The organism is Pseudogemmobacter lacusdianii (assembly GCF_030848395.1).
Taxonomy (GTDB): domain Bacteria; phylum Pseudomonadota; class Alphaproteobacteria; order Rhodobacterales; family Rhodobacteraceae; genus Pseudogemmobacter; species Pseudogemmobacter lacusdianii.
In genome coordinates this window covers 1-56,739 of sequence record NZ_JAVDBT010000014.1, presented here as the reverse complement: position 1 = coordinate 56,739, position 56,739 = coordinate 1, and the positions used below count along the sequence as shown (strand labels likewise).

General features: G+C 62.3%; 49 protein-coding genes and 1 tRNA gene (1 of these 50 only partly in view). 22 read left to right on the top strand and 28 right to left on the bottom strand.

The genetic code is table 11. From position 1 onward, the window contains the following. Positions 1-359, bottom strand: the 5' portion of a protein-coding gene (locus Q9295_RS14450; protein ID WP_306681280.1) for a transglycosylase SLT domain-containing protein. The gene continues 298 nt to the left of window position 1, outside the view; only the first 359 of its 657 coding nucleotides appear in the window; the start codon lies at positions 357-359; its stop codon lies off the left edge, out of view. Positions 360-421: 62 nt separating this feature from the next. Here Q9295_RS14450 and Q9295_RS14445 point away from each other — a divergent pair, with 62 nt between their 5' ends. The 3 genes from Q9295_RS14445 (at position 422) to Q9295_RS14435 (ending at position 3,817) form a co-directional block, all read left to right on the top strand. Beyond that, positions 422-1,636, top strand: a complete 1,215-nt coding sequence (locus Q9295_RS14445) for a hypothetical protein (protein ID WP_306681279.1) — start codon at positions 422-424, stop codon at positions 1,634-1,636. 130 nt (positions 1,637-1,766) lie between these two features. Further along, entirely contained in the window at positions 1,767-3,278 is a 1,512-nt protein-coding gene (gene gatB / locus Q9295_RS14440; protein ID WP_306681278.1) for an Asp-tRNA(Asn)/Glu-tRNA(Gln) amidotransferase subunit GatB, read from the top strand. A gap of 149 nt (positions 3,279-3,427) precedes the next feature. Then, positions 3,428-3,817 carry a DUF4177 domain-containing protein gene (locus Q9295_RS14435; protein ID WP_306681277.1) on the top strand — a complete coding sequence of 130 codons (390 nt, stop codon included), beginning with the start codon at positions 3,428-3,430 and terminating at the stop codon, positions 3,815-3,817. Positions 3,818-3,842: 25 nt separating this feature from the next. Here Q9295_RS14435 and Q9295_RS14430 read toward each other — a convergent pair whose 3' ends face one another. The 3 genes from Q9295_RS14430 to Q9295_RS14420 form a co-directional block, all read right to left on the bottom strand. Then, positions 3,843-4,943 carry a pyridoxal phosphate-dependent aminotransferase gene (locus tag Q9295_RS14430; protein ID WP_306681276.1) on the bottom strand — a complete coding sequence of 367 codons (1,101 nt, stop codon included), beginning with the start codon at positions 4,941-4,943 and terminating at the stop codon, positions 3,843-3,845. A 272-nt stretch (positions 4,944-5,215) separates the two neighbouring features. After that, complete coding sequence (locus Q9295_RS14425) at positions 5,216-8,149, bottom strand: valine--tRNA ligase (RefSeq protein WP_306681275.1); 2,934 nt, start codon at positions 8,147-8,149, stop codon at positions 5,216-5,218. An 86-nt stretch (positions 8,150-8,235) separates the two neighbouring features. Continuing rightward, a complete protein-coding gene (locus Q9295_RS14420; protein WP_306681274.1) occupies positions 8,236-8,667 on the bottom strand; it encodes an Lrp/AsnC family transcriptional regulator in 432 nt (143 codons plus the stop codon). A 214-nt stretch (positions 8,668-8,881) separates the two neighbouring features. On the opposite strand from Q9295_RS14420, the gene Q9295_RS14415 reads away from it, so the two are divergent. Together Q9295_RS14415 and Q9295_RS14410 are read left to right on the top strand one after the other, a co-directional pair. Next, positions 8,882-10,027: a type III PLP-dependent enzyme gene (locus Q9295_RS14415; protein ID WP_306681273.1), complete on the top strand. Its 1,146-nt coding sequence runs from the start codon at positions 8,882-8,884 to the stop codon at positions 10,025-10,027. 161 nt (positions 10,028-10,188) lie between these two features. Next, positions 10,189-11,235 carry a T6SS phospholipase effector Tle1-like catalytic domain-containing protein gene (locus tag Q9295_RS14410; RefSeq protein ID WP_306681272.1) on the top strand — a complete coding sequence of 349 codons (1,047 nt, stop codon included), beginning with the start codon at positions 10,189-10,191 and terminating at the stop codon, positions 11,233-11,235. Between the two features lie 72 nt (positions 11,236-11,307). On the opposite strand, the gene Q9295_RS14405 is transcribed toward Q9295_RS14410, so the two are convergent. Both Q9295_RS14405 and Q9295_RS14400 read right to left on the bottom strand, forming a co-directional pair. Further along, positions 11,308-12,024: a heparan-alpha-glucosaminide N-acetyltransferase gene (locus Q9295_RS14405; RefSeq protein ID WP_306681271.1), complete on the bottom strand. Its 717-nt coding sequence runs from the start codon at positions 12,022-12,024 to the stop codon at positions 11,308-11,310. A 182-nt stretch (positions 12,025-12,206) separates the two neighbouring features. Next, complete coding sequence (locus tag Q9295_RS14400; protein ID WP_306681270.1) at positions 12,207-12,830, bottom strand: TetR/AcrR family transcriptional regulator; 624 nt, start codon at positions 12,828-12,830, stop codon at positions 12,207-12,209. A 402-nt stretch (positions 12,831-13,232) separates the two neighbouring features. Between Q9295_RS14400 and Q9295_RS14395 the strand changes: the two genes are divergently transcribed. Next, a complete protein-coding gene (locus tag Q9295_RS14395) occupies positions 13,233-13,580 on the top strand; it encodes a hypothetical protein (RefSeq protein WP_306681269.1) in 348 nt (115 codons plus the stop codon). Between the two features lie 95 nt (positions 13,581-13,675). Here Q9295_RS14395 and Q9295_RS14390 read toward each other — a convergent pair whose 3' ends face one another. Both Q9295_RS14390 and gltX read right to left on the bottom strand, forming a co-directional pair. Next, positions 13,676-14,965 carry a citrate synthase gene (locus tag Q9295_RS14390; protein WP_306681268.1) on the bottom strand — a complete coding sequence of 430 codons (1,290 nt, stop codon included), beginning with the start codon at positions 14,963-14,965 and terminating at the stop codon, positions 13,676-13,678. Between the two features lie 98 nt (positions 14,966-15,063). Beyond that, positions 15,064-16,479: a glutamate--tRNA ligase gene (gltX, locus tag Q9295_RS14385; protein ID WP_306681267.1), complete on the bottom strand. Its 1,416-nt coding sequence runs from the start codon at positions 16,477-16,479 to the stop codon at positions 15,064-15,066. Positions 16,480-16,624: 145 nt separating this feature from the next. On the opposite strand from gltX, the gene Q9295_RS14380 reads away from it, so the two are divergent. Next, positions 16,625-18,712 (top strand): ComEC/Rec2 family competence protein, encoded by a 2,088-nt coding sequence (locus tag Q9295_RS14380; protein WP_306681266.1) that lies wholly within the window; start codon positions 16,625-16,627, stop codon positions 18,710-18,712. Here Q9295_RS14380 and lexA read toward each other — a convergent pair. From lexA to Q9295_RS14345, 7 genes are all read right to left on the bottom strand, one after another. After that, positions 18,706-19,416: a transcriptional repressor LexA gene (lexA, locus tag Q9295_RS14375; RefSeq protein WP_306681265.1), complete on the bottom strand. Its 711-nt coding sequence runs from the start codon at positions 19,414-19,416 to the stop codon at positions 18,706-18,708. The genes Q9295_RS14380 and lexA overlap by 7 nt on opposite strands. Positions 19,417-19,530: 114 nt before the next feature. Next, positions 19,531-20,694, bottom strand: a complete 1,164-nt coding sequence (locus Q9295_RS14370) for a molybdopterin molybdotransferase MoeA (protein WP_306681264.1) — start codon at positions 20,692-20,694, stop codon at positions 19,531-19,533. Continuing rightward, the gene (gene moaC / locus Q9295_RS14365; RefSeq protein WP_306681263.1) at positions 20,691-21,179 is read right to left on the bottom strand and encodes a cyclic pyranopterin monophosphate synthase MoaC; all 489 of its coding nucleotides are present in this window, start codon (positions 21,177-21,179) and stop codon (positions 20,691-20,693) included. The genes Q9295_RS14370 and moaC overlap by 4 nt, the downstream gene beginning before the upstream one ends. Then, on the bottom strand, positions 21,176-21,988 hold the full coding sequence (trpC, locus tag Q9295_RS14360) for an indole-3-glycerol phosphate synthase TrpC (RefSeq protein WP_306681262.1): 813 nt from the start codon (positions 21,986-21,988) through the stop codon (positions 21,176-21,178). The genes moaC and trpC overlap by 4 nt, the downstream gene beginning before the upstream one ends. A gap of 68 nt (positions 21,989-22,056) precedes the next feature. Beyond that, positions 22,057-22,713, bottom strand: coding sequence for a uracil-DNA glycosylase (locus tag Q9295_RS14355; RefSeq protein ID WP_306681261.1), 657 nt, complete (start codon positions 22,711-22,713; stop codon positions 22,057-22,059). Next, the gene (trpD, locus tag Q9295_RS14350; RefSeq protein ID WP_306681260.1) at positions 22,706-23,719 is read right to left on the bottom strand and encodes an anthranilate phosphoribosyltransferase; all 1,014 of its coding nucleotides are present in this window, start codon (positions 23,717-23,719) and stop codon (positions 22,706-22,708) included. The genes Q9295_RS14355 and trpD overlap by 8 nt, the downstream gene beginning before the upstream one ends. Then, a complete protein-coding gene (locus Q9295_RS14345; RefSeq protein WP_306681259.1) occupies positions 23,716-24,321 on the bottom strand; it encodes an aminodeoxychorismate/anthranilate synthase component II in 606 nt (201 codons plus the stop codon). Before Q9295_RS14345 ends, trpD begins: the two co-directional genes overlap by 4 nt. A 226-nt stretch (positions 24,322-24,547) precedes the next feature. Here Q9295_RS14345 and Q9295_RS14340 point away from each other — a divergent pair, with 226 nt between their 5' ends. Then, positions 24,548-26,164, top strand: coding sequence for a divergent polysaccharide deacetylase family protein (locus Q9295_RS14340; protein ID WP_306681258.1), 1,617 nt, complete (start codon positions 24,548-24,550; stop codon positions 26,162-26,164). Positions 26,165-26,382: 218 nt separating this feature from the next. Here Q9295_RS14340 and trpE read toward each other — a convergent pair whose 3' ends face one another. The 6 genes from trpE to fabI all read right to left on the bottom strand — a co-directional run bounded on the left by trpE (position 26,383) and on the right by fabI (position 33,135). Then, on the bottom strand, positions 26,383-27,894 hold the full coding sequence (trpE, locus tag Q9295_RS14335; protein ID WP_306681256.1) for an anthranilate synthase component I: 1,512 nt from the start codon (positions 27,892-27,894) through the stop codon (positions 26,383-26,385). After that, complete coding sequence (locus tag Q9295_RS14330) at positions 27,891-29,777, bottom strand: peptidylprolyl isomerase (protein ID WP_306681255.1); 1,887 nt, start codon at positions 29,775-29,777, stop codon at positions 27,891-27,893. Before Q9295_RS14330 ends, trpE begins: the two co-directional genes overlap by 4 nt. A gap of 105 nt (positions 29,778-29,882) precedes the next feature. After that, positions 29,883-31,076, bottom strand: coding sequence for an aminotransferase (locus Q9295_RS14325; protein ID WP_306681254.1), 1,194 nt, complete (start codon positions 31,074-31,076; stop codon positions 29,883-29,885). A gap of 80 nt (positions 31,077-31,156) precedes the next feature. Beyond that, positions 31,157-31,681, bottom strand: coding sequence for a xanthine phosphoribosyltransferase (gpt, locus tag Q9295_RS14320; protein WP_306681253.1), 525 nt, complete (start codon positions 31,679-31,681; stop codon positions 31,157-31,159). 10 nt (positions 31,682-31,691) lie between these two features. Beyond that, on the bottom strand, positions 31,692-32,306 hold the full coding sequence (locus Q9295_RS14315; RefSeq protein ID WP_306681252.1) for a LysE family translocator: 615 nt from the start codon (positions 32,304-32,306) through the stop codon (positions 31,692-31,694). Between the two features lie 4 nt (positions 32,307-32,310). Then, positions 32,311-33,135 (bottom strand): enoyl-ACP reductase FabI, encoded by an 825-nt coding sequence (fabI, locus tag Q9295_RS14310; protein ID WP_306681251.1) that lies wholly within the window; start codon positions 33,133-33,135, stop codon positions 32,311-32,313. Between the two features lie 116 nt (positions 33,136-33,251). Here fabI and pdxH point away from each other — a divergent pair, with 116 nt between their 5' ends. The 10 genes from pdxH to tdh all read left to right on the top strand — a co-directional run bounded on the left by pdxH (position 33,252) and on the right by tdh (position 42,957). Then, on the top strand, positions 33,252-33,881 hold the full coding sequence (gene pdxH / locus Q9295_RS14305) for a pyridoxamine 5'-phosphate oxidase (protein WP_306681336.1): 630 nt from the start codon (positions 33,252-33,254) through the stop codon (positions 33,879-33,881). A 110-nt stretch (positions 33,882-33,991) separates the two neighbouring features. Then, positions 33,992-34,534 carry a cold-shock protein gene (locus Q9295_RS14300; RefSeq protein ID WP_306681250.1) on the top strand — a complete coding sequence of 181 codons (543 nt, stop codon included), beginning with the start codon at positions 33,992-33,994 and terminating at the stop codon, positions 34,532-34,534. A gap of 53 nt (positions 34,535-34,587) precedes the next feature. Next, the gene (locus Q9295_RS14295; protein ID WP_373457469.1) at positions 34,588-35,070 is read left to right on the top strand and encodes a DUF192 domain-containing protein; all 483 of its coding nucleotides are present in this window, start codon (positions 34,588-34,590) and stop codon (positions 35,068-35,070) included. A gap of 52 nt (positions 35,071-35,122) precedes the next feature. Continuing rightward, positions 35,123-35,199 (top strand) — tRNA-Pro (locus tag Q9295_RS14290). A 660-nt stretch (positions 35,200-35,859) separates the two neighbouring features. Continuing rightward, a complete protein-coding gene (locus tag Q9295_RS14285; RefSeq protein WP_306681249.1) occupies positions 35,860-36,606 on the top strand; it encodes an outer membrane protein in 747 nt (248 codons plus the stop codon). A 77-nt stretch (positions 36,607-36,683) separates the two neighbouring features. After that, on the top strand, positions 36,684-38,246 hold the full coding sequence (locus Q9295_RS14280) for a tetratricopeptide repeat-containing sulfotransferase family protein (RefSeq protein WP_306681247.1): 1,563 nt from the start codon (positions 36,684-36,686) through the stop codon (positions 38,244-38,246). Between the two features lie 325 nt (positions 38,247-38,571). After that, positions 38,572-39,987: a protein adenylyltransferase SelO gene (locus Q9295_RS14275; protein ID WP_306681334.1), complete on the top strand. Its 1,416-nt coding sequence runs from the start codon at positions 38,572-38,574 to the stop codon at positions 39,985-39,987. Positions 39,988-40,022: 35 nt separating this feature from the next. Further along, entirely contained in the window at positions 40,023-40,574 is a 552-nt protein-coding gene (locus Q9295_RS14270) for a helix-turn-helix domain-containing protein (RefSeq protein ID WP_306681246.1), read from the top strand. Positions 40,575-40,741: 167 nt separating this feature from the next. Further along, a complete protein-coding gene (locus tag Q9295_RS14265) occupies positions 40,742-41,932 on the top strand; it encodes a glycine C-acetyltransferase (protein ID WP_306681245.1) in 1,191 nt (396 codons plus the stop codon). Then, positions 41,932-42,957 carry an L-threonine 3-dehydrogenase gene (tdh, locus tag Q9295_RS14260; protein WP_306681244.1) on the top strand — a complete coding sequence of 342 codons (1,026 nt, stop codon included), beginning with the start codon at positions 41,932-41,934 and terminating at the stop codon, positions 42,955-42,957. Before Q9295_RS14265 ends, tdh begins: the two co-directional genes overlap by 1 nt. Positions 42,958-43,055: 98 nt before the next feature. Here tdh and Q9295_RS14255 read toward each other — a convergent pair whose 3' ends face one another. Next, positions 43,056-43,703 (bottom strand): TetR/AcrR family transcriptional regulator, encoded by a 648-nt coding sequence (locus tag Q9295_RS14255; RefSeq protein ID WP_306681243.1) that lies wholly within the window; start codon positions 43,701-43,703, stop codon positions 43,056-43,058. A 316-nt stretch (positions 43,704-44,019) separates the two neighbouring features. Here Q9295_RS14255 and Q9295_RS14250 point away from each other — a divergent pair, with 316 nt between their 5' ends. Continuing rightward, positions 44,020-45,546 (top strand): malonate--CoA ligase, encoded by a 1,527-nt coding sequence (locus Q9295_RS14250; RefSeq protein WP_306681242.1) that lies wholly within the window; start codon positions 44,020-44,022, stop codon positions 45,544-45,546. Between the two features lie 6 nt (positions 45,547-45,552). Here the strand turns inward: Q9295_RS14250 and Q9295_RS14245 are convergent, their stop codons facing one another. Together Q9295_RS14245 and Q9295_RS14240 are read right to left on the bottom strand one after the other, a co-directional pair. Further along, complete coding sequence (locus Q9295_RS14245; RefSeq protein WP_306681241.1) at positions 45,553-46,326, bottom strand: RES family NAD+ phosphorylase; 774 nt, start codon at positions 46,324-46,326, stop codon at positions 45,553-45,555. Then, a complete protein-coding gene (locus tag Q9295_RS14240) occupies positions 46,286-46,672 on the bottom strand; it encodes an antitoxin Xre/MbcA/ParS toxin-binding domain-containing protein (RefSeq protein WP_306681240.1) in 387 nt (128 codons plus the stop codon). The genes Q9295_RS14245 and Q9295_RS14240 overlap by 41 nt, the downstream gene beginning before the upstream one ends. A gap of 178 nt (positions 46,673-46,850) precedes the next feature. Between Q9295_RS14240 and Q9295_RS14235 the strand changes: the two genes are divergently transcribed. The 3 genes from Q9295_RS14235 (at position 46,851) to Q9295_RS14225 (ending at position 52,220) form a co-directional block, all read left to right on the top strand. Beyond that, positions 46,851-48,353 (top strand): phospholipase D-like domain-containing protein, encoded by a 1,503-nt coding sequence (locus Q9295_RS14235; RefSeq protein WP_306681239.1) that lies wholly within the window; start codon positions 46,851-46,853, stop codon positions 48,351-48,353. A 109-nt stretch (positions 48,354-48,462) separates the two neighbouring features. After that, positions 48,463-49,587: a metallophosphoesterase family protein gene (locus Q9295_RS14230; protein WP_306681238.1), complete on the top strand. Its 1,125-nt coding sequence runs from the start codon at positions 48,463-48,465 to the stop codon at positions 49,585-49,587. After that, complete coding sequence (locus Q9295_RS14225) at positions 49,584-52,220, top strand: AAA family ATPase (protein WP_306681237.1); 2,637 nt, start codon at positions 49,584-49,586, stop codon at positions 52,218-52,220. The genes Q9295_RS14230 and Q9295_RS14225 overlap by 4 nt, the downstream gene beginning before the upstream one ends. A gap of 56 nt (positions 52,221-52,276) precedes the next feature. On the opposite strand, the gene Q9295_RS14220 is transcribed toward Q9295_RS14225, so the two are convergent. The 4 genes from Q9295_RS14220 to Q9295_RS14205 all read right to left on the bottom strand — a co-directional run bounded on the left by Q9295_RS14220 (position 52,277) and on the right by Q9295_RS14205 (position 56,504). Next, positions 52,277-53,341 carry an ABC transporter ATP-binding protein gene (locus tag Q9295_RS14220; RefSeq protein ID WP_306681236.1) on the bottom strand — a complete coding sequence of 355 codons (1,065 nt, stop codon included), beginning with the start codon at positions 53,339-53,341 and terminating at the stop codon, positions 52,277-52,279. After that, on the bottom strand, positions 53,341-54,084 hold the full coding sequence (locus Q9295_RS14215) for an ABC transporter permease (RefSeq protein WP_306681333.1): 744 nt from the start codon (positions 54,082-54,084) through the stop codon (positions 53,341-53,343). Before Q9295_RS14215 ends, Q9295_RS14220 begins: the two co-directional genes overlap by 1 nt. A gap of 374 nt (positions 54,085-54,458) precedes the next feature. Then, on the bottom strand, positions 54,459-55,331 hold the full coding sequence (locus Q9295_RS14210) for an ABC transporter permease (RefSeq protein ID WP_306681235.1): 873 nt from the start codon (positions 55,329-55,331) through the stop codon (positions 54,459-54,461). Positions 55,332-55,397: 66 nt separating this feature from the next. Then, a complete protein-coding gene (locus tag Q9295_RS14205; protein WP_306681234.1) occupies positions 55,398-56,504 on the bottom strand; it encodes an ABC transporter substrate-binding protein in 1,107 nt (368 codons plus the stop codon). Positions 56,505-56,739: the final 235 nt, after the last annotated feature.

The following is a 56,739-nucleotide window of genomic DNA, read 5'->3' as shown; positions in this document are numbered from 1 at the left end:
CTTTCCTTTTTCGCCACCGCCGACATCAGCCCAACCCAAAAGGCGCGGCGCTCATTCAGTGTGGCGTTCTTATAGCCGGGGCACCAAGTGTTGATATCGCCCGGCACGCGATTTGCCAGAATATCGTCCTTCTCTGCGACAGCGACGAAGGCTGCGGCGGTCCAGCTTTGCGCCTCGGGGCGGTGATCCCAGCGGGTCGGCACATCGGGTAGGACGGAGTTGCCCGCCTCATTCACGCATCCCGCAAGGCCAAGCGCGATCAGACCGAAAGCGGCCGCACGACGAGCGGTTTTGCCAAGAACGGCAGGCTGCGCGCCCAAAGGCTGTGCAGCATCACGCGAAATCCTTGACCATACCATCTTTCTGCCCCTTTCCGGCGTCACTGCTCCCCCCGAATGATCGACGTCCTTAGGGGAACGGAATGCTGACTACATCGCCTTTCGCGGCCTTGACCACCCGGCTTGCGACGCCTGCGCGGCTTCTTGCCGCCCGATTGGGCAAGGGGCGCATGGGGGAGCAGTCCGGGTCAGCCGCGCAAGATCGGGCAGAGGCAGGCCCGGTGGCGGTGCTTGAGGGGCGTTTGCATGCTGCCATTTTGCCGCAAAGCCCGATGCAAAAACTTTGGCAGGCGCAGGTGGATGAGGCGGCTCTCTTGGCCGAGGCCGGCCAATGGAGGCGGCTTTTCGACAGCTTGCGCCAAGCGGACCGCGACCGGGCGGCGGCGCCCGCAGGGCGGCGGCTCGCTTGTCTGATCAGCGAGGGGGCAAGGGCGGCCTTGGCGAAGCCCTTGGCATGCAAAGATTGGACCGCCGCTCTGGCCGAGCTCGACCGTTTGGTGGCGGTGCAGGCGGCGCATCCCGCCGATCCGATGGCCGCGGCTGTCTTGGCGCTGGCGCATCTGGATTACGGTTGGGCCCGTCGCGCCGCAAATCTTGGTCCGGCGATCCCGCGTGAGGCATGGGCCGCTTTCACCCAGCACACCCGCCTGGCCGAGGCAGTCTTGGACGGCTTTGACCCGATCGAGGAGGATTCCCCGCATCTGGCACGGGCGCGCTACCTTTTGGTGCGGGGCATTGAAGACGGTGATGCGCTTTGCCGCGACTGGTATGAAGATTGGTCCGACCTGGATCCCAGCAATGCCGAGCCGCATGTCGTGCATGCCGAACACTTGCTGCCGCAATGGTTTGGCACCTTTGCCGGGTTTGAGCCGGCCGCCCGCCGCGCCATGAAGCGCACCCAAGATCGCAGCGGTGCGGCTGCCTATGCCTTGTTCCACCGCGCTGCGGCGAAAGTGCTGGGCGAACTGGCTCCGGGTGCCGATATCAAGCTCTATATCAAGGGCTTGCAAGATTACTATGCGGCAACACCGGGCCAGCATCACGCCAACCAAACCGCCGCCGCACTGGCCGCGCTTTTGGCCGATCTGATCGAGATTGGTCCCGAGGCGCATGAGGCGCAGCTGGTCCGCCAAGCGCTGTCAACGCATTTGCGGCAAAATCTGCGCGAAATTCACCTCTCCACATGGGAGCAAGGCGCAATCGGGGTGAGCCAAGCCCTGCGCGAGGTTTTCGGTGCCGAACTGGGGCAAGGCGCGCATCTTTACGCCTCTGAGACCGGCCTGGTCGCCAAAGCGTAACTCCGGGCCCGATTGCAGGGGGGCGGAGGGGCCAGAACCGCCTCTGCCCCCTTGCCCCGCGCGCCGCCTCGCCCTAAACCCGGACCCGACTGGTCTGCGCGGGCGGACCTTACTGCACGAGGGGATGCCCATGCTTGACCTGACCTATACGGCGCCGAAGCCCAAGGTAATTCAGGGTGCCAAACACGATTGGGAACTGGTGATCGGCATGGAGATCCATGCGCAGGTCGCCTCGAACGCCAAACTGTTCTCTGGCGCTTCGACCACCTTCGGCGCCGAGCCGAACTCGAACGTGGCTTTCGTGGATTGCGCGATGCCGGGGATGCTGCCCGTCATCAACGAATATTGCGTTGAGCAAGCCGTGCGTACGGGGCTGGGATTGAAGGCTGAGATCAACCTTTTCTCGGCCTTTGACCGTAAGAACTATTTCTACCCCGACCTGCCGCAAGGCTATCAGATCAGCCAACTTTACCACCCGATCGTGGGCGAGGGCGAAGTGCTGGTCGAATTGTCGCCCGGCGTGGCCCGCCTCGTGCGGATTGAGCGCATCCACCTTGAGCAAGACGCCGGCAAGTCGATCCATGACATCGACCCGAACCTGTCGTTTGTGGATTTCAACCGCACCGGCGTGGCGCTGATGGAGATCGTCAGCCGTCCCGACATTCGCGGCCCCGAAGAAGCCGCCGCTTATGTCACCAAGCTGCGCCAGATCCTGCGCTATCTCGGCACCTGCGACGGCAATATGCAAAACGGCAATATGCGGGCGGACGTCAACGTCTCGATCTGCCGGCCCGGCCAATATGAGAAATTCATCGAAACGGGTGATTTCTCGCATCTGGGCACGCGCTGCGAGATCAAGAACATGAACTCGATGCGCTTCATCATGGCCGCCATCGATTATGAGGCCCGCCGCCAGATTGCCATTGTCGAAGATGGCGGCTCGGTGGTGCAAGAGACCCGGCTCTACGACCCCGATAAGAATGAGACCCGTTCGATGCGGTCGAAGGAAGAAGCGCATGATTACCGCTACTTCCCCGATCCGGACCTCTTGCCCTTGGAGATTGAACAGTCGTGGGTTGACGGCATTGCCGCCTCGATGCCGGAACTGCCGGATGCCAAGAAAGCCCGCTTCATGGGCGATTTCGGCCTGACCGATTACGACGCCTCGGTGCTGACGGCCGAGCTTGATTCGGCGCTTTATTTTGACGAGGTGGCCAAGGGCCGCGACGGCAAGATTGCCGCGAATTGGGTGATTAATGAGCTCTTTGGCCGGCTGAAGAAAGAGGGCCATGAGATCTCGGAAAGCCCGATGTCGGCGGCGCAGCTCGGTGGGATTGTTGAGTTGATCTCGACCGGGGTGATCTCGGGCAAGATCGCCAAGGATCTCTTCGAGATCGTCTGGACCGAAGGCGGCAATCCGGCGGAGATCGTCGAGGCGCGCGGCATGAAGCAAGTGACCGACACCGGCGCGATTGAGGTCGCGGTGGATGAGCTGATCGCCGCCAACCCGGAGCAGGTCGAGAAGGCCCGCGTCAATGCCAAGCTGGTCGGCTGGTTCGTCGGCCAAGTGATGAAGACCACCGGCGGCAAGGCAAGCCCGGCCGTGGTCAATGAGATCGTGGTGAAAAAGCTCGGCCTTTGAAGGGCTTAGAGGGGCGGCCGTGGGCCGCCCTTTTCCTTTGACGACCGATGTGGCGCGATTACGCTGGTCTTGGCAAACGCGTCTTTGGTCATTTGCGACTGCCGGCTCATTGCCGGTATTATATGCCCAGAAGCGGGCAGGAGGTTTGCATGCAGCGCTATGAATATCACATCGTTCCCGCTCCTCGGCGTGGCGAGAAGGCGCGCGGTGTGAAGACCACTGAAGACCGTTTTGCCCTAGCTTTGATGGGCTTGATGAACCGTCTTGGCGCCGAGGGCTGGGAATATGTGCGTGCCGATGCCTTGCCTTGTGATGAGCGCTCGGGCCTGACTGGCACCAAGACCACCTATCAAAATATGCTGGTTTTCCGGCGGGTTATTGAGAGTGCGGTTGCGGTCGCGCCTGTGGTTGCAAGCCCGGTGGCGGTGGCGCCTGTCGTTGACGCCCCAGCGCCTGCTTTGCGTCTGGGGGCGGCGGATGCGCCTGCCGGGGCGGCGCCCTCGCTGGGCGCGGCTAAGCCTGAGCAAGCGGCCGAGTAAGCCGCTTACTTTTCAGGCGTTTAGGTCAGCCTGCGGCTTTTAGCGCCTCGGGCAGAACTTCTGCCACAACATCCATAGCCGCCTCTGGGCCGATGCTGATGCGGATGCAGCGGTCCAATGGGGCCACGCCCGGCATGCGGATGAAAAGGCCGCGGGTCTGGGATTCCCGCAGCACTTTGCGGGCAAAGTCGCCGTCGCGGTGCAGGTCGATGGTGACGAAATTGGTGGCCGAGGTCAGGGCGGTAAGGCCGTTGTCGGCCGCAATCTGGCCCAGACGCGCGCGGCCCGCTGCGACTTGTGCCTTGATTTCGCTCAGATATTCCTGATCCGCAAGGGCGGCCAAAGCGCCGATCTGGCTGATCCTTCCCATACCGAAATGGTCGCGGACCTTGTCGAAGGCAAGGGCCAGTTCGGGGTTGGTGATCGCATAGCCGACGCGGGCGCCGGCCAAGCCGTAGCCTTTGGAGAAGGTGCGGAAGCGGATGACTTGGGGATGATCCGGCGCGATTTGCGGGATCGCATCGGCGGGCGCAAGATCGGCATAGGCCTCATCCAGCACCAGCAAGGCGCCTTCGGGGAGGTTCGCCACAAGCTCTTCGATTGCGGAGGCGGGATGGTGGCTGCCCATCGGATTATCGGGGTTTGCCAAATAGATAAGCCGCGCTTTGTGGCTGCGGGCGGCGCTTAGAAGGCCGTCGATATCCTCATGCACGCCTTTGTAGGGCACGCGGTGCAAAGTGCCGCCGTGGCCAGCGACGTGGAAGTTGAAGGTCGGGTAAGCGCCAAGGCTGGTGACAACATTGACGCCCGGTTCCAGCGTCAGGCGGCAGATCAGGTTAAGGAGCCCATCCACGCCGGGGCCAACGACGATATGCGCCGGGGTGCAGTTGTGGAAAGCTGCAAGAGCTTGTTTCAGATCGTAATTCTCTGGCTCGCCATATTGCCAGACCTCAGCCACCGCTTCTGTCATGGCGGCAATGGCCTTGGGCGAGGGGCCGAAAATGGACTCGTTTGCCCCCAACCGGGCGCGGAAGGGGAAGCCTTGTTGGCGCTCCAAAGTCTCGGGCCCGGTGAAGGGGACGGTGGAGGGCAGGGCGCGGGTGTGGTCGGTCAGAAATTGGCTCATGATTCAGACTATTGGCGCGGGTGGCGCGGCTTCGCAAGGTGGGTTCAGCCGAACGTCGGGGCAATTTTTGGCCGGGGGGGGGAGGCATGAGCCCGGCAATTCAGGGTCTGGAAAGCGTATGGCTTAGGTATGGTTTACGTATGGCTTTCGTCGGGTAAGGCGCGGGGCTTAAAAAGCGGCCCGCACCCAGCCATGAGGCCGCAAAATGAAGCGGGGCGCGACCTTTTCTGGCCGCGCCCCGCGAGAGTCTTAAGAACTGGTGACCGAGAGGATCAACCGAGGTCGGCCAGACGGGCCAGAGCGGCGCGCAGCTTGCCGGCTTCTTCTTCGCGGGCCTCAAGGTTCGACTGCGCCTCGGCCACCACTTCTTCGGGGGCGGATTTGGCGAAGTTCGGGTTGTCGAGCCGGCCCTTCAGCCCGCCGATTTCCTTGGCCAGCTTGTCGATCGACTTTTGCAGACGGGCTTTCTCTTCGGCAATGTCGATCAGCCCTTCGAGGGGCAGCGCGAAGGTCGCGCCATCGACGGCAATCGCGATCGAGCCTTTCGGCGCGCCAGCCTCAGAGAAGCCGTCGATCCGGGCAAGGCGACGGATCAGCGCCTCGTTGCGGCCCCATGCCGCGCGGGCGGCATCGGACATCTGCACCGCGACGAGATCAGCCTTAAGGCCGACCGGCACATGGCATTGCGCGCGGGCCGAGCGGATCTCTTCGATGGTCGCGGTGACAAAGCCCATCTCGGCTTGCGCGGCGGAATCGATGAGGCTTTCCGAAAGCTCCGGCCAGTCGGTGTGGACCAGACGCTTGGCGCGGGTGCCGGTGGTGCCCCACAGCTCTTCGGTGATGAAGGGCATGAAGGGGTGCAGCAGGATCATCGACTGATCCAGCACCCAAGCCATGGTTTGCCGGGTCTCCGCCGCATCCGGCCCGTCGAAGAGCGGTTTGGCAAACTCAACATACCAGTCGCAGACCTTGCCCCAGACGAATTTGTAAAGCGCGTCGGCGGCGGTGTCGAAACGGTAGTCGTTGAGCGCGGCATTGACCTCGGCCAAGGCTTTCACCGTCTCGCCGATGATCCATTTGTTGGCGGTGGCTTGCGGGGTGGGGGCGGCGGATTGCGTCGCGTGACCTTCCCAAACGCCGTTCATCTCGGCAAAGCGGCAGGCGTTCCAGAGCTTGGTGCCGAAGTTGCGATAGCCCGCGATGCGCTGGGTATCGAGCTTCAGCACACCGCCGAGCGAGGCCATGGCGGCATTGGCGAAACGCAAAGCGTCTGCGCCGAATTCGTCAATGATCTCAAGCGGATCGATGACGTTGCCCAAGCTTTTGGACATTTTCTTGCCCTTGGCGTCGCGGACAAGGCCATGCAGATAGACGGTGTGGAAGGGGATTTCTTCCACCACGGCAAGCTGCATCATCATCATCCGGGCGACCCAGAAGAAGAGGATGTCTTGCCCGGTGATCAGCACCGAGGTCGGGTAGTATTTGGCGAGCTCCGGGGTCTTTTCCGGCCAGCCGAGCGTGCCAATCGGCCAAAGGCCCGAGGAGAACCAAGTGTCGAGGACGTCCGGGTCGCGGGTGAGCGCGGTCGTGCCTGCAAGGGCTTGGGCCTCGGCCTCGGTGGGCGCGCAGTAATGGTTGCCTTCGGCGTCATACCAGACCGGGATCTGGTGGCCCCACCAGAGTTGGCGCGAGATGCACCAAGGCTCGATGTTTTCCAGCCAGTGGTAATAGGTTTTCTCGCCCGAAGCTGGGATGATTTTGGTGGTGCCGTTGCGGACGGCTTCGAGCGCCGGGCCGACGATTTGGTCGGTGTCGACGAACCATTGGTCGGTCAGCATCGGCTCGATCACCACTTTCGAGCGGTCGCCGAAGGGCTGCATGATCGGCTTATTCTCGACGTAAGGCACACGCTCGAGATGCTCGGCGTTGGTTTCCTTGTCGATGGTCTTTTTCAACACGGTGACGGCAAGGCCTTCGGCATTGATCGCCTCGACCACGCGTTTGCGGGCCTCGTAGCGGTCAAGGCCGCGCAGCTCGTCCGGGACGAGGTTCAGCGCGTCAACCTCGGCTTCCGAGAGCGTGAGGGGCTGCTCGGCGATGCCGGGGGGGGCGTAGCCTTTGGCGACGAGCCAAGCCCGCGAGGCTTGTTGGGCGATCGCGGCGGCTTCGGCGTAAGGCGCGCCATCGGCCCGCATTTGCGCGCGGGTGTCGAGCAGGCGGTAGCAGGGGATGTTGTTGCGTTTCGCCACGCCGTAGTCGTTGAAATCATGCGCGCCGGTGATCTTCACCGCGCCCGAGCCGAAGGTCGGGTCGGGGTATTCATCGGCGATGATCGGGATCAGGCGGCGGTGCTCTTGCGGGCCAACGGGGATCTCGCAGAGCTTGCCGATGATCGCGGCATAGCGCTCATCCGAGGGGTGGACGGCCACGGCGCCGTCGCCGAGCATGGTCTCGGGCCGGGTGGTGGCGATGGCGATATAGTCACGCTCTTCTTCGAAGGTGACGTTACCGTCGGCGTCTTTCTCGCGGTAGATATAGCTCTCGCCGCCGGCCAGCGGGTATTTGAAATGCCACATATGGCCGGGGTTTTCGATATTCTCGACCTCAAGGTCGGAAATCGCGGTCTCGAAATGCGGATCCCAGTTCACCAGCCTTTTGCCGCGGTAGATGAGGCCCTTGTTATACATATCCACGAAGACTTTGATCACGGCGTCGTGGAAGTTGCCTTCCTCGCCTGCCGGAGCGCCGGGGGCGCCGGACATGGTGAAGGCTTCGCGCGACCAATCGGCCGAGGCGCCAAGGCGTTGCAGCTGGCCGATGATGGTGCCGCGGGATTTTTGCTTTTGCTGCCAGACGCGGGAAAGGAAGGCCTCGCGCCCCATTTCACGGCGGGTGGGTTCACCCTTGGCGGCCATCTCGCGCTCGGTCACCATCTGGGTGGCGATGCCGGCATGGTCGGTGCCGGGCTGCCAAAGCGTGTCATCGCCCTGCATCCGGTGCCAGCGGGTCAGGATGTCTTGCAGCGTGTTGTTGAAGGCATGGCCCATATGCAGGCTGCCGGTCACATTCGGCGGCGGGATCATCACCGAGAAGGACGGGCGTCCGGGCTTGGCATTGGCCCCGGCGGCAAAGGCGTTCTCGTCAAGCCAGAGCTTGGAGATCCGAGCCTCGGCTTCGGCGGGGTTGAAGTTCTTTTCCATCGGCATCGGAGGTTTCCCTTTGGGCTTTGCAGGGGGTTTAGCCTTTGCCAATGGGATGGGCAATATTGCCAAGGCTTATTGGCAGGGATGGGTCACACCGCGCGGTCGATCTTGGTTGAGAGATGGATCAGGCTTTCGCTGGAGCGCACGCCGGTCATCGCGCCGATCTGGTCCAAGACTTGGTCCAAGACTTGGGTATTGGGGCAGGCGACTTGCAACAAAAGGTCGAAGCGGCCGGAGGTGGTGAAGACCCGCTCTACCTCGCTGACGGCCTTCAGTCGGGTGAGGATTGCCGCTTGGGTGCGCGGCTCAACGGTCAGGAGGACCGAGGCCCTGAGCCGCCCCTCGCGCGCGCCTTCGCCGAGTTTCAGCGTATAGCCGGCGATGACGCCATTGGTCTCAAGCCGCTCAAGCCGCGCCTGAATGGTCGAGCGCGCCACCTTCAGCCGGCGCGACAAAGTGGCCACAGAGATCCGTGCATCGGCCCCGAGCAGGGCGATCAGGTTGCGATCAAGCTCATCCATACAAAATGTCCGTTCTTTTCGTCATTATAACGAAGATTCACTGCAAATATATAGTTTTCATCGGTGAAGATGTCACCCATATCGCGCATTCTACGTGCAGGAAAAGGGCGGCTCATACGCACCTGGCCTGGTTTATCGAAAACCACGCTGGTGCCCGGCCCCGCAACTGCACGGGATTGGGACTATGCGTCTTATTGGCAAGGGAAATACGCCGATGGGACTGTCGAAAACGATTTGGACGAATCCGACCGAAATGCTGCGCAATGTGCAGCCGGAAAACCCGGTTTTGTTCTTTGCACCTTCGGTGGTGCAGGCCAATGCGCGCCGGTTCATTGACGGTTTTCCGGGTCTGGTCACCTATGCGGTGAAGTCCAACCCCGGTGAGGAGATGATCGAGAACCTCGCCGCTGCGGGCGTGCGCGGCTATGATTGCGCCTCGAGCTTCGAGATCGATCTGATCCGTCGTCTCGCCCCCGATGCCGCGATCCATTACCACAACCCGGTGCGCTCGCGCACCGAGATCGCCCATGCGGTCGCGAAGGGTGTCACCAGCTATTCGGTCGATTCGAAATCCGAGTTGCAAAAGCTGATTGACCTCGTGCCAGCCGAAGGCACCGAGATCTCGGTGCGCTTCAAACTGCCGGTGGCGGGTGCGGCCTATAACTTTGGCGCCAAGTTTGGTGCGACCACCGAGCTGGCGGTTGAGCTTCTGAAAATGGTGGCGGCGGCGGGCTTTGTGCCCTCGATCACCTTCCACCCCGGCACGCAATGCACCGATCCGCAGGCCTGGGCCTCGTATATCCGCGAAGCGGCGGTGATCGCGCGCGACGCTGGGATCACCATTGCGCGGCTGAACGTCGGCGGCGGCTTCCCGAGCCACCGTTTGGAAGCGGTCCAGCCCGAGCTGGAAGCAATTTTCGAAACGATCGACCAAGTTGCGACCGAGGCTTTTGGCGAGAACCGCCCGATGCTGGTCTGCGAGCCGGGCCGGGCGATGTGCGGCGATGCTTTCACTTTGGCCGCCCGCGTCAAATCGATCCGCGACGGCCAGCATGTGTTCTTGAACGACGGCGTTTACGGCACTTTGAACGAGCTGCCGCAGATCGGCGTCATTGACCGCACCCAAGTGATCAGCCCCGAAGGGGTTGAGCGCACGGGCAAATCGCAAGAGCGCATCGTCTTCGGCCCGACCTGCGATTCGATCGACCGGCTGCCCGGCGAGATGGCTTTCCCTGCCGATATGGAAGAGGGCGACTATCTGATCTGGCACGGCATGGGCTCTTATTCGGTGGTCACCAACAGCCGCTTCAACGGCTTTGGTGAGCTGACCATGGCCACGGTGCTTAGCCTGAAGGTCTAAGCCGGGCTTACGGGGAACTTTGCGCGGCCCGGCTGGACATTCTCCGCCGGGCCGTTAGCATTTCAGCATTAATGCTTTCGACACCGCAGGGCGGCATCCTTGTCCTTCGGCCCCAGCTGAGGGAGGGGAGCACGTCCTTCTTTGATCGCATAAAGCGCTGGATGCGCCCGGTCCCGCTTTCGGAGACCGAGCTGTCGCTGCCCATGGGGCGGGGGGCGGTGCGGGGGCGTGTGGATCATATCATCCTGCTCGACGGCACGTTTTCCTCGCTGCGCGAGGGGGAGATGTCCAATGTTGGGCTGACATGGCAGCTTTTGGCCGAAGGCGGCCCGCGGCCCGGACGCACGCTTTATTACGAAGAGGGCATCCAATGGCAGGGCTGGCGGCGCGGCATGGATGTGGTCAATGGCATCGGGCTTGAGGGCCAGATCCGCCGCGCCTATGGCCATCTGGCCAGCCATTACCGCGACGGCGATCGGATCTATCTTTTCGGCTATTCGCGCGGCGCCTTTGCGGTGCGCAGCCTTGCGGGCGTGATCGACCGCATCGGGCTTTTGCGCCAAGACGCCGCGACCGAGCGCAATGTGACCTTGGCTTGGCGGCACTACCGCAATGGCCCCGAAACCCCCGCAGCGCGTGCCTTCGCGCATAACCTCTGTCACCCTTTGGCCCCGATCGAGATGTTGGGCGTCTGGGACACCGTCAAAGCCCTTGGCCTGCGCCTGCCGCTTTTGTGGATGCTCACCAATACCGAGCATGAGTTTCACAACCATCAGCTGGGCGCCGTTGTCCGGCACGGGTTCCACGCCCTGGCCTTGGACGAAACCCGCGCGGTGTTTGAGCCTTTGCTCTGGCATTGCCCGCCCGATTGGACCGGCCATATCGAGCAGGTGTGGTTTCGCGGCGCGCATGGCGATATCGGTGGCCAGCTTGGCACCTTCACCCAAGCGCGGCCGCTCTCAAACATCCCCCTCGTCTGGATGCTTTCGCGGGCCGAGGCCTGTGGTCTCAGCCTGCCGCAGGGCTGGCGTGCGCGCTTTCCTTGCGATCCGCATGCGCCGATGGTCGGCACTTGGCGGCTTTTCGGCAAATGGTTCTTGATGCGCCGCCGCCGCCAACTCGGCCGTGACCCAAGCGAGCGGATCCATGAAAGCGTGCCACAACAGGACCGCGCCCGCTGGCCGACGATGGGCCAACCCGCCGAATAGGCCCTTATCTCATTTTCTGTCTTAAAATATCCTCCGGGGGTGCGGGGGTGGAAAACCCCCGCCCGGCAGCCGCTAGCGCAAAGCCCAGAAGTAAAGATTGAACGCCCCGATCAGCAAAGGCTGATGCAGCAGATAGATCGCCAATGTGTGCCGCCCCGGCCAAGCCAAAGCCCGTGTCAGCGGCGTTGAGGGCGCTTTGAACCATGGCCAAAGCCCAAAATGGCTGATCGCCTTGCCCGCGGCAACCCCGGCCAGCAAAGGCGCAAGCCACGGGAAAAGCGGCAAGAAATCGGCCGTGGCAGGCTTGTAGCTGCCAAGCCCGGTCCAGATCAGCCAATGGTCGAAAAGAGGTGATTGCACGACATAGGGCAGGGCGAAGACCATGATTGCCAAGAGCGCCGTCAGCAAAGCCGGCAGGCGCAGTGCCGCAAGGCCGATCAGCGAAGAGACGGCGATCGAATGCAGGATGCCGTAAAACACGGTCAGCTGCGGCATGGCGATATAGGTGGCAAGGCTCACCGCCGCCGCCCCGGCCGCGATCTTGGCAAAGCGTTTCCAAAAGGCGGGCCAGCGGATCGCGGCACCATGCGCAAGCCAAAGCGACAGCCCGGCCAGAAAGATGAAGCTGCCGGCGGTCAGTCTTGCATGCCACCAGAAAAAGCCGGTGACCGAGGTGTAGCGGGGGATAAGCCCAAAGAGATCAAGGTCATAGGTGAAGTGATAGGCGACCATCGACAAAAGCGCCGCGCTGCGAATGAGATCAAGCCCGATCAGCCTTTGCCCCTGCATAAACCGTCTCTCCTACGCAAAACTCAAAGCTTACCACCGTCGCCGATCCTGCGCAGGCAGCGGCGGGGTGCAAGGGGAAAAGCTGCTTTGGGAGGGGGGAGAGGAGGGATATTCCGTGGCCGTTGGGGGCAGTTGATCTGCCGGCGCTGGGTCCAATGGGCTCCTCTGATCTTCGCGCCGCTTTAGGGATGGGGTGGTTCGGTGAGCGCGCAACCGATCAGTCTTGCAAGGTGATGCCGCCGCGCAGCTTCGTCACCGCTGACCCGCTGCATCGAGGTCCAGACCGCAAAGTCGGTGAGCGCATAGACCAGCTCAAGCGTCGTTTGGGATGTGACCGCAGGGGTGACAGCCTTGCGGACCAGCGCCTGAATGCCGGTCTCGACGGCAAGCAGAAACTGATCTAGCTCGGGGAAATGCTCACGATCCGCATAGGCCTTGCCAAGCCGAAGGCTGCCGCGCGCGTAAAAATCGTAAACTTCATCGACCAGTCGCTTCAGCCGATCTTCTCGCCGATCTAGGCCAGAAAACAGCTCTTCGGCCTGATCGGGCGTCGGCGGGGCCATTTCTTCCCAAACGTGGGTGCCGCAGGCCGTGACCAGAGAGCCCATGTTTGGAAAATGCCGGTAGACCGTTGCAGCGCCAATCCCGGCGCGTTTGGCGACATCAACGAAAGAAGTTGCGGTCACGCCCTTTTCGTCATGCAGCTGCATGGTTGCGGCAATGATCCGGGCGCGGGTCTCATCCTGCGTTTTTGCGCGTTCTGTCATCCGATAGAGGCGACGATTTTTCTGACTCTGATCATTCATGGCGATCTGATTCCGCGAAAACTGGCCTCCACCAATATGTCTGATCTGCCCCCGGCTGTCCATCTTGGATCGCGCCCTTCGGTGTTGGCCCCTTTGACGGGGGAAGGGCGCGGCGATCCCGGCCCTGTCAGGATGGCGACTTGAGGTGCCATTGCGCTGGGCTTCTTGGCCATTAAAGCGGCCAGCACAATCTTCTTATTGACGGAATAAATATTCCGTGGAATGTTTGTTCCGTGGAATCACTCTCTGTGGTCCTGCGGATCTCTTGAGGGGATGAACGCGCCGCACTGCTTTTAAATCGTACCGACGATCCCGACGAACGCTGCACAAAGCGGTTGAGGGCCTGACATGAAAATCAACGTTTAGATGACCAGCAAAAAGGGAATGACGATGAAAATGAAAATGTTTGCATCCGTTTATGCGATTGCACTGATGGCCGGCTCTGCATCTTTTGCATCGGCTAAGAGCGCCTCGGATTTTGTTCCGACCTTTGCCCAGTACCAAGTGGGGGATTGCCTCGCCGCTCCGGTCGCGCAGATGCCGCTTGCGGGCTGTGGCACCGAGGCCATCGAGAACACCAAGAAGAAAGCCGTCAAACAGGCCAATAAGGCCAAGAAGCCCGCCAAACAGGCCAACAGGGCCAAGAAAGCGGTCAAGCTTGGCAGCTTGGATGCGCCGGCTGAGGCTTGGGACGGCATCATCCGCCCGGAGGTCGCCCGCGGAGCGGCCGCTAAAAAGGGCAAGCTCTAATCCTGACCGATCCGGGGGGAGGGGGATGCGATGCGTCGCCCTGCAAAACCAAAAGGGCGGCCCTAGGGCCGCCCTTTCAAGCTCTTAGCGCGCGCTTAGCGGCTGCGCAGATCGACGTAGTCGCGCTGGCCGGGGCCAACATAAAGCTGACGCGGGCGGCCGATCTTTTGGTTTTTCTCGGCGATCATCTCTTTCCACTGCGAGATCCAGCCGACGGTGCGCGAGATCGCGAAGATCGGGGTGAACATCGAGGTCGGGAAGCCCATCGCCTCGAGGATGATGCCCGAGTAGAAGTCGACGTTGGGGTAGAGCTTTTTCGAGACGAAATATTCGTCCTCCAGCGCGATGCGCTCCAGCTCTTTGGCGACTTTCAGGGTCTCGTTGTTGTGGATGCCCAGAAGTTCAAGCACCTCATCCGCCGATTCCTTCATCACTTTGGCGCGGGGGTCAAAGTTCTTATAGACCCGGTGGCCGAAGCCCATCAGGCGGAAGGGATCGTTCTTGTCCTTGGCGCGGGCGATGAACTCGGGGATGCGGTCGACGGTGCCAATCTCGCGCAGCATCTCAAGGCAGGCTTGGTTGGCACCGCCATGAGCGGGGCCCCAGAGGCAAGCGATGCCTGCGGCGATGCAAGCGAAGGGGTTGGCGCCCGAGGAACCCGCCAGACGCACGGTCGAGGTCGAGGCGTTTTGCTCGTGATCGGCGTGGAGCATCATGATGCGGTCCATCGCCTTTTCAAGGATCGGATTGACCACATAATCTTCGGCCGGGACGGCGAAGCACATGTTGAGGAAGTTGCCCGCATAAGAGAGCGCGTTCTTCGGGTAAACGAAGGGCTGACCGATCGAGTATTTATAGGCCATTGCGGCGATGGTCGGCAGTTTTGCAACCATGCGGATGGCGGCGACTTCGCGTTGCCATTCGTCATTGATGTCGGTGGAATCGTGGTAGAAGGCGGCCATTGCGCCGACCACACCCACCATCGTCGCCATCGGATGCGCATCGCGGCGGAAGCCTCGGAAGAAATAGTGCATCTGCTCATGCACCATCGTGTGGCGCGTCACCCGGTCGGTGAAATCCGCGAGCTGAGCCGAGGTCGGCAGCTCTCCGTAGAGAAGGAGATAGCAGACCTCGAGATGGGTCGATTTTTCCGCAAGCTGCTCAATCGGATAGCCGCGATAGAGGAGTTCCCCTTTGTCGCCATCGATATAGGTGATGGCGCTTTCGCAAGCCGCGGTCGAGGTGAAGCCCGGATCGAAAGTGAAGACATCCGCTTCGCCGTAAAGCTTACGGATGTCCAGCACATCGGGTCCGAGGGTTGGGCTGAGGACGGGGAGGTTAAACTCCTTGTCATCCAACCTCAAAGTGGCTTTGCGATCCGTCATCCTAAGTCCCCCTAAAGGCCGTCCGCAAGGCAGCTGCGGCGGGCCATTGGCCAGTGTCGGCCCCGAAGGGCCCAAGGTAAGGCCGGCGAGGGACCGCTTCAGGCAGCCGCGTCCGTCAGCCTTGCAATCGTTTCGTCCCGACCGATGACCAGCATCATGTCGAAGACCGAAGGCGTCGCGGTTCTGCCGGCCAAAGCGGCCCGCAAAGGTGCTGCCAGCTTGCCGAATCCGATGCCATTTTCAGCAGCGACTTCGTTAAGAATGGGCTCCAGCGACTCCTTCGTCCAGCTAACATTTTGCAGGCGCGGCGTCAATGAATTCAGTATACCACGGGATACCAAATCCAAAGCCTCGGCGGCTTTCGGCTCGGGCGTGATCGGGCGCGAAGCCAAGGCAAACTGGCCTTTTTCAAGCAGTTCTGGGAAAGTTTTGGCCCGTTCTTTCAGCACCGGCATGGCCTTTAGCATCAAGGTTTCTTGCGCTTCGCTAAGGGCAGGCTGGTCCGCTGCCACCAGATAGGCCTTCAGTTCATGCAGCAGTGCAGCATCGTCGCCCATGGCGATATGATGGCCGCAAGTGCTTTCCAATTTCTTGAAGTCGAGACGCGCCGGGGCGCGGCCAATGCCGTCAAGGCCGAAGACCTGCATGGCTTCTTCAGAGGTGAAAATCTCCATATCGCCATGCGCCCAGCCCAGCCGGGTGAGGTAGTTGCGCATACCGGCGGCGGGGTAGCCCATCGCCTGATATTCCTCGACCCCGGTGGCGCCGTGGCGTTTCGAGAGTTTCTTGCCGTCCGGCCCGTGGATCAGCGGGATATGCGCCCAAACCGGGACGGCCCAGCCCATAGCGTCATAAACCATCTGCTGGCGGGCAGCATTGTTGAGGTGGTCATCGCCGCGGATCACGTGTGTGACACCCATGTCATGGTCATCCACCACAACGGCCAACATATAGGTCGGGTTCCCATCCGAGCGCAGCACGATCATATCGTCGAGCGTGGCGTTTTGGATCGTCACATCGCCTTGGACTTGGTCGCGGATCACGGTTTGGCCGTCGCGCGGGGCCTTCATGCGGATCGCATAGGGCGCATCGGGATAGGCCGAGGGATCGGCATCGCGCCAAGGCGACAGGAAGACCGGATAGCTGGTGCCGCGCGCCTTTTCCGCCTCGCGGAAGGCTTCGATCTCGGCGGCGGTGGAGAAGCATTTGTAGGCGGTGCCGCGGGCGATCATCTCATGCGCCACCTCGGCATGGCGGTCTTTACGCTCATATTGGCTGACGACATTGCCGTCCCAATCAAGGCCCAGCCAAGTGAGGCCTTTGAGGATCGCTGCCGTCGCCTCGGGGGTGGAGCGTTCGCGGTCGGTGTCTTCGATGCGCAGAAGGAACTTGCCGCCCCGGCCGCGGGCAAAGAGCCAGTTGAACAAAGCCGTGCGGCCGCCGCCGATGTGCAGATAGCCGGTGGGCGAGGGCGCGAAGCGGGTGACGACCGGAGTGTCAGTTGCGGCGGACATGGCGGAGTTAACCTTTCGGTAACCAGGTTCGGAGAGGCTGAGCCGGACCCGGTAGCAACGGGGAGAAGGGGCCGTTTTACGGCAGCAATTGAGCGGCGGTTTAGACGGGAAAGGGGGCGCAAGCAAGGTGCGCGGGGTCTGGGCCATGCTCACGCGTCTGACGGATGCGCTGGAAGGCGCGCGGGGGTTGCTGATGCCCTTTGCCGCAACGGCGATGGGGATCGGCATTGCGACCTGGTTTCAGTGGCCGTCGGAGCCGCGGGGGGCGGTCTATGCGGCTTTCACGAGCGGCCTCGCCTTTGGGCTGGCGCTTTGGCGCTTTGGCCCGTGGCAGGGGCGGCCCTTGGCGGCGGTTCTGAGCCTTCTTTGCCTTGGGTTTTTGCTGGCGGGACTGCGGGCGCAGATGATGAGCGCGCCGGTGTTAAGCTTTCGCTACTATGGCCCGGTTGAGGGGCGGGTGGTCGAGATGGACCGCTCCAGCTCGGACGCGTTGCGGCTGACCTTTGATGAGGTGGTTTTGCGCGACATGGCGCCGGAGCGGACGCCCAAACGGGTGCGGATTTCGCTGCGTGGGGCACAGATGCACGACCCGCAACCCGGCGAGACTTTGATCCTGACCGCGCATCTGGCCGCGCCGCAAGGCCCGGTGGAGCCGGGGGGCTTTGACTTTCGCCGCATGGCTTGGTTTCAGGGCTTGGGCGCGGTGGGCTATACCGGCAGTCCGGCCTTGCTGCTAAAGTCGCCCGAACCCTTTGAGGCCCTGATCGCGCGGATGCGGATGGCGCTGTCGACGGCGATGCGCGCCCATATCCCCGGCGATGCGGGTGCCTTCGCGGCGGGGGCGATGACGGGGGATCGCTCAGGGATAAGCCAAGAGACGGTGCGGGCGCTGCGCGACAGCTCGCTTGCGCATCTGTTGGCGATCTCGGGGATGAATTTGGCGTTTCTGGTCGCCTTTGTGTTCTGGCTGGTGCGCGGCGGCATTGCGCTGGTGCCGATGGTGGCGCTGCGGGTCAATGGCAAGAAGATCTCGGCGGTGCTTTCGCTGGCGGTGGCGGGCTATTACCTGCTGCTCTCGGGGGCGAATGTGGCGACCGAGCGGGCTTTTGTGATGGTGGCGGTGGTGCTTATGGCGGTGATCTTGGACCGCCGCGCCATCACCTTGCGCACGGCCGCGCTGGCGGCGATGCTGCTGCTGGCCTTGCGGCCGGAAAGCCTGATGGAGCCGGGGTTTCAGATGTCCTTTGCCGCCACAGTGGCGCTGGTGGCGGGGTTTAAGGCCTTAGATCACAAGGTTCTTCTATATGGATGGCCGCGCTGGAGCCTGCCCATCTTCACCCTTGTGGCAAGCTCTGTCTTGGGTGGTTTTGCCACCGCGCCCTATGCGACGGCGACCTTCAACCGCTTTGCTGATTACGGGCTTTTGGCCAATCTTCTGACGGTGCCGGTGATGGGAGCGGTGGTGATGCCGTCGGGCGCGATGGCGGTGCTTTTGGCGCCTTTGGGGCTGGCATGGCTGGCGCTTTGGGTGATGGAGCAGGGCGTGCGCTGGATCCTTTGGGTGGCGCATTGGGTGGCGGGATTGGAGGGGGCGGTCACGATGATCCCGGCTCCGCATGGGGCTGCTTTGCCGCTGATCACTTTGGGGGGGATTTGGCTCATCGCTTGGCCGGGGAGGGCGCGGCTGGCGGGGGCTTTGGTGCTGGCTTTGGGGCTTTTGGTCTGGCCCTTGGCGCCGCGTCCCGACCTTCTGATCGCGGACGACGGGCGTTTGCTGGGGCTGATGGGGCCTGAAGGTCGGGCGCTGTCGCGCGCCACGGGGGGTGGTTTCGCCGCGGAGAATTGGTTGGAAAGCGACGGGGATGGGGCAAGTCAAGCGCAGGCCGCTGAGCGGCCGGGATTTTCGGGGCCACAAAGCGCGCGGCGGTTTTCGCTGGGGGGCTTGAGCGGCGTTGCCCTGCACGGAAAGGCGGCACTTGAGGCCTTAGAGGCGGCTTGCAGCAGCTATGATTTGGTGATCATCGCCGCGCGGGTTGAGGTGCCGCCGCAAGGCGATTGCCTTGTGATGGATGAGAACCGCTTGCGGCTGACCGGCGCTTTGGCGATTTGGCTTGAGGGCGCGCGCTACCGGGTCGAAGCAACGCGCGCGCGGCATCGGCTTTGGGGCGGCAAACCGATGCCGCCCGAGGCTTTGCCGGATCTGAACGCAATCGCGGTGCGAAACGCTCAGTAGCTGCGGATCAGCCCGACCAGACGGCCCTGCACTTTGACTTGGTCTTCCGGCAGGACGCGGGTCTCATAGGCGGGGTTGGCCGCTTCCAGCGCGATCATGCTGCCCTTGCGGCGATAGCGCTTCAGCGTCGCCTCTTGCTCTTCGATCAAGGCCACCACGATATCGCCATTCTCGGCGGTGACTTGTTCCAAGATCACCACGATGTCGCCATCGTTGATCCCGGCGTCGATCATGGAATCGCCTTTGACCTCAAGCGCATAGTGATTGCCGCGACCGGCCAGCATGGTGCCGGGGACGGCGACGTGATGCGAAATTTCAGAGATCGCCTCGATCGGCACACCGGCGGCGATGCGACCCATGACGGGAAGCTCCAAAGCGTGGATCGTTGCGGGGACGGGCGCGCGTGGCGCTGCGGCGGGCGCCTCTTTCTTGCTGCCTTCGATCACCTTGGGCGTGAAGCTGGGCGCTTTATAGCCGGGCCGCTCCATCGCATCGGGGAGCTTGATGATCTCAAGCGCGCGGGCGCGGTGGGCCAAGCGGCGGATGAAACCGCGCTCTTCCAAAGCGGTGATCAAGCGGTGGATGCCGGATTTCGATTTCAGGTCGAGCGCCTCTTTCATTTCATCGAAAGAAGGCGGAACCCCGTCAGTTTCGGTGCGAAGCTTGATGAAGGACAGAAGTTCCAATTGCTTACGCGTCAGCATCATCCATCCCCAGATCGCACTCGTTGATGTAATGTTCTGCCCGTGTTCTTGGTTTGTGTCAAGCCTTTTACAATTGGACGCAATTTTGCCCGCCGCAACTCTAAGCGGAAACGCTTAGAGCGGCAGGTAGGGCACCAGCGCGCCAGCGGGCTGCGGACCATCGCCAAGCGGGCGCAGGAGGAGTGCATTGGCCTCGGTCAGGATGGTGAGGAGCGAGCTGTCTTGTTTCTCAAAGGGCGTGATGCCCTCGGCGGTGAGGCGGGCGCGCATGTAATGGCTGCGGGGGCCATTGGCGGGCAGATCCACGGTGAGCCGGGCCATGGCCTGCACCGGCAGGGGCGCTGGATCGCCTTGCATGGCGCGGATCAGCGGCAAGAGGAAGAGATGCCCGGTGACGATGGCCGAGACCGGATTGCCGGGCAGGCCGAGCATCGCGGCATGACCAAGGCGGCCCGCCATCAGCGGCTTGCCGGGGCGCATGGCGATTTTCCAAAAGGCGGGGGCCATGCCGAGATCGCGGGCAATCTTGCCGACAAGATCATGATCGCCAACGGAGGCACCGCCGATGGTGGTGATGATATCGGCACCCTCAGCCAGCGCGAAGCTTTGCCGCAAGGAGGCTTCACTGTCGCGGGCGATCGGCAGCAAGCGCACCTCGGCGCCTTCGGCCTCGGCCATGGCTTTAAGGGCGAAACCGTTCGAGGCGATGATCTGATCGGGGCGCGGGGTCTCGCCGGGCATGGCAAGCTCATCCCCGGTCATCAGGATCGCAAGGACGGGGCGGCGGGCGACGGGCAGGCGCGGCAGGTTCATTGCCGCCAGAAGGGCGAGGTCGGCGGGGCGCAAGCGGCGCGGGGCGAGCGTGGCTCCGGCGGGGAAGTCGGCGCCGCGCAGGCGGATGTTGCTGCCGCGCTCGGCGTCGGTGAGGGTGATCTGGTCACCGTCACGGGCGATGTTTTCTTGGATGACAACGCCGGTGGCGCCGGCGGGGACCGGCGCGCCGGTGAAGATGCGCAGGGCTTGGCCGGGGGCGAGGGTGCCTGCAAAACCGTGACCCGCGCCGGCCTCACCGATCACGGTGAAGCGCGCGCCTAAATCTGCGGCACCGTTGACGGCATAGCCGTCCATCGCTGAGGCATCAAAGGGCGGCTGATCGGCTTTCGCCGCGACCGGGCGGGCGAGCCAGCGGCCAGCGCTTTGAGCAAGCGCGATCTCCTCGATCTGAACCGGCCCGGCCATCGCCAGAACGCGGGCCTGCGCCTCTTCAACTGAAATCACAGCTTCGCCTCGTAACGCCCTGATTTCCCACCGTCTTTCGTCAAAAGCCGGATGCCGTCGATCTGCATCGATTTCTCAACCGCTTTGACCATGTCATAGATCGTCAGGCAGGCGACGGAGACCGCCGTCAGCGCCTCCATCTCGACCCCGGTTTGGCCGCCGGTCTTCACCGTGGCCTCGACCCGCACGGCCGAGCGGGCGGGATCGGGGGTCAGCTCAAGTGCGACTTTGGTAATCGGCAAAGGGTGGCAGAGCGGGATCAGGTTTGAGGTCTGCTTGGCCGCCATGATGCCCGCCAGACGCGCGACCGAGAGCACATCTCCCTTGGCAGCGCGGCCTTCGGAGATCAACGCCAGCGTCTCGGGCAGCATCACCACATAGCCCTCGGCCACCGCAACGCGGGCGGTGACGGGCTTATCCGAGACATCCACCATATGCGCCGCGCCAGAGGCGTCGAAATGGCTGAGCGGGTTCTTGTCGCTCATGGCCGGCCCGAGGCGGTCAGCGGTTGGGCAAGGATGTCGCGGGTGGCGGCGGTCACATCGGCTTGGCGCATCAGGCTTTCACCGATGAGGAAGCAGCGCGCGCCATAACGGGCGAGATCGGCGAGATCGGCGGCGGTGAAGAGGCCGCTTTCGGCGACGATCAGGCGGTCTTCCGGCACGCGTCGCGCCAGATCGCGGGTGGTGTCGAGGGTGATGTCGAACGTGTGCAGGTTGCGGTTGTTGATGCCGATGAGCGGCGATTTCAGACGCGCGGCGCGTTCCAGCTCTTCGCGGTCATGGACCTCGATCAGCACATCCATGTCATGTGCGAAGGCAGCCTCCTCCAGCTCGGCCGCTTGGGCATCGGACAGCGAGGCCATGATGAGAAGGATACAATCGGCATGAAGCGCGCGGGATTCGGTGATCTGATAGGTGTCATAGATGAAATCCTTGCGCAGGCAGGGCAGCGAAACCGCCTCATGTGCTTGGGTCAGGAATTCATCCGCACCTTGGAAGCTGGGCGTGTCGGTCAGCACCGAAAGGCAGGTGGCGCCGCCTTCTTGATAGGCGCGCGCCAGCTCGGCAGGATTAAAATCTTCGCGGATCAGACCCTTAGAGGGGCTGGCCTTCTTGATCTCAGCGATCAGACCATAGCCAGTGATCGCGGCTTCTTGCAGCGCGCGGGCAAAACCTCGGGGGGCAGGTGCGGCTTTGGCAGCCTCTTCCACGGCAGAGAGCGGGCGCGCGGCTTTGCGGGCGGCAACCTCTTCCAGCTTATAGGCTTTGATGCGGTCAAGAATGGTGGTCATGGCGTCTCCTTCGGCCCCCGGCGCAAGGGGCCGTTTTGTCCTAGGGTGACGGCGCGGAAAAGGGAAGTCTAGAGGGACCAGTCGATTTCCGGCGCGCCTTGTGCGGCAAGCCATTGATTGATGGCCGAGAAGGGGCGCGAGCCGAAGAAACCGCGATAGGCTGAAAGCGGCGAAGGGTGCGGGGATGTGAGCCAAAGGTGCCGCTCGCTGGGCAGTTTGGCGCAGAGTTTCTGCGCAGGCGCGCCCCATAAAAGGAAGGCGCGCGGGCCATCGGCGGCGGTGGCGGCAAGGATTTCTTGGGTGAGGCTTTGCCAGCCAAGCGCTTTATGGCCCTGCGGTTGGCCCAAGGGCACGCTGAGGACGGGGTTTAAAAGCAGCACACCTTGCCGCGCCCAAGCGGTGAGGTCTCCACTTTGCCGGGTGATGCCGGTGTCTGTGGCAAGCTCGGTCAGGATGTTGCGCAGGGAATCGCGCGGGGCTTGGCCGGGCGGGAAGGAAAAGGCGAGCCCGGTGGCGCGGCCGGGCGTGGGATAGGGGTCTTGGCCAAGGATGACCACGCGGACGCTGGGGCGCGGGGTCAGTTCCAGCGCGCGAAAGAGCAACTCAGGCCCCGGTTGCCAATCGGGCAGGGCTTTGAGCTTGTCCCAAAGCGCCGGCCAGCGGCCATCGCGGAAGAAGGGCAGATCCGCCCAAGAGGCGGGCGGATCAGGCGGGGTTTCAGCCATGCGTCAGGCGGACGAGCGCGGCCAGTTTGGCCTTGGCAGCACCGCTGTCGATCGATGAGCGCGCCATCTCGACACCCTCTTTCAGATCCAAAGCGTGATCGGCCACCACCAAAGCAGCGGCGGAGTTCAAGAGAACCGCATCGCGGTAGGCCCCTGATGCGCCATCCAAAAGCGCGCGCAAAGCCACCGCATTCTCAGCCGGGGTGCCGCCCATCACTTGCTCAAACGGATGGACAGGCAGGCCTGCATCCTCGGGCGCGATTTCAAACTCGGTCACCTTGCCATCTTCTAGGGCTGCCACCTTACTGGGGTAGGCGATGGACAACTCATCCGTGCCATCGCCGCCATGCACCAGCCAAGCTTTGGTCGAGCCAAGCGCCAACAAAGTCTCGGCCATCGGGCGGACCAATTCGGCGGAAAACGCGCCGGTGAGTTGGCGTTTCACCCCTGCCGGATTGGTCAAAGGCCCAAGGATGTTGAAGATGGTGCGGGTGCCAAGCTCGGTCCGGACCGGGCCGACATGGCGGGTCGCGGGATGGTGCATCGGCGCCATCATGAAGCCGATCCCAGCCTCATCAAGGCAGCGCTCCACCACCTCGGCCGGGATCATCACGTTCAGGCCCAACTCGGTCAGCGCATCCGCCGCGCCCGATTTCGACGACAGGTTGCGGTTGCCATGTTTGGCGACCGGCACACCGGCCCCAGCGACCACCAAAGCGGTCGCGGTCGAGATATTCAGAGTGCCCTTGCCATCGCCACCGGTGCCGACGATGTCGATCGCCCCTTCGGGCGCGCGCACTGGCACACATTTCGACCGCATCACCGAGGCGGCGGCGGCATATTCATCCACCGTCTCGCCACGGGTGCGCAAAGCCATCAGGAAGCCACCCATCTGAGCGGGCGTGCCTTGGCCTTCAAAAAGCGCGGTAAAGGCTTGATCCGCCTCGGCCCGGGTGAGCGGACGGCTGGCTGCGGTGCCGATCAACCCTCGCAGAATATCACTCATGCCGCGACGCCCGCTTTGGTGGTGGTGGCGACGCCCGCCGTGGTCAGGAAATTGCGCAACAATTGGTGTCCATGTTCCGAGGCGATGGATTCGGGGTGGAACTGCACGCCTTCGATGATCTTCTCGCGGTGGCGCAGGCCCATGATGGTGCCATCCGCTAGCCAAGCGGTGATCTCAAGACAGTCGGGCAGGCTCTCACGCTCGACCACCAGCGAATGATAGCGGGTGGCTTGGAAGGGCGAGGGCAGATCGCGGAACATGCCGCCGTCTTCGTGGTGCATCGCCCCCATCTTGCCATGCACGATCTCATGGCAGCGGATAACTTTGCCGCCAAAGGCCTCACCAATGGTCTGATGGCCCAGACAAACGCCCAAAAGCGGCACATCCGCCTCGGCTGCCGCGCGGGTCAGCGGCAGGCAGATCCCGGCTTGCGCCGGATCGCAGGGCCCAGGGGAAAGCACAATCGCCTGCGGTTTCAGCGCCAAGGCCTCTTGCACGCTCAGGGCATCATTGCGCACAACCTTCACTTCAGCGCCAAGTTCGCCGAAGTAATGCACCAGATTCCAAGTAAAGCTGTCGTAGTTGTCGATCAGAAGCAGCATCTTGCCGTGTCTCGCCGGAAAGGGGATGAAGCGCCAGACGCCTCGCGCTATACATGGTCAGGTCAGGGCTGGAAGGTCAAGGTGCGCCGGGCAGGGCCGCAAAGGTTCCGGGCACTGAAGATTGACCGACAGGGCCTTGCGGATGCCGTCTGCACGGTGTTTTGAACGGCAAGCCGCGCGGCGCGGGGCTTTGCGATGAAAGTCTGCGATTGGGACGGAGGTTGGGGTGATCGGCAAATTCCTGATGGGCACGGCTATGGGCGGTCTGGTTGGATCGGGCGTGCTGGCTGTTATCTCGGTTGTGGCACCCGGACCGCAACTGGCAGCGCCGCCTGCGCCCGCCGAGGCTGTTGTGGATGGCGCCTCCGAAGCGGCTGCACCCTCGGTGGCTGAACGGCCCGCAGAGGAGCCTGTTGCAGAGGAGCCTGTTGCAGAGGAGCCTGTGGCAGAGGAACTCGCCGCCCCGGATCTGGCCGCTCCGGATCTGGCTGAACAGGATTTGCCCGCGCAAGGTCTGGCTGAGGGCGAGGCGCCATTGGCCGAAGCCCCGGCCACCCCCGAGAGCGTGGCCGAGCTGCCACCGGCTGAGCCTGCTGCGCCAGCTGAGACCGGCCCCGCTCTCGCTGAACCTGCCGAAGCCCCAAGCGTCGTCACAACACCCTCGGCCCCGCCGGCCCTCGCGCCGGCTTTGGAGAGCGACGCCGCTCCCGCCCCCAGCGAAAGCCCCGAAGGTCCGGCCCCTGCGGCAGGAGCCGAGCCGCCTGAACCGCTGGCCGCCACCGCTGAGCTGAACGCCGCGCCCGCGCCCAAGGCGCTGCCCGAGCCGCTTGGCGAGACACCGGCCGCGCAGGATGGCCCAGCCCAGCCGCTGGCCCCGCAGGCGGAAGCTGCGCCGGCGCCCGCAACCGAAGCGCCGCTGCCGCCGCTGACCCCCGAAGAGCAAGACATGCTGGCTCGGATCGCCGAAGAGGGCCCCGAGGCTGCAATGCCCTTGGAGGAGCCGTCGGCCCCGGTGGATACGGATATGCCGCTGGCCGAGCGTCCCTCGACCCTGGCGCCCACACCGGCTTTGCGGGGGTCGGCTGATGCCGTGACCACCGACCGGCTGCCGCGCGTGGGCGATGCACCAGCTCAGGCCGTTGAGGAAGAGGCTGCAGCTCTCGCAGACAGCCGCCCGGTGGCGCTTTATGCCGCCCCCTTCGAGAATCCCGAAGGCAAGCCGCTCTTTGCGATCCTTGTGATCGATGAGGGCAAGCCCGAAACCGACCGCGCGGCTTTGGCGGCATTGCCCTTCCCGGTCAGCTTCGCGCTGGATCCCAGCGATCCCAATGCCGCCGTTTATGCCGAGATCTACCGCGCCGCTGGGCGCGAGGTCGTCATGCTGGCCTCGGCCCTGCCCAAAGGGGGACAGGCCACGGATATCGAAGTGGCGCTGTCGGTCATGAGCCAAGCGCTGCCCGAGGCCGTGGCGGTGATGGACCTGCCGAGCCGTGCCTTCCAAGCCGATCGCCCACTCGCCACACTGGTGGTGCCGGTGATTGGCGCGGCAGGCCGGGGGCTGGTGACGTGGGATCAAGGCCTGAACGCGGCAGATCAAGTGGCCCGGCGCGAGGATATCCCCGCCGCCACCGCCTTCCGCGATCTCGACGGAGCGGATGAATCCGCCCCCGTCATCCGTCGCTATCTCGACCGTGCGGCCTTCAAAGCCGCGCAAGAGGGCCGCGTCACGGTGGTCGGCCGCAGCCGGCCCGAGACCGTGGCGGCCTTGCTTGAATGGGCGATCGAGGGGCGGGCGGCCACTGTTGCTTTGGCACCGCTGACGGCGGTGCTCTCGGCCGACTGAGCGCTCACGACGCAGCGGTCACGGCTGAGCTTCGCGGCGGAGCCTCCGGCGGGGATATTTAAAGACAGAAAATGCACAAAGCGGCGCGCGCTATGGTATTTTCTGTCGAAAAATATCCTCAGGGGGTTTGGGGGCAGAATGCCCCCATCCTGCTCGGCCCAGCCAAAGCGCCAAGGGCTGCCGAGGCATAAGAATGCGGCGGCAGCCGCGCTATTGGATCAGCTGTTGGCGCGGCGGGTGAAGAGGCCGGCGTCTTGCGCGGCGCGGCGCAAGGCGTTGGATTTGTTCACCGTCTCTTGGTATTCCGCCTCGGGGTCGCTGTCATAGACCACGCCGCCACCGGCTTGGATATAGAGCTGCTCGTCCTTCAGCACTGCCGTGCGCAGAGCGATGCAGAAATCCATCTCGCCATTGGCCGCGAAATAACCCACGCCGCCGCCATAGACGCCACGCTTTTCGGGCTCAAGCTCGTCGATGATCTCCATCGCCCGCACCTTCGGCGCGCCCGAGACGGTGCCGGCGGGCAGGCCTGCGAGGAGCGCCGAGAGTGCATCTTCGCCCTCGCGGATCTGGCCCACCACGTTGGAGACGATATGCATCACATGGCTGTAGCGCTCGATGATAAACTGCTCGGTCGGGCGCACGGTGCCCATCTTCGCAACCCGGCCCACATCATTGCGGCCAAGGTCGAGAAGCATCAAATGCTCAGCCAGCTCTTTCTTATCGGCCAGAAGATCCAGCTCTAAGGCCTTGTCTTCTTCGGGCGTCGCCCCGCGTTTGCGGGTGCCGGCGATCGGGCGCACGGTCACTTCGCCATCGCGCAACCGCACGAGGATCTCGGGGCTGGCGCCGACGACTTGGAAGCCGCCGAAGTTGAAAAAGAACATGAAGGGCGAGGGGTTGGTGCGCCGCAAGGAGCGGTAAAGCGCCAAGGGCGGCAGCGGGAAGTCGATGGTCCAGCGCTGGCTGGGCACCACTTGGAAGATGTCGCCCGCGCGGATGTAATCCTTGGCCTTCTCCACCGCAGCCTTATAGCCTTCATGGGTGAAGTTCGAGCGCGGCTCGCCGACCAGAGCCGAGCCGCTCAGATCGCGGCTGGCGGCGGCGGGCGCGCGGTCCAGATCGCGCAAAGCGTCCATCACCCGCTCGGCCGCTTGCGCATAAGCCGCGCGCGCCGAAAGTCCCGAAGCGGCCCAAGCGGGGGCGACCACGGTGACTTCACCCTTGACCCCATCCAGCACCGCCACGACCGAAGGCCGCATCAGCACCGCATCGGGCAGGCCGAGCGGGTCGGGGTTCACATTGGGCAAATGCTCGACCAGACGGATCATGTCATAGCCGAGATAGCCAAAAAGACCCGCCGCGATCGGCGGCATGTCTTCGGGCATGGTGATGCGGCTTTCGGCGATCAGCGCGCGCAGCGTGGTCAGCGGATCGCCTTCCAGCGGTTGGAAGGCCGCCGCATCAAACCGCGCCTCGCGGTTGATCTCAGAGGCGGTGCCGCGGCAGCGCCAGATAAGATCGGGCTTCATGCCGACGATGGAATAGCGGCCACGGATCTCGCCGCCGGTCACTGATTCCAGCATGAACGTGTCCGAGCGCGCTTCGCCCAGCTTCAACATCAAGCTGACCGGCGTGTCCAAGTCAGCTGCCAACCGGGCGTGGACGATTTGGTTCTCGCCCTTGGCCCAGCCTTGTTCGAAGACCTCAAAAGAGGGTTGCAGCATCATTGTAGGCTCGTATTCACCGCCGAGATGGCGTTTTGGTCGATGTTCATCGGGGTGGCGTTGATCAGCGCTGTGGCATAGGCGTCGAAGAGATCGCCCGCCAAAGCCTGCTGGATCTGTGCCGCGATGCTGGCCTTCAGTGCCTCGGCATCCGGGCCGGTCTCGGCGGCCGGGGTGACGGCATTCAACTGCACCACGGCTACAAAATCGCCCTCTTCGATCACGCGCAATTCACCCGGCTGCATCTCGAAAGCGGCGGTCACAAGCGCTTGCGGCGCATCTGGAACCGTGCCGCTGCGTGCGATTTCCGGGGTTTGGTCGACGATGCCTTGGGTGCCCAAGGAGGCGCCGCCTTCGACCGCGGATTTGATCTCGATCGCGCGGGCGGCGAGGGCGGTTTTCAGCTGGTTGGCGGCAAAAGCCTCGGCCACTTGGTCGCGGACCTCGGCAAAGGGGATCGGTGCTGCGGGAACATCTTCGATGAAGCGCAAAGCGGCCACGCCGCCATCATCAAGCAGGATGGCTTCGGGGAAATCGCCAGCCTGAGCGGCATCGGCGGCGGTGCGGAAGGCGGCATAACCGGCAATGCCTTCGCCGCCTTGGGCGCCCGGCACATGGTCGAGCGTGGCATAGGTCATGCCCGCTTCGGCCACGAGTTCTTCCAGATCGGCGCCACCGGCAAGAAGATCGTCGATGTGATCGACTTTGTCGGCGATCTCGCGGCGGGCCGCTTCGGCTTGGCTCTCGGCGGCAAGTTCGGCGCGGGCTTCTTCAAAGCTGACATTCTCGCCGGGCAGAAGCCCGTTCACCCGGTAAAGCGCCGGGCCAAGCGCGCTTTCGCCCGCCACAACCGCACCTTCGGCGCTGGCGAAGACAGCGGCGCCGGCGGCGCCCAGCTCGGCTTCCGAGATATCGCCCATGTCGATATCAACAAGCTCGAGCCCGCGTTCGGTGACCAAGGTCTCAAAGCTTTCGCCTGCGTCCAAGCGGGCTTTGGCGGCATCGGCCGCGGCTTGATCGGGGAAGACCAGACGCTCGACCAAGCGGCGCTCGGGCTGGACATATTCGGCGATGCGCGCGTCATAAGTCGCCCGCAAAGCGGCCTCATCCACCGGCTGATCTGCGGCGATATCTTCGGGCAGCAACGCTACATAGCCGATGCGCTTGGACTGCGGCTTGGTGAAATCGGCAATATTGGCATCATACCAAGCTTGCAGATCGGCCTCATCGGCTTCGGCCAAAGCGGCGATCAGATCGGCTTCGCTGAGGCGGATGGTCGAGAGGCTGCGGCGCTCACCGATGTAGTGGTAGAAGGCGTCCACCATCGCTTGCGGGGCGACAACGCCACCGGCAATGGCACCTTGCAACAGCTCACGCGAGGCGTCGCGGCGCTGGCTGGTCTCATAATCGGCCTCGGTCCAGCCGTTCTGGCGCAAGGTGAAGGCATAGGTCTCGCGGTCAAAGCCACCGGTGATGCCCGAGAAGGCGGGGCTGCGGCGGATATGTTCGGCCACGGCGCCATCGCCGATCGACAGTCCCAAGCGGGCAGCCTCGGCGTCAAGTGCGGTGCGGGTGACCAGCATCGACAAAGCGCGCTGGTCGATGCCAAGCGCGACGGCTTCGCTGGGGCTGATCTGGGCGCCGCCCAATTGCTGCGAGAAGCTGGCCATCTCTTGTTGCAATGCACGCGAATAGTCGCGGGTCGAGATGCTCAGCCCGCCGACAGAACCGATCGAGACGATCGAGCCCGAGAAGCTGGTGGCGCCAAAGCCGCCAAGCCCGACGATGAGCATGCCCATCATGATCCAAGTGGCAACCTGTTGCCCTTTTTTCGGCTTCTTGCGCGGCGTGTCGTCGTCAAGGTCGGGGCGGGCAGAATTGGACATCGGGAACCTGTGCTTTTAAGGTTGCCCGCCTGTCTAGAGCGAAGCCGGACAGGGGGCAAGGCATGAGCGCGAGAGCGGCGCGCACGTCAGCGTGCGCGCGGGCCGTTAGGGGCGGAAGCTGGCGAGCCGGCGGAAGAGCTCGGCGATGCCAGACACGTCGATATTGGCAAAAGCGATGCGGATCTGGCGCTTACCGGCCGGGCTGCCTTCGGGCTGGAACATGGTGCCGGGCAAAGCCAGCACGGCGCAATCTTCGACCAATTGCTTGCACACCGCATCCGAAGCGAGATCGAAAGGATGTTCAACATAGGCGAAATAGGCGCCGCAACCGAGGAGTTTCCAGCCTTGCAGCGCCGAGAAGCCCGAGATCATCGCATCGCGGCGCGACAGGATCTCTTGGCGCTCACCCCCGACCCAAGCGCCAAGGTTCTGCATCCCCCAAAGCGCGCCCATTTGGCCCAGTTGGCTGGGGCAGATCGCCACAGTATCAAGGAATTTCTCAACCTCGGCCAGCCGCTCTTGTGAGGCGACGATCGCGCCGACGCGGTGGCCGGTCAGCCGGTAGGCTTTGGAGAAGGAGTAAAGCTGGATCAGCACCTCGTCCCATGCGGGATCGGTGAAAAGATCATGCGGGCGACCGCCGGTGGCTTGCGAGTGACGGCTGTCAAAATCGCGGTAGGTCTCATCCACGATCAGGGCGAGGCCACGGGCGCGCGCCAGATCGCGGAAGGCGGCCAGCGTCTCGGCGGGATATTCGACACCGCCCGGATTGTTGGGCGAGACCAGTACGATGGCACGGGTCTTGTCTGAGATCAGCGCTTCGCAGGCCGCGACATCGGGAATGAGCGTCGCGCCGGTGTCCAAGGCGACCAGCGAAATCCCCGCCATATCCATCCACATCTTGTGGTTGAAATAGTAAGGCGTCGGCAAGATCACCTCATCGCCGGGACCGGCGAGAGTGGCCACGACCGAGGTAAAGGCCTGATTGCAGCCTTGAGTGATCGCGACTTGATCGGGTCGAACCGCGCCGCCGTAAGCGGCGGACCATTGGCTGGCGATCTCGGCGCGCAGGGCGGGCAGGCCGAGGACGGGGCCGTAAAGATGGGCTTGCGGATCGTTCAGCGCAGCATCCGCGATGGCTTGGCGCAGGCCGAGAGGCGGGCTTTCCACCGGCGCGGCTTGGCTGACGTTAATCAGCGGCTTGTCGGCCGAGAAAGTCTTGCCGGCGATCCAGCGCCGCGCCTCCATCACCGGTGGCGGCTCGGTGGCTGCGAATGCGGGGTTCAGCGGCAAAGTCATGGCAGACCTCAAGGCAAAATAGGAGGATGAAATAAAGCGAAAGGGCGGGACAATGCCCGCCCTTCGGGGCCGTGTAAAGCTTAGTCGGTGCCGCGGAAGGGCTGCACATATTGCAGCGCCATATCCCAAGGGAAGAAGATCCAAGTGTCTTGGCTGACACTGGTGATGTAGGTGTCGGTCTGCTTTTCACCCTCGGGCTTGGCATAGACGCAAGCGAAATGCGCTTTGGGGTAGAGGCCACGGATCAGTTCGAGGGTTTTGCCCGAGTCGACCAGATCGTCGACGATCAGCACGCCCGAACCATCGCCCATCATTTCGGCGTCTGGGTATTTGATCACTTGGGCTTCGCGGCGGTTGTCGGCCTTGCCGCCGCCCGAATGGTAGGATTTGACCGCGATGCTGTCGACCAGACGGATGTCAAGCTCGCGGCTGACGATCATCGCAGGGACAAGGCCGCCGCGGGTGATGCCGACGACCGCTTTCCAAGCGCCGCCTTCGCCCGGACCCTTGCCATCCAGCCGCCAGGCCAAAGCCCGCGCGTCACGGTGGATCTGATCCCAGCTGACATGGAAGCCTTTTTCATGCGGCAAGCGGTCGGGCGACATTGGTCTCTCCTTAGGTGGCGACGATCTTGATCCCAAGCGCGGCCAGCGCCGCCCCGAAGCTGCGATCGATAATGGTCTTCAAACTGATATAACGTGCCCGCGTCTTCTCTAACGAGAAAATGCGGGCGACAAGACTGTTCCAGAGGGTTTCGGCACAGAAAATCACCAAAAGCAGCGCGCCCAGCACCCAATAGGGCGTATCTGCCCGCAAGGTGCCAAGAAAGATCGAGCTGAACATGACGGCTGCTTTCGGATTGGCCAGATTGGTCCACAGCCCCAAACGATAGGCCGCAAGGGCAGAGCGTGGCACCGGACGGCTGTCTTGAGTGACAAAGGGCGCCGATGCGCCCTTCCACAAGTTCCACGCCATCCAGACCAGATAAAGCGCGCCGCCGATCTTCAAGGCCCAAAGCAAGGTGGGGGCGGCGGCGAAGATCAGGTTAAGCCCAAACATCGCCGCGAGTGCCCAGATCACCGCGCCGGTGCCAATGCCCATCGCCAGCATCACCCCGGTGCGAAACCCTTCGGTCAAACCGGTCCGCGCTGCCATCAGCACCGCAGGACCAGGAGAAATCGCGGCAAAAATCACTAGACCTGCGAAGGCTAGAAATGCCGCGATTGTCATGGGATCAGGCGTCCTTCCGGCCCGTCACAATGTCGATATCGGGCGCATCGATCGCCTTCATGCCGACGACGTGGTAGCCTGCATCCACATGCAGGTTCTCGCCCGTGGTGCCCGAACCAAGGTCCGACAGAAGATAGAGCGCGGCCTTGCCGACTTCTTCTTGCGTCACATTGCGGCGCAGCGGCGAGTTCAGCTCATTCCAGCGCAGGATATAGCGGAAGTCGCCGATCCCCGAGGAGGCCAAGGTCTTGATCGGACCGGCCGAGATCGCATTGACGCGGATCCCGTCACGGCCAAGGTCTTCGGCCAGATATTTGACCGAGTTTTCCAAAGCCGCTTTGGCCGGACCCATGACGTTATAATGCGGCATGACTTGCTCGGCACCATAATAGGTCAGGGTCAGGATCGAGCCACCATTCGGCATCATCTGCGAAGCGCGCTGCGCCACAGCCGTGAAGGAATAGACCGAGATGTCCATCGTCAGTCGGAAATTCGCCCGGCTGGTGTCGACATAGCGGCCGCGCAGCTCGTTTTTGTCCGAGAACCCAATGGCATGAACCACGAAATCGATCGTGTCCCATTGCGCTTTCAGGCCCGCAAAGAGCGCATCCAAGCTCTCATCGCTGCCGACATCGCAATCAAACAGCATCGGCGTGCCGAGTTGGGCGGCCAAAGGCTCTACCCGTTTCTTCAAGGCATCGCCTTGGTATGAGAAGGCCAGTTCAGCCCCCTGTGCGGCCAAGGCTTGCGCAATGCCCCATGCAATCGACTTGTCGTTTGCAAGGCCCATGATAAGGCCTTTTTTGCCTGCCATTAGTCCGGTTGACATTCCTGCTCTCCCGCCCATCTTTTCGCTGGTAGCGTTGACGAATAGGCGGAAAGCCGGACTGCCGCAAGGGCGGCTCCGCAGGCTCTTTCGCATCGGAGGATAGAATGGCCGGCGAGATGGACGGATCAGAGATTTTTGCGGGGGCTGATCCCTTCGCGGTGGCGCAGCGTTGGCTGGCCGAAGCAGAGGCCTCGGAGCTCAATGATCCCAATGCGATTGCGCTTGCTACAGTGGATGCGACGGGGCTGCCGAACGTCCGCATGGTGCTTTTGAAGGACATTGAAGCCGAAGGCGTGGTCGGCGGTGTGCCCGAGGGCGCTTTTGTGTTTTATAGCAATTATGGCTCGGCCAAGGCGCAAGAAATGGCCGCCAATGACAAGGCCGCATTCGTTTTGCATTGGAAATCTTTGCGCCGCCAGATTCGGGTGCGCGGTTTGGTCAGCCGCGAAGAGGGGCCGCAAGCGGATGCCTATTTCGCCTCGCGCAGTCTAAAGTCACGCTTGGGCGCTTGGTCCAGCCGCCAATCACAGCCGCTTAACAGCCGAGAGTCTCTTTTGGCAGAAGTGGCAAAAATGACGCTACGACATGGCACTGCGCCAAAGCGGCCCGAGTTTTGGGGCGGCTACCGGATCCGTCCTTTAGAGATTGAATTCTGGGCGGATGGGGCCTTCCGCTTGCATGACCGTTTTCGCTGGAGCCGCGAAGATGTTGGAAAGCCGTGGTCAGTCAGTCGTTTGCAGCCTTGACACAGAGCCTCAGAATATAATTGTTCGCTTGTGTAACTTTTTTCTCTTGAACGTGCGGTGTGAAATCCGCATTCATTTATCAGGGCTTATTCTGGGGAGAAGGCTCTTCTATGACGGAAGATGAAAAGACCCTGCAAGTGTTGCAGGGTCGGGTGAAGTGGTTTGATCCTGCTAAGGGCTTTGGCTTTATTGTATCCGATGGCTCTCATTCAGACATTCTACTGCACGCGAATGTATTGCGTAATTTCGGTCAAAGCTCCGTCGCCGATGGCTCCGGGATTTCGGTCCGAGTGCAACAGACACAACGCGGTGTTCAAGCCGTCGAAGTGCTGAAAATTGATCCACCTGAAGGCATGGTTGTGCCTTTGGGAGAAGAGGCTGGGCTCTTGACGCCCGAAGAACTTTTGGCTCTGCCGATGGAACCCTCGCGGGTGAAGTGGTTCGACAAGGCCAAAGGCTTTGGTTTCGCCAATGTTTTTGGCAAGGCCGATGATGTCTTCATCCATGTCGAGGTGCTGCGCGTCTCGGGCTTTGCTGATCTCGCCTCGGGCGAGGCGGTGGCCTTGCGGATTGCCGAAGGCAAACGCGGACGGATGGCCGTGCAGGTGATCTCATGGGAAGCGGCGCTGCGCGACCGCGAACCAACAGAGTGACGCGGCTTGGCGTTCAGAGCGCGGCGGTCGGGGCGAAGGCCCCGCGCCGAGTTCTGGTGCCAGTTGCACTTTTGCTGGGCCTGAGCTTGGGTTTTTCACTGGGCGGGTATGGTCCGGCGTCTGCAGCCTCGGCTTGTGCGCAGGGGCGCGTAGATCTGCGCTGGGAGGGCGGGTCTGAGCGCTTTGGCGTGGAAGTGGCCGATGATGCGGCTGAGCGTGCGCAAGGATTGATGGGGCGCGCGGCGATGGATCCGGGCCGGGGGATGCTTTTTGTCTATGAGCGTCCGGGGCCGGCGCGCTTTTGGATGAAAAACACGCTCATTCCGCTAGATATCATCTTTGCCGATGCTGCGGGACAGGTCACTCGCGTGCATTCCATGGCAAAGCCCTTGGATGAGACGCCGATCGACGGCGGCGAATCTGTGCAATATGTGCTTGAAATCAATGGCGGTCTGGCCGAGCGACTGGGGATTCGCCCCGGCGCGCAGCTGCGCCATCCGCAGATCGGCCCCAATGCGGCATGGTCTTGCGAATAAAGCTGAAACTGCGCTTTCCCTTTCTGTTTATCCGCGCTATGGGAGCGTTAGTCGGGGCGTAGCGCAGCCTGGTAGCGCGACGGTTTTGGGTACCGTAGGTCGTAGGTTCGAATCCTATCGCCCCGACCATCATTTCGCAGGTGTCTGACCTGCCATTCACTCCCTCCATTTTTCGACTTGGTACCTGTTCGGCCAGCTTGGCCTTACGAACTGGCGCCAGCTTGTCATCGTTTCCATCCCCAGGCAGGGTGAGGCGCGACGCATTTCTCACATGTGGCGGCCGCGTCGCGGCTGAGGCATGCGCATCGTAGCGTTGCAACTTAGGCCGCATTATGAGCTTGTCGCGTCATCCATTGAGGGCATCGCGATCATCTCAGCGGAGCAGATATCTTCGGGGCAGCATTTTAGGTGGGTCGGCTCACCCGCTTGCATCACAAAGGCGTGATCCCTTGGAAAATATAAACATAATCCCACTGAAGTCGTGATCGATAAATGGGTGAGGCTGGCAGTGTCGCGCCGCCAAAAGCGGCGGGAACAGATTCCTTTTGTGGTGATCGACACAAGTCCTAGCCCCAGTAAATCAGCTATTTTGGCAGAATTCGGAACATCAGAACAGCCAAGCCCGCGGCAGCCTGCCGCTCGGTCGATCACGCGCATTGGAGCGACGGTATCGCACTGCGCCGTGTTACATCTCTGCAACCCCTAATTGTGTAAAGGTGGGTGGTGTTGACCTGGGGTGGTTCACTGCAAGGCGCTGTATTTACTAGCGAATCTTGGAGTTATATCTAAATGTCTTACGTGTCTAAATTGGCAATCGCACTTGCGGCTTCGGTTGCTGCTACTACTAGTGCGAGTGCTGGCGGGCTGGCAGAGCACTATGAAGAAGCCGCTCCCGCAAAGGTCTCTGCCGCGCCTGCCTTCTCTTGGGAAGGTTTTTACGTCGGTGGATCGCTTGGTGGTAAGCGCAATCGACTGACTGCAAGTGCCCAAACCTCAGCTGGCGGTATCACTAGCGGTGGTAGTGGGATGGGCAGTGGCAGTGGCAGTGGCAGTGGCTATAGCACTGGCACTGGCTCAGACCCAGTGGCGAGCACGTCCTCGCATTCAGCCTCGGGTATTTCGGCGTCGGTCTTTATCGGCCACAACTGGGACCGCAATGGCTTGGTTTACGGCGTTGAGGGTTCGATCGGGCATGCGAACACCGACATTTTGAGCGGCGAAAATGCGTTTGAGCAGGGCCTGAATGCTGCTCTGCGGCTTCGGGTCGGTACCGCTCTGGATCGCACGTTGCTGTACGTGGCCGGTGGTGTTGCCGCGAGTAAAGTTAAACTCATCAGCGAGGGGGCTAGTGAAAGTGCAACCATGACCGGTTGGACCTTTGGCGCCGGTGCTGAACATGCGTTTACCAACAACTGGCTCGGCAGGATCGAGGTGAATTACAGCGATTACGGGGATCATAGTTTCTCGATCGGTGATGCGCCCACGATCGAACTGGAACAGACTGAGCTCGTTATCGGTCTGGCCTATAAGTTCTAAGGCATAAGTTCTCTTTGGGGCTGCTTCTGTGGTCCCAAAGAGGCAAATAATAACGCGTCACCAGATAAGATGGCTCTATGATCAATGGCATTATGAAGAAGGCTGCCGAGCTTCGGCAGGCGGGGGAGCTTGAAGCCGCGGCAGAGCAGCTATCAGAGGCCGCAATCTCCGATCCTACAAATGTTATTATTTGGCGCGGTCTTGGGGAGGTTCTGCTTGAGCTTGAGCGACCGTCAGAGGCGATCTTATGCTTTGAACGGGTTTTGGCTGGCAAACCGAATGATGCATCCGCGCTCAATGACCTTGGCTTTGCGCATCTCGCAAACCAAAGCTTCGAGTTCGGCTTGCCCTTTTTGCAGCAGGCTGTAGAGCTAGAGGCTGGCAACGTCATATTTCTTGGCAATTTGGCCAATTGCTATCGCGCGCTGGAGCAGTTCGAGGATGAGCGCATCATTCTGGCCAAGGCAAACAAAGCTTCCAGAGGTTCTCAGGAGGTCTTGCTTCGTCAGGCCGATAACTTGGCCATTCTGGGCCAGATTGAGGCGGCTCGAGAGCTTTATGAACGGCTGGCGCGCGATCCGTCCCATAAGGTCGCAGGACTGAGAGGGCTGTGTTACCTTGAGAAGCAATCTGACGGCAGCGCACTTCTGGCGAGGATCGAGGCCACCCTTGCAGAAGAAAGCCGACCCGAGGCCCGCAGGAGCTTGCAGCATTGCGCGTCCAAGTGCCTGATCGAGAGTGGTCAAGCGACGGCGGGCTTTGACCGGGTGATCGCGGCAAAGGCCGAATGGCCTGCCGATTTTGACCGCAATCGTTTTGAGCTTACCATTGCGGCGGCGATGCTTAGCGACAGTCAGCTTCCTCTGGGGCTTTCTTCAAGCGAAGAGCGGCCAATCTTTATCGTTGGCATGCCGCGCTGCGGATCGACCCTTTTGGAGAAGTTTCTGGCCGGTCACAGCAGAATTCACGGCGCGGGCGAACGCTTACACATGCCGCGGATCTCGCGGATGCTTGGATTATACAACGACAAACCAGATGATTTTTTGCAAACCGTTCTTGGCCTGCCGCCCGAAGCTTGGCCAGAGATTGCAGAAGGCTATATGGGGTTGGTGCGGCTGCGTAACGGCCGAAATGACGTGCTGTATGTCGATAAGCTGCTGCACAACTTCTTGAATATCGGCCTGATACTCCGGTTTTTCCCAAAAGCGCGGATAATCCATGCCATGCGGCACCCGCTGGACGCTTGCGTTGCCATTTACACCGCGCCGCTTAAGTCTCAACACCACCCCTATGCCGAGCGACTGGATGACCTTGGCTGGTATTACAAGCTGTATCTCGAACTCATGAGCCATTGGACATCACGCTACCCAGAGGCCATCCTTTCTGTGCGTTATGAGGATGTCGTCAGCGCTCCGGATATGCAGATGCGGCGCGTATGCCAGTTTCTGGGCTTACCTTTCGAGGAAGCCATGCTTGATCACCGGGCGAATGGGCATGTCGCGCAAACGATCTCCAAGTGGCAAGTGCATCAGCCGCTTTATAAAAGCTCGGTGTCGCGCTGGAAGCCGCATAAGGAGAAGTTGGGGCCGATCTTGGCGCATCTGGAAGGTCAAGCGGAGGCGTACAGTCAATCCTCCTGATGACGCCAACTGCACGCGCCTTCGCGATCGACATCGCGAGCAAGAGGCTAATGACGCAGCGCCTGCTTTAAAGGGGGGTGTTGCGCTTCTCGGGGCCGCGTTTTGAGCGATTGTGGTTGGCAGACGGGCGGTAAGTCTCTGGCAGACTTGAAGTTTCTTTGGTTGGAGGCGCGGCATCGGCGTAGGTTCGACTTCTATTGCCGCGACCATTCTGCCCAGAATAGAGATTGAGGCGGAGCTCCACCGCTGCGCTGAGGCTTGCTCTGCTGAAGGGCAAGGGCCTCAAGTGCTTGCCTCAGCGGCGGTGGCTTGCCATATCTGCTTGATGGATTTTCATTTCTCGCACAGCTGGGCCCGCGATTTGCCGGGCATGTATCTGCGTCAAGCGCCCGATGTGGCGCCGGCGCCAAGGCTTTTGGCGCTTAATCAAGAGCTTGCGGAAGAGCTGGGCTTGGATGCGCAGGCGTTACAGCTGGGCGCCGCCGAGTGGTTTTCGGGCGCAAAGCTGCCGCCGGGCGCAGATCCTTTGGCACTGGCCTATGCAGGGCATCAATTCGGCGGCTTCTCCCCGGTCTTGGGCGATGGCCGTGCGCATCTTTTGGGCGAGATCGTCACCCCGCAAGGCGCACGCTTTGATGTGCAGCTGAAAGGCTCGGGCCGCACCGGCTTTTCGCGCGGCGGCGATGGTAAGGCGGCGATTGGTCCGATGCTGCGCGAATATCTGATCTCGGAAGCCATGCAGGCGCTGGGCGTGCCGACGACGCGGGCTTTGGCGGTGGTGGCGACCGGCGAGGACATCCTGCGCCAAGAGGGGCCAGTGCCAGGCGCCGTGCTGGCGCGGATCGCGGCAAGCCATATCAGGGTGGGCAGCTTCCAATTTCTGGCCGCAAGGGGCGAGGTGGATAAGCTGCGCGACTTAATGGATTACACTTTGGAGCGGCATTTCCCCGGTGTCTCGGGGGCCTTGGGGCTTTTCGATGCCGTCGCGGCGCGGCAGGCCAAACTGATCGCGCAATGGATGGGGCTTGGCTTCATCCACGGGGTGATGAACACCGATAACATGGCGCTGTCGGGTGAGACGATCGACTATGGCCCTTGCGCCTTTATGGAAGGCTATGCGCCGGGCACGGTGTTTTCCTCGATCGACCGGCAGGGGCGCTATGCCTATGCCAATCAGCCGCTCATCCTTGGCTGGAATTTGGCGCGGTTGTTGGAGGCCTTGTTGCCATTGATCGATCCCGACAGCGACAAAGCGGTTGAGATTGCCAATGCGCGTTTGGACGGAATCTCGGCGCTGTACGAGGCGGCTTGGGCGGCAGAGATGCGGCGCAAACTGGCGTTGGAGGGCGAGGAGCCGGGCGATGCTGCGCTGGTTGCGGATCTTCTGTCGGCAATGACTGGCGCGGATTGGACGCTGACCTTCCACCGGCTGGCCGGCGCGGTGGAAGGCGAGGGGCTCTTGCGCCCGCTTTTCGAGAATTTCACGGCGATGCAGGCTTGGCTGCCGCGCTGGCGGGCGCGCCTTGGCCGCGATGCGGTTCAGCGTTTGCGCGCTGCAAACCCAGCGGTCATCCCGCGCAACCATCAGGTTGAGGCAGCCTTGCACGCGGCCACCGGTGGTGATCTGCGCCCCTTCCACGCGCTTCTTGCTGCCGTTACCCAGCCCTTTGTCGAGGATGAGCGCTATATGTTGCCAGCGCCATCAAGCTTTGGCCGCTATGTGACCTTCTGTGGCACCTGAACCCGTCTGACCACCGAGCAATAAAGAGACCATCTATGACCCCGCGCTCTGATATCCATGACCGGCTGGCGGCTTCGCTGAGGGCAGCGCGCAAGGCGCGGGGGTTGTCGCTGGATGCGGTGGCGAAGCTCTCGGGCGTGTCACGCTCGATGGTGAGCCAGATCGAGCGCGGCGAATCCTCGCCCACAGTGGCGATTCTGTGGAACCTTACCCAAGCCTTGCAGGTAGATTTCGCAGGGCTTTTGGAGGGGCGGCCGCGCCCCGGCATTGAGGTGACGCGGGCGGGCACGGCACCGATCATCGCGCGGGACGGGGTGACCATTCGCATCCTCTCGCCAGCCGAGGCGGTGGGGGTGAATGAGGTTTACGATTTGCTCTTTGAGCCGGAAGCGGCTTTGATTTCGGATCCGCATAGTCCCGGTTGCCGCGAGCATTTGACGGTGCTGGAAGGCCGGTTGCAGATTGTTTCCGGCACGGATGTCGAGGATTTGGGCCCGGGCGATGTGGCGCGCTATGCGGCTGATCGTGAGCATCGTATCGTAGCCGAGGGGGCTGCGCGGGCGATTTTGATCGTGCAGGGCAGCTGACGACCGACTGAGGCTGGGGTGAGCGGCGGCCGGGGGCCAGCCCCCGGACCCCCGGGATATTTGTAAGACAGAAAATGGAACACATCCGTTTTTGTGGATTCGAATCCGCGATCTTGACTTCTTGGCGGCTTTGATGGACTTTCCGGCAAAACGGAGGAGGTGTCGTTATGGCAGATGTTGCGGCGTTTATGGATCATCTCGGCCAAGTGCTGCAGGGGATTGAAGCGGAAGGCTTGCTGAAGCGCGAGCGCGAGATCGAGGGGCCGCAGGGCACTTGGGTTGAGATGGCCGGGCGGCGGATGCTGAACCTTTGCGCCAACAATTACCTTGGCTTGGCAGATGATGCGCGGCTTTCCAATGCGGCGATGTCAGCGATGCAAAGCCACGGTTATGGCATGGCCTCGGTCCGGTTTATCTGTGGCACCACCGATCTGCACCGCGCTTTGGAGCGAAGCTTGGCGGATTTCCTGCAAGCCGATGATTCTATCCTTTTTGCGGCGTGTTTCGACGCCAATGGTGCGGTGTTTGAACCGCTTCTGGGTGCGGAAGATGCGATCATCTCGGACAGTTTGAACCATGCCTCGATCATTGATGGGGTGCGGCTCTCGAAGGCCAAGCGCTACCGCTTTGCCAATGCCGATCTGGCCGATCTTGAAACGCAATTGAAGGCCGCGCGCGCGGATGGGGCGCGGTTCATCATGGTGGCGACCGATGGCGTCTTCTCGATGGATGGCTATTTCGCGCCTTTGGCCGAGATCCGCGCGCTGTGCGACCAATATGGCGCATTGCTGATGGTGGATGACTGCCACGCGACGGGCTTCGTTGGGCCTCAGGGGCGCGGCACGCCGGCACGGGCTGGGGTAAAGGCTGAGATCCTGACCGGCACTTTGGGCAAGGCTTTGGGCGGCGCGTTGGGCGGCTATATTGCCGGGCCGCAAACCGTGATCGACCTGCTGCGCCAGCGCGCGCGGCCCTATCTCTTCTCAAACGCTTTGCCGCCTGCCGTGGTGGCCGCAGGGCTTGCCGCTTTGGATATCGTTGAGGCGGCGGATGATCTGCGCAAGCAGCTCGCGGATAATGCCGCCTATTGGCGTCAGGGCCTTGAGGCTTTGGGCTTTAAGCTTCTCCCCGGTGAGCATCCGATCGTGCCGGTGATGCTGGGCGATGCGGTGCTGGCGCAGCGGATGGCGGCGGCTTTGGCGGAAGAAGGCGTGCATGTTGCGGGCTTCTTCTTCCCGGTGGTGCCGAAGGGCCAAGCCCGTATCCGCACGCAAATGAACGCGCGGCTGACCCGCGAGGATCTGGATTTTGGCCTGAAGGCCTTTGAGGCTGCTGGCCGCAAAGTAGGGGTGCTGTGATGAAGGCTCTGGTCAAGGCGAAGGCCGAGGAAGGTCTTTGGATGGAGACCCGCCCGGTGCCCGAAATCGGGCCCGAGGATGTGTTGATCAAGGTCAAGAAAACCGGGATCTGCGGCACGGATGTGCATATCTGGAACTGGGACGCTTGGGCGCAGCGCACGGTGCCGGTGCCTTTGGTCACGGGCCATGAGTTTGCCGGTGAGATCGTGGCTTTGGGCCGCGATGTGAAGGATCTGGCGATTGGGCAGCGTTGCTCGGGCGAGGGGCATTTGATCGGCAAGCAGTCGCGGCAATCGCGCGCTGGCAAGTTCCATCTCGACCCCGAGACCCGCGGCATTGGCGTCAATGAGCCCGGCGCTTTTGCCGAATATCTGCGGCTGCCGGCCTTTAACGTGGTGCCTTTGCCCGACATCATCGATGATGAGATCGGCGCGATCTTGGACCCTTTGGGCAATGCAGTGCATACGGCACTCAGCTTTGATCTGGTGGGCGAGGATGTGCTGATCACCGGCGCTGGCCCGATTGGCATTATGGCGGCGGCGGTGGCGCGGCATGTTGGCGCGCGCCATGTGGTGATCACCGACATCAACCAATCGCGGCTGGATCTCGCGGCGCAAGTGGCCGATGTCGTGCCGGTCAACGTCGCCAATGAGGATCTGCGGTCCTATTTCCCCAAGCTGAAGATGAGCCAAGGCTTTGACATCGGCATGGAGATGTCAGGCTCGCAAGTGGCGCTGGATCAGATGGTCGATGCTTTGGTCATGGGCGGTAAGATCGCCATGCTGGGCATCCCTCCGGGCAAGTCTCCGGTCGATTGGAACCGCATTGTGTTCAAGGCGATCACCATCAAAGGCGTCTATGGCCGTGAGATCTTTGAGACTTGGTATAAGATGATCGCCATGCTGGAGAACGGCTTGGACGTGCGCAAGGTGATCACCCATCGCTTTGGCGTCGATCAATTTGAAGAGGGCTTTGCGGCCATGCGCTCGGGTCAGTCGGGCAAAGTGGTGCTGAACTGGAGCTAAAGGCCTAAGGCCCATTAAGGCGCTAAAGAAAGCCCGGGCCGGCTGATGCCGTTGCCCGGGCTTTTTGCAATGGGATCTAGCCTATGCCTATAGGCGCTTTAGGCAGCGGCATCCTGTCTTGGCAGGGTTTCAATGAACCGGCCAAAGGCGGCAAGCTCTTCGGCAGAGGCCTCTTGGCCGGTGAAGGTCAGGATATAGGCCTGCGCTTGTTGAAAGCGGGCCTCGATCGTCTCAGAGATTTCCAACGAAAAATAAGCGATCTGGGTCAGATAAAGCACCCGGGCGCGCACCGTCGCCTCGGGCTCAGCGTAGCCATGGCGGCGATACATGGCGACCAAGGCCGACAAGCGGACTGCGTCGGTCTCTTCTACGATCTGACGGATTTCAGGCACCCGCCGCGCCCAAGCTCTGATGGCGAAATCCAGCTTTGGATCGAACAGCCGAGGGTCCATCCAGCATTCCCAGACCGCCAAAACCGCCGCTGCGATGGTTGGCACTGCGCGCTCGGCATGGGTGACAAGATGGCGGGTGTTATGCGCGCGCCAGCTTTCCAAAAGCTGGTCAAGCAGGTCCTGACGGCTTTTGAAATACCAATAGAAACTTGAACGGGAAACGCCAAGTGTTTGCCCCAGCGATAAAATCCGCACAGCCTCGACCCCTTGGTCGATCAGCAGGTCGCGCGCAAGCCAAAGCCAGTCTTCCCGCGTGACTTTGATGTTTCCGGCCCGAAGGTGTGATGTTTTCATCGGAAGCAAAGTGTCATCCGAACGGATCTGTGACAAGCTGGATTTGACCGTAAAGGGGCCTTCCGAGGTGCCAAAGACCGCAGCGTCACGGGCGGAAGCTGGGTTCGGTGGCAGGGTTCTGGCTGCGGAGCCGCCTGAGGCGACGCGGTCCTCCCCGGGGGGACGACACCGCGCTGGGCATGATTCAGTTTGCTTTTTAATCGTTTACCCCGCAGCACAGGATGCATGGCCCTTGCTGCAAAGCCTATGGGGAGCCATTCCACCCCGTTCCAGTCGGTTATGCCGCTGGAGACCCTAAGAGTAAGAAGGACCGACGATGGCCAATATCCTCTATGACGCCCTTTTTGCGCCTTTGGCTGCGCGGGAAAACACACTGATCACGACGGCCGATGGCGGGACAATCTCGGGCGCGGCGTTTTTGGCTTTGGTGCATCGCCAAGCCAATGCTCTGCGTGCATTGGGTTTGCGACCGGGGGACCGCTTGGCGCTGCAAGTCGCCAAATCGCCCGAGGCTTTGGCGCTTTACGGTGCGGCTTTGGCGGCGGGCGTGGTGGTTCTGCCGCTGAACACCGCCTATACACCCGCCGAAGTGGCCTATTTCCTTGGCGATTGCGGGGCGGCGGTTCTTGTTGGCGATGCGGCGGCGGCCGAGGGGCTGGCGGCGGTGGCCGCTGATCATGGCGCGCGCTTCGTGACCTTGAACGGTGATGGCAGCGGCAGCTTCTCGGATCTCGTGGCGTCTCAGAGCGCCGCGTTCTCGGTGGTTTCGCGCGGAGGCACTGATCTTGCAGCGCTTCTATACACCTCGGGGACCACGGGGCGGTCGAAGGGCGCGATGCTGTCGCATGACAACCTTTTGTCCAATGCCGAGGTTCTGCGCGAACACTGGCGCTTCACCTCGGGCGATGTGCTCCTGCATGCTTTGCCAATCTTCCACACGCATGGGCTTTTTGTGGCCTCGAATGTGGTGCTTTCGGCAGGCGCGTCGATGATCTTCCTGCCGGGCTTTTCCCTGCCGCAAGTCTTGCGCTTCTTGCCGCAAGCCTCGGTGATGATGGGGGTGCCGACCTTTTACACCCGGCTGTTGGATGCGCCCGAATTCACCCGCGATCTGGTCGCGCATATGCGGCTGTTCGTCTCTGGCTCGGCGCCGTTGCTGGCCGAGACGCATATCGCCTTTGAGGAACGCACGGGCCATCGCATCCTTGAGCGCTACGGGATGACCGAGACCAATATGAACACCTCTAACCCCTATGAGGGCGCGCGGCGCGCGGGCACAGTGGGCCCGGCCTTGCCGGGGGTTGAGTTGCGGATCACCGATCCCGCCAGCGGGGAGCAGTTGCCAGATGGCACGCCGGGGATGATCGAGGTGCGCGGGCCGAACGTTTTCAAGGGCTATTGGAATATGCCCGAGAAGACCCGCGAAGAGCTGCGCGAAAATGGGTTTTTCATCACCGGCGACATTGGGGTGATTGACGATCAGGGCTATGTCTCAATCGTCGGTCGCGCCAAGGATCTGATCATCTCTGGCGGCTATAACATCTATCCCAAAGAGATTGAGTTGTTGCTGGATGAGGCGCCCGAGGTGTTGGAAACTGCCGTGATCGGCGTGCCCCATCCTGACTTTGGTGAGGCGGTGGTGGCGGTGATTGTGCCCAAACCCGGCCAATCCCCGACCGAGTCGGCTTTGCTGGCGGGGCTGCAAAGTCAGCTCGCCCGGTTCAAGCAGCCCAAAGCCATCATCCTGCGCGATGAGCTGCCGCGCAACACGATGGGCAAGGTGCAAAAGAACCTGCTGCGGGCCGAATATGCGGAGCTGTTCCGTCCGGTCGCCCAAAGTTAAGCGGCATTACCGCGCCCGGGGGCGGGACCAGTCCATGCCTTGCAGGCGCGGATCGGCAAAGCTCTCGGGCGGGAATTCCAGCCCCAAGCGCGGGTGCTCGCGCAAAGCCTGCGCGCCGGTTCTGCCAATGCGAATGCGCCAGCTTTGCCGCTCAACCGGCTGCGGTTTGGCAAAAGCGGTGCAAGTGAGAAGCGCCAGATTGGTGCCGCCCGCCGGATCGCGCACCGAAGTGTAGCGGATCACGCCTGTGCCAATGGCCCGGGCGCTTTCGGCAAGCCTTTGGCAGGGTTCATAATTCACCAGCTCCCCCCAAAGCGCCTGGTCCTGCGCCAAAGCGCCCTTGGTCAGGTCTATAACCTGCGCAGACGCCCAATCCGCCGCAAAGGCGGTATATTCGGCGGCGTCATCGGGGAAGGGGGTGCCGGGGCTCTCGGCGTAAAAGAGGAACCGATAGAACACCATCTCTGCCGCCGCCGTCTCTGCCGCTTCGGCACCATACCAGACGCCGGGCGTAAGGCCTGCGCGGCGAAAGCGTGAGCCTGCGGGGTAGGGGCGGTAGCGAAAGGGCGTGGTGAAAAGGTAGTCAAGCCCGGCGCATTCGGGGGGAAGCGGCGGCTTAGAGGTCTCTAAGATCGCCTCTAAGGCGGCTTGCTCGGCCAGAGTATCGATCAGTTTCAAGGTGGAAACACGGTGCTGAGCTTCCACAAATCGCCAAGCTTGGCCGTGACCGGGCGCGATCTCAGAGCGGAGCGCGTCGGGCGTCCAGATAGGTTGAGACATCGACAAGCCCTTGCACTTGAAGCATTCTTTCAATTGGTTTCGCCGCCAAGGCCAGATTGGGCGCGGCGATCCAGCGCCGGGCAACGGCCTCATCCCCGCCAGTGATCGCATCAAGCGAGCGGAAAATCCGCACCAGCAAAGCGGCCAGCTCAAAGGCCTTGCTGCCCGGTTCAAGCAGGCTTTCTTGCCGCTTCCAGCGCGATACTGTGGCTTCTGAGACGCCAATAATCTCGGACAATTGGCGGCCCGAAAGCCCCAAACGCTCAGCCGCACGCAAGGCGGCCTTGGTCAGAACGGCACCCGCCGCCAAGGGGTGATGCGCAGTATCAGCAAGGGGCAAAGCCATGAGCATTCCTTTCCTGTGAAAGATATAGCATATAATTCTGTCAAATGAAAGAGTGCTGTGGATTCGGCTTGGGTGAACCGCGGGCAGGTTGCCCAGAGGGAACCGCGCGGCCCGGGCGGCGTTGCCAGTCGGCATTGCCGCGAAGTTTTTACGCATTGAGTTGTCAGAGTGAGGGGCTATGGCGGAACACCGTCTGCTGCGGGTTGAGCAAAATTGCTGGCGCATCGAACAGGCTGACCGTTTTACCTTCATCGTCGACGGTGCAGATTACTTTGTTGCGGCCCGTCAGGCGCTTTTGAAGGCGCGAAAGTCGATCATGCTGATCGGTTGGGATTTCGACACGCGGATCAGGTTCGGTGACCCGAAAGATGGCGGACCAGAGCGGCTGGGGGATTTCATCCTTTGGCTCGCGGCGCGCCGACCTGAGTTGGAGATCCGGCTGCTGCGTTGGGACACGGGCGCGCTAAAGACCTTGCTGCGCGGCAATACTTTGCTGACCATCCTGCGCTGGAAAGCCCGCAAAAACATTACCTTGCGGCTGGATGCGAAGCACCCGCTTGCCGGTTCGCATCACCAGAAGATCGTGGTGATTGACGACAGCATGGCCTTTTGCGGCGGCATCGATATGACGATGCAGCGCTGGGACACGCGCGCGCATCTTGACGATGACCCTCGGCGCACGGACCCCTCGGGCCGGCCTGTCCAGCCTTGGCACGATGCGGCCAGCGCCTTTGATGGTGAGGCCGCGGGCGCGCTGGGCGATCTGGCACGCGCGCGCTGGCAAGCGGCCACAGGTGAAACGCTGCCGCCGATTAAAACAGCCGATGCGGGCAGCCCGCAAGATTGCTGGCCCGAGACATTGCAGCCCACCTTCACCGAGATGCGGCTTGGCATTGCCCGCACCATACCGAAAATGGACGACACTCCGGGCGTGCATGAGATCGAGGACGCTTGGATCGCCATGATCCGCAGTGCCAAGCGGATGATCTATGCCGAAAGCCAGTATTTCGCCTCGCGCAAGATCGCCTTGGCGATTGCCGAGCGGCTGATCGAAGCCGATCCGCCCGAAATTGTCATCGTTAACCCTTTCACCGCGATCGGCTGGCTCGAGCCCCTGGCGATGGACACCGCCCGCGCCAAGCTGGTTGAGGCATTGCAGCGGCTGGACCATAAGAAACGCTTCGCGATCTATCACCCCCAGACGGCGGGCGGCACGCCGATCTATGTCCATGCCAAGGCGATGGTGGTGGATGACCATGTTCTGCGCGTCGGCTCGTCCAATTTCAACAACCGCTCGATGCGGCTCGACACCGAATGCGATGTCATCCTTTCAGCTGATGAGGCGGGCAATGCACATCTGTCGGATGAGATTGGCGCTTTGCGCGATGACCTTTTGGCCGAGCATCTGGGGGTCGCACCGGCGGAAGTGACGGAGAAGCTGGCGGAAACCGGCTCTTTGATCGCCACGGTCGAAGCTCTGCGCGGCTCTCGGCGATCTTTGGTGCCCTATGAACTGCCGGAACTCTCAAGCTTCGCGGGCTGGTTGGCCGAGAATGAGATCCTTGACCCCAATGGCCCGGATGAGCTGTTCGAAGCCACCTCGAAGCGTGGATTGTTCAAGGGCTGGGGGCGGATCAAGGGGCTGCGCCGCCTGCGCGAGCGGCTCCGCCGGCCAAGCTAGCCCGGCCCACCGCCAGTCGCGCCTTGCGCGAGTGCGCCCCGCACCGCAATATGCCTGTTAGGGCAGATCGGGGCCGCCAGTGCCCCCGGCGCGCGGGGCATAGGGCGATATGGGCTATAAATTTCTGCATTCCTCGGACCTGCATCTGGGCCGCGCTTTTGGTGGCTTTCCCGAAGACATCCGCGGCCGTCTGCGTGAGGCGCGCCATTCGGTGATCCGCCGCTTGGCCGAGGCCGCACGGGCGGGCGGCGCGCAGCTGGTGCTGCTGGCGGGCGACACGTTCGACGCCGAAACCCCATCGCCCGAGACCCTGCGCCATGCATTGCGCGCAATGGCGTCTGAGGCCGATCTGCGCTGGGTCTTGATGCCCGGAAACCATGACAGCCTGGCGGCATCCGAGCTTTGGCGGCGCATCCAGAACGATGCACCGGGCAATCTGACCGTGCTCACCACGGCTGATCCTGTCGAGCTTGCCCCCGAGGTTTGGCTTTTACCCGCACCTTGCACGCAGCGCCGCCCCGGCCGGGATTTGACGCAATCCATGTCGGCGCCAACGCCCGAAGGTGCTTTGCGGATCGGGCTTGGCCATGGCGCGATCATGGATTTCACCTCGGATGAGGGCAGTCCGGGGATCATTCCGCCCGATCGCGCGCGGCTCTCGGGCCTTGATTATCTCGGCTTGGGCGATTGGCATGGTCGGATGTCGGTCGGGGCGGAAACTTGGTATTCCGGCACGCCCGAGGCGGACAGTTTCAAGCATGAAACTGCGGCGGGCGCTTTGCTGGTCAGCCTGACCGCCGCCGGTGCGCCGGCAAAGGTGGAGGTGGCCGAAACTGGGCAATTTGGCTGGCAAAGGCTGAGCTTAGACCTTCTGCCGGGGGAAGATGTGGCGTCTGTTTTGGCGGGGCAATTGCCCCCAGAGCCACAGCGCCGAGACCGGCTTTTGCGGCTTGAGGCATCGGGGCGTCTGACCTTGGCCGAACGCGCCGGATTTGAGGCTTCGTTGGCGGCAATTGCCCCCGATTTCGGCTGGTTTGAGCAGGATCTCACGCGGCTTGGAACCGACGTGCACGCGGGGGATCTGGACTTGATCGACCGGGGCGGGGCTTTGCGCCATGCCGCCAATGCTTTGCACGCCCAAGCCGCCGACCCGGCTTTGGCGGCGGCGGATCGCGATCTTGCGGCTTTGGCTTTGTCGCGGCTTTATGCCTTGGTGCAGGAGATCGAGGCATGAAAATCCGCGCGATTGAGCTTTCTAACCTGCGCCGTTTTGCCGGGCAACGCGCCCGGATTGAGGGCATCGGTGATGGCATTTCGGTGCTCTCGCAGCCCAATGAATTTGGCAAATCCACCTTCTTTGACGGGCTGCATGCGGTGTTTTTCCAGCCGCATCGCAGCTCAAAAGCCCCGGTGAAGGCGCTGCAACCCCATTCCGGCGGCAGCCCGGAGGCGAGCGTCGAGATTGAGCTGCCCGAGGGCCATTTCCGCATCGAAAAGCGCTGGCTTGGCCGCGCCAATGCGCGGATTTTGGACGCCCAAGGCCGCATCATCGCGCAAGAGGATGAGGCCGAGGCTTGGATCGACCGGCTGACCGGGCAGGGGCTGGCCGGGCCGTCGGGGCTTTTATGGGTGCGGCAGGGGCTTTTGGGTATGGAGCCCGAGGGCAATACCACGGCCGAGAAGGCCGAGCGCGAGCGGGCTCTGGTGGCGCGGCGCGACCTGATTTCCTCGGTCGCCGGCGAGATTGAGGTGATGACCGGCGGGCGGCGGATGGATCTGGTGCTGGCGCGGGTAAGCGAAGAACTGGCGCGTTTGGCGACCAGCACGTTGCGGCCCAAGGCGGGCGGCGAATGGGCGCGGGCGGTGGATGAGGCGGCCGCGATGGCCGCTGAGAGGGCTGTGCTTGAGGGCAAGGTCGCACGGCTGAGTGCCGAGCTGCGCCAGCGCGCCTCGATCGCTAAGGACTTGGCTTCATTGGCTGATCCTGAGGCGAGCGCGCGTGATGAAGCGGCTTTGGCGGCGGCGGAGACGGCGCTGCAAGCGGCTGAAAAGCACTCTGAAGCTTTGCAAAAGGCCGAGGCTGAACTGCGGCTGGCGCAATTGACGGCAAAGCAGGGGCAAGATGCGATCCTGCGGCTGGAGGGGGTGAGAACCCGGCTGCAACGGGCGCAGGAATTGGACGGCAAGGCGCGCGACGAGGCGGCGAAGGCTGAGGCTTTGGCGCAAGCGGCGGCGCAGCAAGAGGCCTCGGCGGTCGCTGGGGCCGATACGGCGCGGGCGGCGGCTTTGGCGACTGCGACCCGGCTGGAAGCGGCGCAGCGCGCGCAGCTTGCCATCGCGGCGCGCGACCGTGTCGCGGCATTGGAGGCGGAGCTGGCCCGTGCCGAGCGGCAACGCGGGGCGCTTGAAGAACAACAAGCGGCGCGGCAGTTGATTAAGATCAGCAAGGCGCAGCTTGAGGCGGCCGAGGCGGCGCAATCCGCGCGCGACCGGCTGGCCTTGCAAGATGAGGCGCGGCGGGTCTCGGTCAGTCTGCGCTATGACAGTGCTGCGCGGGTGACGGTAGAGGGCCTTGCTTTGGGCGATGCGCCCCTGCGCCTGCGCGGTTTGACGCATTTCGATCTGCCGGGGATTGGGCAGATGTCGGTTGATCCCGGCCTTTCCGGCGCGGGCGATATGGCGGGGGAACTGGCCAAGGCTGAGGCCAAACTGGCCCAACTCCTGAGCGCTTGCGGCTGCGCCGATCTCGCTGCCGCGCGCAGCGCTTGGTCCGAGGCGCAAAGGCTTGATACCGCTTTGGCCGAGGGCCGCGCGCGATTGGCGGAACTGGCGCCCGAGGGGGTTGAGGCGCTGCAAAGCCGGCTGGCTGCGGCCCGCGCAGAAGCGGGGGAAGCCACTGAGGTGGTGGTGGAGGATCTGCCCGCCTTGCAGGGGCAACTTACCAAGCTGCGTCAAGCCGAGGATCAGGCGCAGGCTGTGCGGCGCGAGGCGGAAGCGCGCCATGCCACCTTGCGCGAAACCCGCGCTGCGCGACAGGCCGAGCTGCAATCAGCGGGCCAAGCACTGGCTGCGATCCAATCTGAGGCGGGCGATCCGGTGGAGCTGTCAGCGCAGCTTTTGAACCTGAAAGCAGCGCAGCCCGGCTTGGAAGCGGCGCAGGTCAAGGTTTCCGAAATTCTGAATGATCTCAAAGCGAAAGCGCCCGATCTTGCCACGGCACATGCAGCGGTGACGCGGCTGCGCTCGGTCGTGGCGGGGCGGCAGCGCGACCGCATTCGGCTGGAAAGTGAGTTGGCGGGCGTCAACGGCTCGATCGGCGCTTTGGCCGATGAGGGGATTGAAGAAAGCCTAGACGAGTTGCGCGGCCGTGAAGCCGCCGCCTTGGCGCGGGCGGCGCGTTATGAGCGCGAGGTGCAGGCTTTGAAGCGCCTGCGTGAGGCTTTGGAGCGCGCCCGCCAAGCCATGCGGGATGAGTATTTCGGTGAGGTGTTGCAAGAGCTGAACCCGCTTCTCTCGATCCTGCATCCGGGGGCGGCGTTGCGGATCGATGACGCCAGCCTTTTGCCCGTCGCGCTTAGCCGCGATGGGCAGGATGAGGTGCTGGATATCCTCTCGGGCGGCACGCGTGAGCAGTTGGCGGTGCTGACCCGGCTGGCCTTCGCGCGGCTTTTTGCGCGCTCGGGGCGGCCGGTGCCGGTGATCTTGGACGATGCTTTGGTGCATAGCGATGATGACCGGATCGAGGCGATGTTCACCGCTTTGCACCGGGTGGCGCAGGATCAGCAGATCATCGTGCTGACCTGCCGCCAGCGTGCTTTCGCGCCTTTGGGCGGCGATCGGTTGCTGGCAAAGGTCACCGCACTTTAACGGCAAAAGCAAAACGCCTCCGGCCAGACCGGAGGCGTTTTACGATGGGCGGCGCTTTAGGCGGTGCCGTCGAGCGCGATGAAGTCACCCGGATTGAGGTGGACTTGGATCGCGGCACCGACTTGCGGCGGCGGCGTATCGGGGCGGTTGAACGTATCCAGCGAGACCATCGTGTCCGCCACTTCGGCCTTCACCCGGATGATCGAACCCATGAAATGCACCTCACGCACGGTGGCTTGCAGCTGCATCGCGGGCGCGGGGGCTTGGCCCAGATGCAAAGCCTCGGGCCGCAGGGCGAGGGTGACTTTGTCACCGCGCAAACGCTCAATCTTTTTGCCAAGGCTGACGGTTTGACCGTCCAAAGTGACGGTGCCGGTGGTGGGCTCATCCACCACAGCCTCAAACGTGTTCAGGGTGCCGACGAAATTGGCCACGAAGCGGGTGGCGGGTTGGTTGTAGATGGTGAAGGGCTCGCCCACCTGCTCGGCAATGCCGCCATTCATCACCACGATGCGGTCCGAGATCGACATCGCCTCTTCTTGGTCATGGGTGACGAAGATGGTGGTGATGCCAAGGTCGCGTTGGATCTGGCGGATTTGGTTGCGCAAAGAGACGCGGACCTTGGCGTCCAGCGCCGACAAAGGCTCATCGAGCAAAAGCACTTTGGGGCGGGGGGCCAAAGCGCGGGCCAAAGCCACGCGCTGCTGTTGGCCGCCCGAAAGCTGGAACGGATAATGGCCGCCCTTTTCTGGCAGGCCAATCAGCGCCAGCATCTCGGTCACGCGCTCATTGCGCTCACCCGCAGCCATGCCTGCGACTTTAAGGCCAAAGCCCACATTCTCGGCCACGGTGAGGTTGGGGAACAAAGCATAGGCTTGGAACACCATGCCGATCTTGCGCTGGTTGGGGCGCAGCCGCGTTACATCCTCGCCGCCGATGATGATCTGGCCGCCCGAGGGTTGCTCGAACCCCGCAACCATCCGCAGCACGGTGGTCTTACCGCAGCCTGAGGGGCCGAGCAGCGAGACAAACTCGCCCTGCTCGATGCCAAGGGTGAAGTCCTTCACCACGCGGTTGGTGCCGAAGGACTTTTCCAGATGCGACAGGTCAAGATAAGCCATCAGCGTTGCTCTTTCGTATGTTTTTGCAGCCGGGTGACAAGCTGGATCAGGCCGATACAGGCCCAGGTTATGCCAAAGGCGATCACGGCCAGCGCCGAGGGCTCATAAGCCTTATTGGCGCCCACCAGCTGAAGGTAAGGCCCAAAGGCCGGGCGGTTGAGAAGGGCGGCCAGAGTGAACTCGCCCATCACGATGGCGAAGGTCACGAAAGAGCCCGAGAGCACGGCGACCAGCACATTGGGCAAGATCACGCGGCGGAAAATGGTGATCCACCCGGCGCCAAGCGATTGCGCGGCCTCGGTCAGGGTCGCGATGTCGATGGTGCGCAACCCGGTGTCGACGGCGCGGTACATATAGGGCAGCGACAGGGTGATGTAGCCTGCAAGCAGCAGGATATCGGTGCCGAAATTGGTGCCCGTCAGCGGCAGCCAAGACGAGGTGTTGAACATCCGGATATAGCCAAAGACGATGACGATGGCCGGGATCACCAAGGGCAGCAGGGTGATGAACTCGATCACCGGGCGCAGCTCGGGCATGCGCAGCCGCACCCAATAGGCGGTGGGCACCACCAGAAGGATGCCGAAGACGATGGTCAGCACCCCCATCATCACCGAATAGCTGAAGGTCTGCCGGAAGGCCGGGTCGTTCAGCACCGAGACATAGGCGTCAAACGAATAGACCCCGCGCCGCATCGAAAGCGAGAATTCAGCCATGCCCAGAAGCGGCAGGATGAAGATCATCATACCAAGCGCGAAGCCCAGCCAACCCCACCAGCAGGCCGAGCGGCGGCCCGCGGCCAAAGCCGCGCCCCAGAAGAACACGGCCAGATAGGGCGGATGCAGCGGCAAGGGCAGGGCTTTGACCAGCAAGACCGGGGTCAATAGCGCCAAGGTTGCCAAGATCAGCAGCACCGCCAAGACCCGCGAGGGGAGTTTGGCGAAGACTTGGAAGGCAAAGCCCAGCACCAGCACGGCCAGCACCTTGCCACCGGAATGGCTGATGGAGCCGCCCAGCGAGACGATCATCTCAAAGACTGCATCAAGATATTGTGTCAGCCCCAGCAAGGGCGAGAGCAAGGTGGCGAGAAGCGCCTGCAGGCCGGTCAATTCTTCGACGTTCATTTCTGCCACCTCTCGGTCCGGGCGCGCAGCAGAAGGTAGGCGGTATTGGCCAGACCCGTGATGACGATCATGCCGAAGGCCAAAGCATAGCCCAAGCCGGGCGAGCCCAGAACATCGCCGCGGATCTGGCTAAAGAGCAAGATCGGCGCGATGTTCAGCTGCGGTCCGGCCAGCGCAAAGGCGGTGGCAACAGCGCCGAAGCTGTTGGCAAAGAGCAAAGCGAATGTGCCCAAAAGCGAAGGCAGCAGGATCGGGAAGGCGACCATGCGCCAATATTGCGCGCCACTTGCGCCCAAAGTCTCGGCGGCCTCGCGCCATTCTTTGCGCAACCCGTCCAAAGCGGGGGTGATGATCAGGATCATCAGCGGCACTTGGAAGAAGAGATAGGTGACGATCAGCCCGGTGGTCGAGAAAAGGTTGAACCCCGTCGCCCCGCGCAGGTTGATGCCAAATTCGGTGCGCAGCCAAACGGTGATCAGACCCGCCGGGCCGATCGTGGCGATGAAGGCAAAGGCCAGAGGCAGGCCTGCAAAGTTCGAGGCCACGCCCGAGAAGGTCAGCAAGGGCGAGCGGATCACCTTAGGCAAGCCGCCCAGCACCACCGCCGAGGCCATGGCAAAGCCGATCAGGCAGCCCAGAAGGGCCGACCAAAAGCTCAGCTTGATCGAGACCCAATAGGCGTTGCGAATGGTCGTGGTGTTTAGCCCGATCAGATTGTCCAGCGTGAAGCCACCATCGGGGCCTCGGAACGCGCCAATCACGATCGTCAGGGCGGGCAGGATCAGAAAGAGGCCCACGAAAAGGAAGAAGGGCGCAACGCCAAGCCATCTTGGAGACAGCCAGTATCGCAAGCTTGAGGAACGATCCATGCGGGGCCCTATCGACAATTACAAAAATGGCGCGCAGCCGCAAAGGCCGCGCGCCAAATCAAAGGCTTATTGGACGACGTCTGCGCCCACAACCGAATCCCAGCCGGCTTTGACGGCGTCGGAGTTGGCGTTCACAGCGTCAAGGCTCGGGAAGACGGCTTTGGCATAGCCCTCAGCCGGGGGCAGCTTGTCCAAGAGCTCTTGCGGCACGGCGCCTTTTTCTACCAGATCGTTGAAGCGGATCGGGTGGCAATAGCCAGCCAGCCAGCCCAGCTGACCTTCGTCGCTGTAGAGGTATTCCATCCACAGTTTCGCGGCATTGGGTTGCGGTGCGAAAGCGCTGATCGCTTGGACATAAACGCCAGCAAGCGAGGCATCCGACGGCACGATCACCTCGACCGGCGGGTTGCCGTTGAGGCTGTCACGCCACGAAAGACCGTTATAGTCCCAAGCGATGACGATCGGGGTGGTGCCTTGTGCCAAAGTGCCGGCCTTGCCGATCACCGGAACGAAGTTGCCCGCATCATTCAGCTCTTTGAAGAACTGCAGACCGGCTTCAGCGGCTGCGGTGCCCGGCTCAGCGCCGCGTGCAATGCCAGCCGCCATAACGGCGAGGATCGCTTGGTTCGAGGCGCGCGGGTCGCCCGCCATCGCCACTTGGCCCGCATATTCCGGTTTCAAGAGGTCTTCAAACGACTGCGGCACATTCGGCACGAGGTCGGTGTTCACCACCAAGGTCATCACGCCGTAATAGTCGCCATACCAATGGCCATCGGCATCCTTGGCATCGTCGGGGATGCTGTCCCAGGTCGAGACCTTGTAGGCCTGCGTCAGGCCCTCGTCTTTGGCCGCCGGGCCGAAGGAGAGACCAACGTCGATCACGTCGGGCGCCTGCGGGCCTTTGTTGTCTTTGTTGGCGCGGATCGCTTCCAACTCATCGGCGCTGCCCGCATCGGGGTTCAGACCGTTATATTCAATCTCGGGATATTTGGCTTTGAAGGTGTTGATCACATTCTCATAGCCACACCAGCTGCCCGGCAGGGCGATGGTCGACAGCCGACCCTCGGCCTTAGCTGCGGTCTCGAGCTCGGCCAAAGACTGCGCTTGCGCCACGCCCCCTGCCAACATTGCCACCAAGCTGGCGGTCGCCGCCAGTTTCGTCCGACCAATCATGTCTTACCCCCATTCAAGGATGCGGCCTGAGCCGCGGGTTTCTGGCAGGCAGAGGCCAATCTGGCGACAGCCCGTCCATGACCCTAGCAACTGCCAGCGCTAGGTGACAATCATGTGACTGAATGTAACAGAAAAATAATTCTTTCACTGAGGGCCAAGCCTTCGGGGGCTTAGGGTCAGGACTCGTTCTTGTGTCATAGCCAGAAGATGACGGTTGCGGCGAGGGCGACGACGG

Bases quoted from the DNA above. Each gene is read 5' to 3' on its own strand.
- Q9295_RS14245 (WP_306681241.1), bottom strand. From the start codon at position 46,326: ATGTCTCAACCTATCTGGACGCCCGACGCGCTCCGCTCTGAGATCGCG.
- Q9295_RS14265 (WP_306681245.1), top strand. From the start codon at position 40,742: ATGGCAGATGTTGCGGCGTTTATGGATCATCTCGGCCAAGTGCTGCAG.
- Q9295_RS14415 (WP_306681273.1), top strand. From the start codon at position 8,882: ATGGGACTGTCGAAAACGATTTGGACGAATCCGACCGAAATGCTGCGC.
- Q9295_RS14240 (WP_306681240.1), bottom strand. From the start codon at position 46,672: ATGGCTTTGCCCCTTGCTGATACTGCGCATCACCCCTTGGCGGCGGGT.
- pdxH (WP_306681336.1), top strand. From the start codon at position 33,252: ATGGACGGATCAGAGATTTTTGCGGGGGCTGATCCCTTCGCGGTGGCG.
- Q9295_RS14430 (WP_306681276.1), bottom strand. From the start codon at position 4,943: ATGAGCCAATTTCTGACCGACCACACCCGCGCCCTGCCCTCCACCGTC.
- Q9295_RS14220 (WP_306681236.1), bottom strand. From the start codon at position 53,341: ATGGCTTATCTTGACCTGTCGCATCTGGAAAAGTCCTTCGGCACCAAC.
- Q9295_RS14425 (WP_306681275.1), bottom strand. From the start codon at position 8,149: ATGCCGATGGAAAAGAACTTCAACCCCGCCGAAGCCGAGGCTCGGATC.
- Q9295_RS14330 (WP_306681255.1), bottom strand. From the start codon at position 29,777: ATGTCCAATTCTGCCCGCCCCGACCTTGACGACGACACGCCGCGCAAG.
- Q9295_RS14345 (WP_306681259.1), bottom strand. From the start codon at position 24,321: ATGCTGCTTCTGATCGACAACTACGACAGCTTTACTTGGAATCTGGTG.
- lexA (WP_306681265.1), bottom strand. From the start codon at position 19,416: ATGCTGACGCGTAAGCAATTGGAACTTCTGTCCTTCATCAAGCTTCGC.
- Q9295_RS14420 (WP_306681274.1), bottom strand. From the start codon at position 8,667: ATGGATGAGCTTGATCGCAACCTGATCGCCCTGCTCGGGGCCGATGCA.
- Q9295_RS14235 (WP_306681239.1), top strand. From the start codon at position 46,851: ATGGCGGAACACCGTCTGCTGCGGGTTGAGCAAAATTGCTGGCGCATC.
- Q9295_RS14300 (WP_306681250.1), top strand. From the start codon at position 33,992: ATGACGGAAGATGAAAAGACCCTGCAAGTGTTGCAGGGTCGGGTGAAG.
- trpD (WP_306681260.1), bottom strand. From the start codon at position 23,719: ATGAGTGATATTCTGCGAGGGTTGATCGGCACCGCAGCCAGCCGTCCG.
- Q9295_RS14410 (WP_306681272.1), top strand. From the start codon at position 10,189: ATGCGCCCGGTCCCGCTTTCGGAGACCGAGCTGTCGCTGCCCATGGGG.
- Q9295_RS14405 (WP_306681271.1), bottom strand. From the start codon at position 12,024: ATGCAGGGGCAAAGGCTGATCGGGCTTGATCTCATTCGCAGCGCGGCG.
- Q9295_RS14215 (WP_306681333.1), bottom strand. From the start codon at position 54,084: ATGATGATCTTCATCCTGCCGCTTCTGGGCATGGCTGAATTCTCGCTT.
- Q9295_RS14395 (WP_306681269.1), top strand. From the start codon at position 13,233: ATGTTTGCATCCGTTTATGCGATTGCACTGATGGCCGGCTCTGCATCT.
- Q9295_RS14355 (WP_306681261.1), bottom strand. From the start codon at position 22,713: ATGGCTGAAACCCCGCCTGATCCGCCCGCCTCTTGGGCGGATCTGCCC.
- Q9295_RS14280 (WP_306681247.1), top strand. From the start codon at position 36,684: ATGATCAATGGCATTATGAAGAAGGCTGCCGAGCTTCGGCAGGCGGGG.
- moaC (WP_306681263.1), bottom strand. From the start codon at position 21,179: ATGAGCGACAAGAACCCGCTCAGCCATTTCGACGCCTCTGGCGCGGCG.
- Q9295_RS14230 (WP_306681238.1), top strand. From the start codon at position 48,463: ATGGGCTATAAATTTCTGCATTCCTCGGACCTGCATCTGGGCCGCGCT.
- fabI (WP_306681251.1), bottom strand. From the start codon at position 33,135: ATGTCAACCGGACTAATGGCAGGCAAAAAAGGCCTTATCATGGGCCTT.
- Q9295_RS14250 (WP_306681242.1), top strand. From the start codon at position 44,020: ATGGCCAATATCCTCTATGACGCCCTTTTTGCGCCTTTGGCTGCGCGG.
- trpC (WP_306681262.1), bottom strand. From the start codon at position 21,988: ATGACCACCATTCTTGACCGCATCAAAGCCTATAAGCTGGAAGAGGTT.
- Q9295_RS14210 (WP_306681235.1), bottom strand. From the start codon at position 55,331: ATGGATCGTTCCTCAAGCTTGCGATACTGGCTGTCTCCAAGATGGCTT.
- Q9295_RS14445 (WP_306681279.1), top strand. From the start codon at position 422: ATGCTGACTACATCGCCTTTCGCGGCCTTGACCACCCGGCTTGCGACG.
- Q9295_RS14275 (WP_306681334.1), top strand. From the start codon at position 38,572: ATGGATTTTCATTTCTCGCACAGCTGGGCCCGCGATTTGCCGGGCATG.
- gatB (WP_306681278.1), top strand. From the start codon at position 1,767: ATGCTTGACCTGACCTATACGGCGCCGAAGCCCAAGGTAATTCAGGGT.
- Q9295_RS14325 (WP_306681254.1), bottom strand. From the start codon at position 31,076: ATGACTTTGCCGCTGAACCCCGCATTCGCAGCCACCGAGCCGCCACCG.
- Q9295_RS14255 (WP_306681243.1), bottom strand. From the start codon at position 43,703: ATGAAAACATCACACCTTCGGGCCGGAAACATCAAAGTCACGCGGGAA.
- Q9295_RS14270 (WP_306681246.1), top strand. From the start codon at position 40,023: ATGACCCCGCGCTCTGATATCCATGACCGGCTGGCGGCTTCGCTGAGG.
- Q9295_RS14435 (WP_306681277.1), top strand. From the start codon at position 3,428: ATGCAGCGCTATGAATATCACATCGTTCCCGCTCCTCGGCGTGGCGAG.
- gltX (WP_306681267.1), bottom strand. From the start codon at position 16,479: ATGTCCGCCGCAACTGACACTCCGGTCGTCACCCGCTTCGCGCCCTCG.
- Q9295_RS14390 (WP_306681268.1), bottom strand. From the start codon at position 14,965: ATGACGGATCGCAAAGCCACTTTGAGGTTGGATGACAAGGAGTTTAAC.
- gpt (WP_306681253.1), bottom strand. From the start codon at position 31,681: ATGTCGCCCGACCGCTTGCCGCATGAAAAAGGCTTCCATGTCAGCTGG.
- Q9295_RS14225 (WP_306681237.1), top strand. From the start codon at position 49,584: ATGAAAATCCGCGCGATTGAGCTTTCTAACCTGCGCCGTTTTGCCGGG.
- tdh (WP_306681244.1), top strand. From the start codon at position 41,932: ATGAAGGCTCTGGTCAAGGCGAAGGCCGAGGAAGGTCTTTGGATGGAG.
- Q9295_RS14315 (WP_306681252.1), bottom strand. From the start codon at position 32,306: ATGACAATCGCGGCATTTCTAGCCTTCGCAGGTCTAGTGATTTTTGCC.
- Q9295_RS14400 (WP_306681270.1), bottom strand. From the start codon at position 12,830: ATGAATGATCAGAGTCAGAAAAATCGTCGCCTCTATCGGATGACAGAA.
- Q9295_RS14205 (WP_306681234.1), bottom strand. From the start codon at position 56,504: ATGATTGGTCGGACGAAACTGGCGGCGACCGCCAGCTTGGTGGCAATG.
- Q9295_RS14285 (WP_306681249.1), top strand. From the start codon at position 35,860: ATGTCTTACGTGTCTAAATTGGCAATCGCACTTGCGGCTTCGGTTGCT.
- Q9295_RS14380 (WP_306681266.1), top strand. From the start codon at position 16,625: ATGCTCACGCGTCTGACGGATGCGCTGGAAGGCGCGCGGGGGTTGCTG.
- trpE (WP_306681256.1), bottom strand. From the start codon at position 27,894: ATGATGCTGCAACCCTCTTTTGAGGTCTTCGAACAAGGCTGGGCCAAG.